49 protein-coding genes and 1 riboswitch (1 of these 50 running past the window's edge) are annotated in these 57,671 nt (G+C 38.0%); all 49 genes read right to left on the bottom strand.

The features are described from left to right. Positions 1–178: 178 nt before the first annotated feature. Entirely contained in the window at positions 179–1,234 is a 1,056-nt protein-coding gene (gene cobT / locus ACIQXJ_RS02390) for a nicotinate-nucleotide--dimethylbenzimidazole phosphoribosyltransferase (protein WP_403049173.1), read from the bottom strand. A gap of 105 nt (positions 1,235–1,339) precedes the next feature. Then, a riboswitch (cobalamin riboswitch) is annotated at positions 1,340–1,514 on the bottom strand. A gap of 145 nt (positions 1,515–1,659) precedes the next feature. Continuing rightward, positions 1,660–1,962 carry a rhodanese-like domain-containing protein gene (locus tag ACIQXJ_RS02385; protein WP_340825719.1) on the bottom strand — a complete coding sequence of 101 codons (303 nt, stop codon included), beginning with the start codon at positions 1,960–1,962 and terminating at the stop codon, positions 1,660–1,662. A 94-nt stretch (positions 1,963–2,056) separates the two neighbouring features. Then, entirely contained in the window at positions 2,057–2,287 is a 231-nt protein-coding gene (hfq, locus tag ACIQXJ_RS02380; RefSeq protein ID WP_228134406.1) for an RNA chaperone Hfq, read from the bottom strand. A 98-nt stretch (positions 2,288–2,385) separates the two neighbouring features. Beyond that, on the bottom strand, positions 2,386–3,279 hold the full coding sequence (miaA, locus tag ACIQXJ_RS02375; RefSeq protein ID WP_403049170.1) for a tRNA (adenosine(37)-N6)-dimethylallyltransferase MiaA: 894 nt from the start codon (positions 3,277–3,279) through the stop codon (positions 2,386–2,388). Beyond that, a complete protein-coding gene (locus ACIQXJ_RS02370) occupies positions 3,266–4,186 on the bottom strand; it encodes an alpha/beta fold hydrolase (RefSeq protein WP_403049167.1) in 921 nt (306 codons plus the stop codon). The genes miaA and ACIQXJ_RS02370 overlap by 14 nt, the downstream gene beginning before the upstream one ends. After that, positions 4,187–5,836 carry a glycerol-3-phosphate dehydrogenase/oxidase gene (locus ACIQXJ_RS02365; RefSeq protein WP_403049164.1) on the bottom strand — a complete coding sequence of 550 codons (1,650 nt, stop codon included), beginning with the start codon at positions 5,834–5,836 and terminating at the stop codon, positions 4,187–4,189. It lies immediately after the preceding gene. Between the two features lie 18 nt (positions 5,837–5,854). Next, the gene (glpK, locus tag ACIQXJ_RS02360) at positions 5,855–7,348 is read right to left on the bottom strand and encodes a glycerol kinase GlpK (RefSeq protein ID WP_403049161.1); all 1,494 of its coding nucleotides are present in this window, start codon (positions 7,346–7,348) and stop codon (positions 5,855–5,857) included. Positions 7,349–7,435: 87 nt separating this feature from the next. After that, on the bottom strand, positions 7,436–9,328 hold the full coding sequence (gene mutL / locus ACIQXJ_RS02355; protein WP_403049158.1) for a DNA mismatch repair endonuclease MutL: 1,893 nt from the start codon (positions 9,326–9,328) through the stop codon (positions 7,436–7,438). Positions 9,329–9,342: 14 nt separating this feature from the next. Beyond that, positions 9,343–11,910, bottom strand: coding sequence for a DNA mismatch repair protein MutS (gene mutS, locus ACIQXJ_RS02350; protein WP_403049155.1), 2,568 nt, complete (start codon positions 11,908–11,910; stop codon positions 9,343–9,345). Between the two features lie 315 nt (positions 11,911–12,225). Next, positions 12,226–12,882, bottom strand: a complete 657-nt coding sequence (cotE, locus tag ACIQXJ_RS02345; RefSeq protein ID WP_340825727.1) for an outer spore coat protein CotE — start codon at positions 12,880–12,882, stop codon at positions 12,226–12,228. Between the two features lie 147 nt (positions 12,883–13,029). Next, entirely contained in the window at positions 13,030–13,467 is a 438-nt protein-coding gene (locus tag ACIQXJ_RS02340) for a YlbF/YmcA family competence regulator (protein ID WP_340825728.1), read from the bottom strand. Then, positions 13,468–15,012 carry a tRNA (N6-isopentenyl adenosine(37)-C2)-methylthiotransferase MiaB gene (gene miaB / locus ACIQXJ_RS02335; RefSeq protein ID WP_403049152.1) on the bottom strand — a complete coding sequence of 515 codons (1,545 nt, stop codon included), beginning with the start codon at positions 15,010–15,012 and terminating at the stop codon, positions 13,468–13,470. A gap of 455 nt (positions 15,013–15,467) precedes the next feature. Continuing rightward, positions 15,468–16,481 carry a histidinol phosphate phosphatase domain-containing protein gene (locus ACIQXJ_RS02330; protein ID WP_403049149.1) on the bottom strand — a complete coding sequence of 338 codons (1,014 nt, stop codon included), beginning with the start codon at positions 16,479–16,481 and terminating at the stop codon, positions 15,468–15,470. Next, a complete protein-coding gene (locus ACIQXJ_RS02325; RefSeq protein ID WP_403049146.1) occupies positions 16,481–17,263 on the bottom strand; it encodes a DeoR/GlpR family DNA-binding transcription regulator in 783 nt (260 codons plus the stop codon). The genes ACIQXJ_RS02330 and ACIQXJ_RS02325 overlap by 1 nt, the downstream gene beginning before the upstream one ends. Beyond that, the gene (locus ACIQXJ_RS02320; RefSeq protein ID WP_403049143.1) at positions 17,260–18,261 is read right to left on the bottom strand and encodes an ABC transporter ATP-binding protein; all 1,002 of its coding nucleotides are present in this window, start codon (positions 18,259–18,261) and stop codon (positions 17,260–17,262) included. The genes ACIQXJ_RS02325 and ACIQXJ_RS02320 overlap by 4 nt, the downstream gene beginning before the upstream one ends. Next, positions 18,258–19,043 carry an ABC transporter permease gene (locus ACIQXJ_RS02315; protein ID WP_403049140.1) on the bottom strand — a complete coding sequence of 262 codons (786 nt, stop codon included), beginning with the start codon at positions 19,041–19,043 and terminating at the stop codon, positions 18,258–18,260. The genes ACIQXJ_RS02320 and ACIQXJ_RS02315 overlap by 4 nt, the downstream gene beginning before the upstream one ends. After that, complete coding sequence (locus tag ACIQXJ_RS02310) at positions 19,043–19,885, bottom strand: ABC transporter permease (protein WP_403049137.1); 843 nt, start codon at positions 19,883–19,885, stop codon at positions 19,043–19,045. Before ACIQXJ_RS02310 ends, ACIQXJ_RS02315 begins: the two co-directional genes overlap by 1 nt. 58 nt (positions 19,886–19,943) lie before the next feature. Then, entirely contained in the window at positions 19,944–20,783 is an 840-nt protein-coding gene (locus ACIQXJ_RS02305) for an alkaline phosphatase family protein (protein WP_403049134.1), read from the bottom strand. After that, complete coding sequence (locus ACIQXJ_RS02300) at positions 20,773–21,861, bottom strand: ABC transporter substrate-binding protein (protein WP_403049131.1); 1,089 nt, start codon at positions 21,859–21,861, stop codon at positions 20,773–20,775. Before ACIQXJ_RS02300 ends, ACIQXJ_RS02305 begins: the two co-directional genes overlap by 11 nt. 254 nt (positions 21,862–22,115) lie before the next feature. Then, a complete protein-coding gene (locus tag ACIQXJ_RS02295) occupies positions 22,116–22,490 on the bottom strand; it encodes a 2-oxoglutarate ferredoxin oxidoreductase subunit beta (protein ID WP_340825738.1) in 375 nt (124 codons plus the stop codon). A gap of 520 nt (positions 22,491–23,010) precedes the next feature. Further along, positions 23,011–23,877, bottom strand: a complete 867-nt coding sequence (locus ACIQXJ_RS02290; protein WP_402759461.1) for a 2-oxoacid:ferredoxin oxidoreductase subunit beta — start codon at positions 23,875–23,877, stop codon at positions 23,011–23,013. Continuing rightward, a complete protein-coding gene (locus ACIQXJ_RS02285; protein WP_403049128.1) occupies positions 23,877–25,616 on the bottom strand; it encodes a 2-oxoacid:acceptor oxidoreductase subunit alpha in 1,740 nt (579 codons plus the stop codon). Before ACIQXJ_RS02285 ends, ACIQXJ_RS02290 begins: the two co-directional genes overlap by 1 nt. An 894-nt stretch (positions 25,617–26,510) precedes the next feature. Further along, positions 26,511–26,777, bottom strand: a complete 267-nt coding sequence (locus ACIQXJ_RS02280; RefSeq protein ID WP_010858535.1) for a stage V sporulation protein S — start codon at positions 26,775–26,777, stop codon at positions 26,511–26,513. A 277-nt stretch (positions 26,778–27,054) separates the two neighbouring features. After that, entirely contained in the window at positions 27,055–27,852 is a 798-nt protein-coding gene (locus tag ACIQXJ_RS02275; protein WP_403049125.1) for a TIGR00282 family metallophosphoesterase, read from the bottom strand. Positions 27,853–28,011: 159 nt separating this feature from the next. Beyond that, a complete protein-coding gene (locus ACIQXJ_RS02270) occupies positions 28,012–29,133 on the bottom strand; it encodes an acyltransferase family protein (protein WP_403049122.1) in 1,122 nt (373 codons plus the stop codon). 89 nt (positions 29,134–29,222) lie between these two features. After that, the gene (locus ACIQXJ_RS02265; protein ID WP_403049120.1) at positions 29,223–30,731 is read right to left on the bottom strand and encodes a lipopolysaccharide biosynthesis protein; all 1,509 of its coding nucleotides are present in this window, start codon (positions 30,729–30,731) and stop codon (positions 29,223–29,225) included. After that, on the bottom strand, positions 30,731–31,765 hold the full coding sequence (locus tag ACIQXJ_RS02260) for a glycosyltransferase (RefSeq protein ID WP_403049117.1): 1,035 nt from the start codon (positions 31,763–31,765) through the stop codon (positions 30,731–30,733). The genes ACIQXJ_RS02265 and ACIQXJ_RS02260 overlap by 1 nt, the downstream gene beginning before the upstream one ends. Before the next feature lie 4 nt (positions 31,766–31,769). Further along, positions 31,770–33,116 (bottom strand): hypothetical protein, encoded by a 1,347-nt coding sequence (locus ACIQXJ_RS02255; protein WP_403049114.1) that lies wholly within the window; start codon positions 33,114–33,116, stop codon positions 31,770–31,772. After that, on the bottom strand, positions 33,113–34,294 hold the full coding sequence (locus ACIQXJ_RS02250; RefSeq protein ID WP_403049111.1) for a glycosyltransferase: 1,182 nt from the start codon (positions 34,292–34,294) through the stop codon (positions 33,113–33,115). Before ACIQXJ_RS02250 ends, ACIQXJ_RS02255 begins: the two co-directional genes overlap by 4 nt. Positions 34,295–34,355: 61 nt before the next feature. Beyond that, on the bottom strand, positions 34,356–35,474 hold the full coding sequence (locus ACIQXJ_RS02245) for a glycosyltransferase family 4 protein (protein WP_403049108.1): 1,119 nt from the start codon (positions 35,472–35,474) through the stop codon (positions 34,356–34,358). Positions 35,475–35,563: 89 nt separating this feature from the next. Further along, the gene (locus ACIQXJ_RS02240; RefSeq protein WP_403054805.1) at positions 35,564–36,319 is read right to left on the bottom strand and encodes a tyrosine-protein phosphatase; all 756 of its coding nucleotides are present in this window, start codon (positions 36,317–36,319) and stop codon (positions 35,564–35,566) included. Between the two features lie 40 nt (positions 36,320–36,359). Beyond that, entirely contained in the window at positions 36,360–37,022 is a 663-nt protein-coding gene (locus tag ACIQXJ_RS02235) for a CpsD/CapB family tyrosine-protein kinase (protein ID WP_403054803.1), read from the bottom strand. A 69-nt stretch (positions 37,023–37,091) separates the two neighbouring features. Then, positions 37,092–37,787: a YveK family protein gene (locus ACIQXJ_RS02230; RefSeq protein ID WP_403049105.1), complete on the bottom strand. Its 696-nt coding sequence runs from the start codon at positions 37,785–37,787 to the stop codon at positions 37,092–37,094. Between the two features lie 408 nt (positions 37,788–38,195). Beyond that, positions 38,196–39,755, bottom strand: a complete 1,560-nt coding sequence (gene rny, locus ACIQXJ_RS02225) for a ribonuclease Y (RefSeq protein ID WP_403049102.1) — start codon at positions 39,753–39,755, stop codon at positions 38,196–38,198. Positions 39,756–40,498: 743 nt separating this feature from the next. After that, the gene (recA, locus tag ACIQXJ_RS02220; protein ID WP_340825757.1) at positions 40,499–41,566 is read right to left on the bottom strand and encodes a recombinase RecA; all 1,068 of its coding nucleotides are present in this window, start codon (positions 41,564–41,566) and stop codon (positions 40,499–40,501) included. 251 nt (positions 41,567–41,817) lie between these two features. Beyond that, positions 41,818–43,077, bottom strand: a complete 1,260-nt coding sequence (locus ACIQXJ_RS02215) for a competence/damage-inducible protein A (RefSeq protein ID WP_403049099.1) — start codon at positions 43,075–43,077, stop codon at positions 41,818–41,820. A 17-nt stretch (positions 43,078–43,094) separates the two neighbouring features. Next, on the bottom strand, positions 43,095–43,673 hold the full coding sequence (gene pgsA / locus ACIQXJ_RS02210) for a CDP-diacylglycerol--glycerol-3-phosphate 3-phosphatidyltransferase (protein ID WP_403049096.1): 579 nt from the start codon (positions 43,671–43,673) through the stop codon (positions 43,095–43,097). Positions 43,674–43,721: 48 nt separating this feature from the next. Further along, complete coding sequence (locus ACIQXJ_RS02205) at positions 43,722–44,624, bottom strand: helix-turn-helix domain-containing protein (RefSeq protein WP_403049093.1); 903 nt, start codon at positions 44,622–44,624, stop codon at positions 43,722–43,724. A gap of 25 nt (positions 44,625–44,649) precedes the next feature. Then, on the bottom strand, positions 44,650–45,438 hold the full coding sequence (locus ACIQXJ_RS02200) for a DUF3388 domain-containing protein (RefSeq protein WP_173477694.1): 789 nt from the start codon (positions 45,436–45,438) through the stop codon (positions 44,650–44,652). 226 nt (positions 45,439–45,664) lie between these two features. Next, entirely contained in the window at positions 45,665–45,922 is a 258-nt protein-coding gene (locus ACIQXJ_RS02195) for a DUF3243 domain-containing protein (RefSeq protein WP_173477695.1), read from the bottom strand. A 45-nt stretch (positions 45,923–45,967) separates the two neighbouring features. Then, positions 45,968–46,696 carry an elongation factor P 5-aminopentanone reductase gene (gene ymfI / locus ACIQXJ_RS02190; RefSeq protein WP_403049090.1) on the bottom strand — a complete coding sequence of 243 codons (729 nt, stop codon included), beginning with the start codon at positions 46,694–46,696 and terminating at the stop codon, positions 45,968–45,970. Next, entirely contained in the window at positions 46,696–47,994 is a 1,299-nt protein-coding gene (yfmH, locus tag ACIQXJ_RS02185; RefSeq protein WP_403049087.1) for an EF-P 5-aminopentanol modification-associated protein YfmH, read from the bottom strand. The genes ymfI and yfmH overlap by 1 nt, the downstream gene beginning before the upstream one ends. Beyond that, the gene (gene yfmF, locus ACIQXJ_RS02180; RefSeq protein WP_403049084.1) at positions 47,991–49,262 is read right to left on the bottom strand and encodes an EF-P 5-aminopentanol modification-associated protein YfmF; all 1,272 of its coding nucleotides are present in this window, start codon (positions 49,260–49,262) and stop codon (positions 47,991–47,993) included. Before yfmF ends, yfmH begins: the two co-directional genes overlap by 4 nt. Positions 49,263–49,495: 233 nt before the next feature. Then, complete coding sequence (locus ACIQXJ_RS02175; protein WP_401009426.1) at positions 49,496–50,455, bottom strand: ABC transporter permease; 960 nt, start codon at positions 50,453–50,455, stop codon at positions 49,496–49,498. Position 50,456: 1 nt separating this feature from the next. Continuing rightward, on the bottom strand, positions 50,457–51,503 hold the full coding sequence (locus tag ACIQXJ_RS02170) for an ABC transporter permease (RefSeq protein WP_340825769.1): 1,047 nt from the start codon (positions 51,501–51,503) through the stop codon (positions 50,457–50,459). Continuing rightward, positions 51,503–53,050: an ABC transporter ATP-binding protein gene (locus ACIQXJ_RS02165; RefSeq protein ID WP_403049081.1), complete on the bottom strand. Its 1,548-nt coding sequence runs from the start codon at positions 53,048–53,050 to the stop codon at positions 51,503–51,505. The genes ACIQXJ_RS02170 and ACIQXJ_RS02165 overlap by 1 nt, the downstream gene beginning before the upstream one ends. Positions 53,051–53,445: 395 nt before the next feature. Beyond that, positions 53,446–54,528 carry a BMP family lipoprotein gene (locus ACIQXJ_RS02160; protein WP_403049078.1) on the bottom strand — a complete coding sequence of 361 codons (1,083 nt, stop codon included), beginning with the start codon at positions 54,526–54,528 and terminating at the stop codon, positions 53,446–53,448. A gap of 53 nt (positions 54,529–54,581) precedes the next feature. Further along, positions 54,582–55,310 carry a GntR family transcriptional regulator gene (locus ACIQXJ_RS02155; RefSeq protein WP_139860220.1) on the bottom strand — a complete coding sequence of 243 codons (729 nt, stop codon included), beginning with the start codon at positions 55,308–55,310 and terminating at the stop codon, positions 54,582–54,584. Positions 55,311–55,508: 198 nt separating this feature from the next. Next, positions 55,509–57,671: the 3' portion of an FtsK/SpoIIIE family DNA translocase gene (locus tag ACIQXJ_RS02150; protein ID WP_403049075.1), read on the bottom strand. It continues 132 nt past the right edge of the window; only the last 2,163 of its 2,295 coding nucleotides appear in the window; its start codon lies off the right edge, out of view; it ends in the stop codon at positions 55,509–55,511.

Below are 57,671 nucleotides of genomic sequence, written 5' to 3'. Positions count from 1 at the left end.
GTGGGCACGACGTAAGCCGCAACCCTCGCTAACGCGCGGTTTGTTGCGTCTTACGCTGCGTGCGTTCCCGCAGGAGTTGCCCTCCTTCGCTACCATCAACTAGAGCTCTCTGCATAACTTTTTGTTTACTATTTCATTTTCCTCGCTCTAAGTACTAACCACTCATGTCCATCAATTATTATTTATCTATTAGCGCCATAGACTCTGCTAATGTAGCCATATTCCTCATCATCGAGCAAGCTGCGTCTAGAATTGGAAACGCTAATGCTGCACCAGAGCCCTCTCCTAATCGCATATTCATATGAAGCATCGGCTCCACTCCAAGCAGTTCGGCTGCTATTTTTGCACCCGGTTCTTCAGATGCATGAGAAGGTATGATATAGTCTTGTACTTTTGGTTCAAGCTCATATGCAATTAGTGCAGCTACTGTAGAAATAAAGCCATCAATTACAACTGGTTTGCGATTTGCGGCAGCAGCAAGGATCACTCCAGCCATAGCACCAATTTCTAACCCCCCAACTTTTGCAAGTATATCGATTGCATCATGACGATTAGGTTTGTTTATTTCAATAGCCTTTTGAATAACAGCTACTTTATGTTCAATTCCTCCTGATCCTAGCCCTGCACCGAATCCCGTCACTTCATGTGGGTGACAAGCATGAAGTACTGATAATATAGCTGCACTAGGTGTTGTATTGCCAATCCCCATTTCACCAGTACCAAGAACATTTGCCCCTTTTGCTATTTCTGATGTCGCTATTTCTATGCCTACTTCAATTGATTGGACTGCTTCTTCCCTCGTCATCGCCGGTCCTTTCGCCATATTATCCGTACCGTATTTAATTTTTTTAATTAAAACACCAGCATCATGCGGAATATCCTCTTTGACACCGACGTCCACCGTTACTATTTTTGCATTTGTTATTTTTGCAATAGCGCAAACACCTGTTACCCCCTTAGGAAAATTCAATGTTTGAAAAAACGTTACGTTTTGCGGATTCGATGTTACTCCTTCGTCACAAACACCGTGATCTGCCGCACAGACGATGATTACTTTGTTATCAAGTTTCGGATATAGTTCTCCCGTAATCCCAGTTAGTTGTATAGCAAGCGACTCCAGCTTCCCTAAACTGCTCGGTGGCTTGCTAAGAGAATCTATACGTTCCTTCGCTTTTTCCATCATTTCGTTGTTAGTATGTTGAATGTGTTGAATCGTTTGTTGTAGTAATTGCATCATCATCTCTCCTTTTTTATAGCCTTTTACATAAAGAATGAAAAAAATAGAAAAGCCTGTAGTTTATTTCATAACAAATAAACTACAGACTTTTCCATCGTCCATATCATCCGAAGCAATTAGGCAGGTCTCCTGGCTCAATCTCAACATTTTATAGAACCTTCCCAGCCATCGCTAGTGGTATTCTCTATAAAACTCCATTTTACAGTGGTGGGACCGCTAAAGCATTTCACTTTATTCCCTATTCTCCCAAAATGGGCACCTAATGCTTATATGTAATTACTTTAAATTTACGACAAAGTTTTTTTAGTGTCAATATTGTAAAAATTTTTGGTAACAACACTTTTTGCATTGCCGTCATTTAATAAAATCTAAATAAAAATGAGGTATTTAACAACTGACTTGTTAAATACCTTCATCGTACATTATTTAAATTCTAATTCCCCATCATAGGCAAGCATGCCGCCTTCAAGATTTGTTACATCAAAGCCTTGTGCTTCTAAATAAGCACATGCATTTGCCGAGCGTCCGCCAGCTTTACATACAATAATATAAGGCTTAGATCGATCTATCTCATCTAAACGCTCTGGAATTGTTCCAAGCGCTATATGCTTAGCACCAGGAATGACACCTTGTGCTACCTCATCATCTTCTCGCACATCAATAATGTATAGGTCTTCGTTAGCATCTAGTTGTTCTAATAATTGCGTTGTATCCATTGATTTCATCTTTATAGTCCTCCAATATATCAATTTCCTATTACATTATAGCGTGAACGAAAAAAAACAGCTAGTGATGTAGCACTAGCTGCTAAAAATGACTCTATTCTTCTGTCTCTAAAAATTCGACTTGCTTTGCTGGAACGAAAGTAGAAATTGCGTGTTTGTAAATGAGATGCTGTTTGCTTTCAGCATCGACTAATAATACTGTAAAGTTGTCATAGGATTTCACTGTTCCTTTTAACTGGAACCCGTTTAACAGAAACACAGTTACAAAAACACTGTTTTTACGTAGATGGTTCAAAAACGTATCTTGCAAATTGATTGATTTCATAGATTGCGCCTCCCCTACTCTCTTTCTACCTCTTCATTCCTATAGTAGCATGTTATACCAATTTATCAATTAGTAATTTTTAGAAATTATTAAAGTTTTTAGTCTTTTTCAATAAAATGAATGTCCATCTTATTACGGAAATAAGTAAGTTGTCTTTTCGCGTAGCGACGAGAATTTTGTTTTAAACTCTCAATTGCTTCTTCTAATGTGCATCGACCATCTAAGTAATCATACAATTCCTTATAGCCAATCGCTTGTATTGATTGTACATCTCGAATATTTTGCTGCCATAACCCTTTTACTTCTTGTAACAGCCCTTTGTCCATCATCAAATCTACTCGACGATTAATGCGATCATAAAGCTCATCGCGTGACATATTTTCACCAAGCCCTAAAATCAAATGGCGGTAAAGTGGCATTTCTCCACGATTATGTTCCTCTGAAGCCTTTGAAACACCACTTAATTCAATCATTTCTAATGCTCGAATGACACGTCTCGTATTATTCGGATGGATTGTTTCTGCCGTTTTCGGATCCAATGCTAATAGTTTTGCATGCATGGCTTCAGGACCTAACTTTTCTAGCTCCTCATAATAAGCCTTACGTGCTACCTCATCTACCTGCTCCTCCGTAAATTGGAAATCATAAAGCACTGCTTGTACATATAACCCAGAGCCTCCAACAATAATTGGCAACTTGCCACGTTCCTGTATTTCACTAATTTTGGCACGCACTAGTTTTTGATAATCTGCTACAGAAAATGATTCTGTTGGCTCTTTGAAGCTTAATAAATGATGTGGTACACCTTGCATTTCTTCCTCGGTAATTTTCGCTGTACCAATATTTAAGTCTTTATAAATTTGCATCGAATCGCCATTAATAATTTCACCATTATACTTTTTTGCTAGCTCAATGCTCAGTGCTGTTTTACCAGAGGCCGTTGGTCCAACTATTGCTACGACCTCTGCTTGCTGTATTTTATTTTGTATCATACTTTTCTAACCACCGTAATAAAACTTGATGAACCGCCTGATGATTGTCTTCATTTAAAATTTCATGTCGCTTATCTTCAAATAAATAGACTGTAACATCCTGTATACCTGCCGCTACAAAACGCTCTGCCACAGTATACACTCCTTGACCACCGTCACCAACAGGGTCCTTGCTACCACTTATCAAAAGGATCGGTAAGTTTTTATTTATTTTTTCAATCTCTTTTTTTCGATTCAGCACCATAAGGCCAGCCGTTAAATCAACAAAAAATTGATTGGTTGGTATAAAGCCACAATATGGATCATCGATATATTTTTGCACCTCATGCTCTACCGAACATAACCAATCATACGCTGTTTTAGCATTTGGAACTTGTTTATTGAAGCTCCCAAAACTCAATTTATTTAATAAAGGGCTCTCCAACTCTTTGCCTCGTTGCATTGCCAATACTTGTGCAACATAATGCCCAATCTTGTGCAATGTCGAGACGTTTCCGGTTCCACAAAGGATAACGTTATCCACGTCATTGCTGTAAAGCTGAATATACCTTCTAGCAATAAAAGAACCCATACTATGACCGAACACAATTAAAGGCACATCTGCAAAGTCGGCATGCATAGTTATGATCACTTCATGGGCATCTTCTACAACACGGTCAAAACCATTTTTATCAGCGAAAAAGCCTAATGTGCCGTTATAAGATGCTGTTTCTCCATGTCCACGATGATCATGCATCGTAACTGCATAGCCTGCTGCACATAGTATTCGAGCAAATTTTAGATAACGGCCACTATGCTCTGCCATGCCATGTAAAATATGAAAATGACCTATGCATGGAATAGCCGGTGTCAATGTGCGCGTAAACACAAAATGTCCATCCGACATTTTCATATAACGCTCTTCCATTTACTTCACCTCCACATCCGCAAAACTTGTCGCATCGATTATGGCTTGTTCTAATTGAGCAACATAGGTATTTCTTTGGGAATCTGAGTAGTGAAAACACTGTTGCATTACTTGAATTACTTGCTCCTTATATCGTTTCACTGCATCAATATCAAAGTATAATAATCCCGTACGACGAATAAAGAAATCACAAGGTGTATAAACCATTTCTGCTTCTATACCATAAAGCAGCATCGCATGTAACACGAGAGGCATCGTACTGCCATGCTCATGCAAATACTTCACCTGATCAAATAAAGCATCAACATTTGTACCATACTTTTGCACAAGATGCTTGGCTTCATCATAATTCAAGCCATACTGAACGCCCTCTCTTGCTTTATATGCAGTATAATCAGGGAAATTAATAGCATTAATGCCCTTTGCACCAGAAAGCGACAGCTCCCGTGTCATACATGGACTTGCATGCTTAAATTTATGTGTTTTGACAATTTTATCAACGATTGTTTCAGCCATTTGGCGGTAGCCTGTTAGCTTGCCACCAGCAATTGTCATCAAACCACTGGATGCAGTCCAAATCTCATCTTTACGCGAAATTTCAGAAGGGTCTTTACCTTTTTCGAAAATAAGTGGACGTACACCTGCCCAGGAAGATTCAACTGTTTCTCTTGTAATTTCGGCTGTAGGGAAAACATTTTTAGCTGCCTCAATTAAATAATCTACATCTTGTTGTGTTGCGGTAGGGTGTATAGGATTTCCTTCATAAACTGTATCCGTTGTCCCTAAATAAGTTTTACCATCTCGTGGAATTGCAAAAGCCATTCGTCCATCTGGAATATCAAAATAGACTGCCTGTTGCAATGGGAAGTACTTTTGATCGAGGACAATATGGACACCTTTTGTTAGACGTAATTGTTTTCTGTCCGTACTTTTATCCTTTTGTCGTACTTCATCTACCCAAGGGCCAGTAGCATTGACGATTTGCGCCGCATGAACTTCTACTACTTTTCCTGTTACATGATCTTTTACTTTTGCCCCAATTAGTTTTTTCTTGTTATATAAAAATCCTGTCATTTCAGCATAGTTTACACAAAGTGCGCCATATTCAACCGCTTTTTTTAGCACTTCAATTGTTAAACGTGCATCATCGGTACGATACTCCACATAGTAGCCGCCGCCAACGAGCTCATCGCGCTTTAATAATGGCTCAAGCGCTGCTGTTTCTTGTGCACTCAGCATTGTACGACGTTCTTTCTTTTTCACACCTGCTAATCGGTCATAAACCTTCAATGCTATTGAAGTCGTAAACGGACCAAGTGTACCATGCTTATATAAAGGCAACAGCATCTTTTCAGGCGTCGTTACATGAACAGCATTATCATAAACGATTTCGCGTTCACGCCCAACTTCAGCCACTACACCCATATCAAATTGTTTTAAATATCGAAGGCCTCCGTGAATAAGCTTTGTTGAACGGCTAGATGTACCAGCCGCAAAGTCCTGCATCTCAATCAATGCGACAGATAATCCTCTTGATGCGGCATCGAGTGCAATTCCCGCACCCGTAATGCCACCTCCAATTACTAATACGTCAAAGCTATATTGCTCTAAATAATCCATAATTTTAGGACGATGCTCAAATGAAAACATACTTTCTCCCCCCATTAGCTATGATTTGAATAAACGTGTAGCCTCTACAGCTCTTTGCCAGCCCGCGTATAATATCGCGCTTTGCTCTATGGTCATTTTGGGTTGATAGGTTTGCCCATTTGCCCATAATGCAGCTAACGCCTCTTTATTTTCCCAAAATCCAGTTGCCAGACCTGCTAAATAGGCTGCCCCGAGTGCAGTCGATTCATTTAGCTTTGCTAACTCCACCTCTAACTGTAAAATATCACTTTGGAATTGCATTAAGAAGCCATTACTTACAGCTCCTCCATCTACCCGCAATACTTCAATTGGCGTACCTGCCGCTTCCTCCATTGCATCCAGTACATCTTTCGTCTGGTAAGCCAATGATTCAAGTGTTGCGCGAATAAAATGTTCTTTTGAAGTACCCCGTGTCAAGCCAAAAATAGCGCCACGGGCATCGGTATCCCAGTATGGTGTTCCTAATCCTACAAATGCAGGTACAATGTATACACCATCTGTATCAGCAACCTTTGTTGCATATTTTTCAGATTCCTTAGCAGTTCGAATCATTCGAAGACCATCACGTAACCACTGAATTGCTGAACCTGCTACAAAAACACTGCCTTCTAATGCGTATGTTACAGCGCCATCAATGCCCCAAGCAATCGTTGTAAGCAAGCCATTTTCAGAATGTATAGCCTGATCACCCGTATTTAACAACATAAAACAGCCAGTACCGTACGTATTTTTAGCCATACCCTTCGCAAAGCATGTTTGCCCAAAGAGCGCTGCTTGCTGGTCGCCAGCAATACCTGCAATTGGCGTTTCTTCCCCAAAAAATATGCTTGGTGCTGTTTTCGTATAGATTTCTGAGGAATTTCTTACTTCTGGTAACATCGTCATAGGGATATTTAGTAGTTTGCAAAGTTCTTCGTCCCATTGTAGTTCATGGATATTATAAAGTAATGTCCGCGCCGCATTGGAGTAATCCGTAATATGTGCCTTCCCTTTTGATAATCGCCAAACAATCCAAGAATCAATCGTGCCAAATAGTAAATCACCATTTTCTGCCTTGTCACGGGCACCGTCAACATTGTCTAAAATCCATTTAATTTTTGTTGCAGAAAAATAGGAATCCAGACGTAACCCTGTCTTTTGCTGAAACATTTTTTCATGGCCATGTTCCTTCAACTCTTTAACAATGTCCTGAGTTTGCCTTGATTGCCACACGATAGCATTATAGACAGGCTGACCCGTATGTTTATCCCAAACTACCGTAGTTTCCCGCTGATTTGTAATGCCAATTGCATGTACCTCACTTGCTTCATGACCACTTTCAGTTAAAACAGCTGCGATAACTGCGAGCACTGATCCCCAAATCTCATTGGCGTTATGCTCTACCCAGCCTGCCTTCGGAAAATACTGCTGAAATTCCTTTTGGGCAACATGGACAATTTCACCTTTATGATCGAATAAAATCGCTCTTGAACTTGTCGTACCTTGATCAATTGCTAATATAAATTCACCCATTCATTCTCCCCCTTAGGTTTTCACACCACGCTCGAGATCGCTGTAAGCTTTTCTTTAATTTACTGCGACCGCGATGCTCAGTTATCACTACATTACCCGTTTAAACATTTTTTCTACTTCATAGGTTGTAAAATGAATTAGCACTGGCCGACCATGTGGACAGGTAAATGGATTGTCTGCCTTACGTAAATCGTCTAGCAACGCAACCATTTGCTCTTTCGTTAAATAATGATTCGCTTTAATAGACTTTTTACAGCTCATCATAATGGCTGCTGCCTCACGCATTTTTTTAACATCTGCCTTTTTCGTCGTCAATACTTGCTCAATTAAATCCTCAATAATGTCCTGCTCCTCGCCATTTGGAAACCAGCTAGGGTGCTCACGAATAACAAATGATGACTGTCCAAAATCCTCTAAAAATACACCAACAGCCTCTAGCTGCTGTCTATTTTCACGCAGTATAAGCGCCTCATCTGCTGCGTAATGGAAGGTCAAGGGAAGTAATAATGTCTGTCGTTCGTTCGGATTTACTTGCCCAACCTTTTCACGGAAAAACTCGTATTTAATACGCTCCTGTGCCGCATGTTGGTCGATTAAATAAAAGCCATCCTCCATTTGTGCAACGATATATGTCCCGTGAATTTGCCCTACTACTTCAAGAGCAGGGAATGGCTCTTTTTTTGGCTCTTCTATTTGAGATTCTTCTATTTGAGGCTCCTCATTTAGAAATTCCATGTGCTCTATTGGTGACTCTACTTCAACCTGATTTGTTTCTAATTGTTGAATTGGTTGCCAGCTATCTTCTATAACTGTAGCTGTAGGTGCTGGTTCCTCAACTGGTAATATGCTGGACTCCTGAACAGTTTGCGCATCATAGAGCTTTTCAACGATAGCATTCATTTTTTCAACATCCAGCTTCGGTGTAGGCTTCCAAATATTCAACTGTTCTGTTGCAGGTTTCGGAATTTTTTCTTTCTTTTCCATTAGTGGTACACGCATAACTTCCCGAATTTTGCCACGAATTGTTTCTTCAATCAATTTCAGTAGCTCTAGTTCTTTACTTAAACGTATTTGATGTTTGGCTGGATGAACATTTACGTCTGTTAAATATGGATCACCTTCGATATAAAGCGCTACAATTGGAAAACGCTCAATCGGTAAATACGTATGGTATGCTTCGATAATAGCCTTTTGCACCAAATAATGTTTCACCCAACGACCATTGACAAACAGCGACATATAATTTTTAGAAGCACGTGTCACCTCTGGTAAAGAAACAAAGCCCGAAACCTTATAGTCATGAGACTCCCCTTGAAAAGACACCATTTTTTTCGCATTATGCATGCCATAAATCGCGGCAAGTACTTGTTGTACATCGCCTCGTCCATTTGTCTGTAATAACTGCTGACCGTTATGTAGCAATCGAAAGGCAATTTGTGGATTACCAAGCGCTAGACGGTTCATAAGATCAATCGTATGCCCAAGCTCGGTTTGTATCGTTTTCATATATTTTAAACGCGCAGGCGTATTGAAAAATAGCTGTGCCACTGTAATATCTGTTCCTTTACGCAATGGCCCAGGCTTTTGCATTGTCACATGGCCGCCCTCTAGTTCCACATACGTCCCTGATTCACCATTCGAAGTAATCATCGTCATTTTGGATACCGATGCGATTGATGCTAATGCTTCACCACGAAATCCTAAAGTACGAATACGAAATAAGTCATGCTCCTTATGAATCTTACTTGTTGCATGGCGGGAGAAAGAGATCAGTGCGTCTTCCTCATCCATCCCACTACCATTATCAATAACTTGAATTGAAGTGAGGCCCGCTTCTAGCAAAAAGACATCAATGGACGTACTACCAGCATCAATCGCATTTTCGACTAGTTCTTTGACTACAGACGCTGGTCGTTCTACTACTTCCCCCGCAGCAATTCTATTGGATAGCCACGCGTCCATAATTTGAATTTTCCCCATGGCGCTTCACTCCTTTATTTTTTAGCGTTAACTAATTGCTGTTGTAATTCATATAAAATATTAATGGCCTGCATTGGTGATGTACCTAGAATATTCACCTTCTCTAAGCTTTTCAAGACATCTGCTTCAGCTGAAGGCAACGCCGCTTCTTCTGTAAAGAGCGACATTTGTACAGGTTGTTCAACCACTTCTTGGGACATAGGAAGTTCTTTACCTGCCTCAAAGTTTTCAAGCAATATACGTGCTCTCTCTAAAATTTCCTCTGGTAATTGTGCTAGCTGCGCTACATGAATACCATATGATTTATCTGCCGCTCCCTTTTTCACCTTGTGTAAAAAGACAACTGTACCATTCTTTTCAGTGGCAGATACATGCACATTTTGTAAGCGAGTTAACTCTTTTTCTAAAGCTGTCAATTCATGATAATGTGTAGAGAAAAGTGTATTTGCGCCTATTTTGTCATGAATATATTCCATCATAGATTGCGCAAGACTCATACCATCATAAGTGGAAGTTCCACGACCAATTTCATCAAAGAGCATTAAGCTATTTTGAGTTGCATGCATAATCGCATGCTGTGATTCTAGCATTTCCACCATAAATGTTGATTGTCCTGCAGCTAAATCATCCGCTGCACCAATCCGTGTAAAAATTTGATCTGTAATTGGTAATCTTGCCTTTTCCGCCGGCACATAGCATCCCATTTGTGCCATCACAACAATTAGTGCAACTTGGCGCATATATGTACTTTTACCAGACATATTGGGCCCTGTAATGAGCATCATGTTGTGATTTTCTTCGAGCACACAATCATTCGGTACATACATTTGCTTATTGAGCATTTTCTCAACAACTGGGTGTCGTCCTTCAATAATTTCAAGCGCACGTCCCGCATGAAATTCTGGCTTCGTAAAACGATATTTTTCAGAAACGCTTGCAAAGCTAAGCAATACATCTAATTCACTAATGCTCGCTGCTAACGCTTGTACACGTGGAATGAATGATTTTAATTGTTCACGTATTTCAACGAATAGGTTGTACTCCAATGCCAAGCTTTCTTCCTCAGCATTCAAAATAAGCGACTCTTTTTCTTTCAGTTCCTGTGTAATATAACGTTCCGCATTTGCAAGTGTTTGCTTACGCTCATAGCGTGTTAAGTCTGCCAAATGAATATTAGATTTTGTAATTTCGATATAATAGCCAAAAATACGGTTATAGCCTATTTTCAAGTTTTTAATGCCCGTTTTCGTACGTTCTGCTTGTTCTAGCTGGGCTATCCAGTCCTTGCCATTGCGAGACGCATAGCGCAGTTCATCTAATCGTTCATTATAGCCATCTCGGATAACATCACCTTCTTTAATAGTGATTGGTGGGTTATCTGTAATAGCAAGTGCCAATAAAGCCTCAACGTCAGCACATGTATCGAGTGCTGCACCTAACTTGTGCAATGTTTCTTTATTTGCTCCAATTAGCTGTTGTTGGATAACTGGAACTTGTCGTAATGAATCGCGAAGCTGTGCTAAATCGCGCCCACCTACATTGCCAAACGCCACACGACCAGCTAAACGTTCTAAATCATATACTTGTTTTAGAGAGATTTGTAATTCCGATCTTACAAAATATTCTTCTAACAAATCACTAACCATCGCAAGTCTATCCTCAATAGCTGAGCGTGATGCTAACGGTTGATGGAGCCACTGCTTCAGCTTACGCCCACCCATCGCTGTAACCGTGTCATCTAATAGCCATAACAATGTACCCTTTTGGTCTCCGCCACGAATTGACTGAATCAGTTCTAAGTTACGCTTTGAGCTAGAATCGATACGTAAATAGTTTTTCATTTCATTAAAGGTAAACGCTTGAATATGAGAAAGTGAACGCATTTGCGTCTTATCAATATAATGAAGCAAACGAAGGCAAGCCAACTGTATAGTTGATGGTACAGCTTCTAAATAGTTCGCTGCTTTGTCCATCGCCATTTCATCTTCTTCAACCGATAGGACAATGCCAACATTCATTGCATGTTCTGCTAACAAAAGCTGTAAGCTCTCTGTTACGATTAATTCTCGAATACCATATGCCTGCATCTGCATCAGAAGTGCCTTGCCATCCCCTTCAATTGTTGACGCTATTGCTTCCCCTGTCGATAGATCCAAGTAGGCATAGCCAAATGTCGTAGCATCCAATTGTTCTGCTGCGCCAATAAAATGATTGGTTTTACCATCTAGCGCCTTACCTTCCATAATAGTACCTGGAGTAATAAGTTGGACTACTTCACGTTTGACTACACCTTTTGCTTGTTTTGGATCTTCCGTTTGCTCACAAATTGCAACCTTATAGCCTTTTTGCACAAGTGTTTCAATATAATTTTTTGCCGAGTGATGTGGTACCCCACACATTGGAATACGCTCCTTAGCACCTGCATCTCGGCTCGTTAATGTAATTTCTAAAATTTGTGATGCATTAATTGCATCTTCAAAAAACATCTCGTAAAAGTCACCTAATCTAAAAAATAAAAAGGCATCCTTATAATCTTCTTTTACTTGCAAATATTGTTGCATCATTGGTGTATAAGTTGTCATTTAAAAATTCCCTCGCTCTTGCCATTTAAATCAAATACGCATTGGCATATTTGCGTTTAGATAAATTTTGAATTGTGCTTGGGGCATGCATACTTGTAGTTACGTTAGCAATTGCTACTTAGAGCGATAAATCTAGGGCTATTGAGTGCTTTGTTTTCATTAAACAAAAAGCTCGCCTTTACTTATTTTTTGCTACACAAGTCTTCATCCCCTGATTGTTATATTTATTATAACAAAAGATACATGCGAAACGCTTATTTCACCTTTGTAAAGATGCTAGCATTTCGCATGTATCAAAAAATATTATCTTGTATATTATCTTGGGCGTTCGTCAGGAAACGATGAGGACTCTAAAACAAATCTTCCTTCACTACTTGAGCTAGAAGAACTGGAACTAGAGCTTGACGATGAAGATGATGAAGATGAACTTTCATCATTAAAATTCCATTCCTCTTCGAAATCTAGCGGATGTACACTAATACAAATTGTCATTTCACCCATTACCTCAACGACAGTCTCACGTTCTACTACAATTTCAAATTTTGTTCCACATGGAGAAATTACCGCTTCCATGCAATTTGGTTCTTGTATTACACGCACACGCACATCATCGCCAACTGTTACTTCGCCATCTCTAAAATTAAGCTTTACCTTATCTTTATAGTGAACCGTTTCTGAAAACACTGCTGTTTTCGAATGATTACTATAAGCATACCATACATTGACATCAAACTTTCCTGACACTTCTACAAATTTACCGACTTTTTTTGCTGAACAAGTATGGTTGATTACCCAGCAACCGAGAATACTCGTCGGTTTATTTGTTGGACATAACGTTACACGTTCTTCCGTTCTCTTCTTCCCTTTGGCAACTACTGCTTTCGTCACGATTTGTCGTAAACGTTTCAGCGCAATTCCTCCTTCGACTCTTTTCACTCCATCATATGCAGGTAGCGCCCATTGGGTGAACATATTTCATAGAATCAAATTGACTTACTTTATACATTTTTACATTCAACAGCTTTAGGAGGGGCTTTCATTATGTGTAAACCCCTCACTAAATTTCGCCATAAAAATAGCCCGAATGCAGTCATTCGGGCTGTTTCTTCTATTATTTATTTATGAACAGCTACCTGGTTGAGAATTTTGTACATAAGAGCCAGTTTCACCGCGTAACACATCGCCACCTGTTGAGCGCACAATTTCGTTTGTAACGTTATTGGCAATTGTGTTCGACACTAATTGTAATAAGTCATTCACATCACCTTGTGATTCTTTAAATTGCTGTACAACAGGAATCGCATTAATTTCTTCTTCGATTTTTTCAATTTTGTCTTCAATCATTTTTAATGCTTTTTCTTTACCTAAGTGTTGGAAGTTTACTGCTTGTTTTTGCAAGCTTTTTAAACTAGCAATACGTTCACGAACAAGTTGATTTTCATTAATTTGTGCTTCAGCTTTTTTAAAAAAATCAACTTCCGGTGTATTCGCAATCATATGCGCAATTTCATGGGATTTTTTAATTAAATCTTCTTTTGTATACAATACTTGTGTCATTTACGCTTCCACCTTTTCATTTTTTACTACTTCCACAAATTCTCCAGTTAATGAATAAGAAGTAGCCTCCGTTATTTTCACTTTCACTAACTGTCCAATCAACTCTGTTGGTGCTTTAAAATTCACTAGGCGATTTTTCCGCGTATAGCCGGCAAGTACGTCGTCACGACGTTTACTTGTTCCTTCCACTAACACTTCTACAATTTCGCCTTTCAAGCCTTCAAGCGCTTTTCTAGAATATTCTTGTACAACCGCATTTAAACGATGCAGGCGCTCTTTTTTCACATCTTCTGGTACATTGTCAACCATCTTCGCAGCTGGCGTACCTTCTCGAGGAGAGTAAATATACGTAAAGGCCATTTCAAAGCCTACTTCACGGTATAGTGATATAGTCTCTTCGAATTGCTCCTCTGTTTCGTTTGGATAACCGACAATAATATCAGTTGTTAACGTCACACCAGGGATTGCAGCTTTAATCTTATCTACTAGGCTAAGGAAATGCTCACGACTATATTTACGAGCCATAATTTTTAACACATCATTTGAGCCCGATTGGACTGGTAAATGAATATGTTCAACTAAGTTCCCGCCTTTTGCTAGCACTTCAATTAAATAATCATCGAAATCACGAGGGTGACTTGTTGTAAAGCGAATACGTGGAATATCAATTTTTCGCAATTCATCCATTAAATCACCTAGACGGTAATCAAGGTCCTCAAAGTCTTTCCCGTAAGCGTTGACATTTTGACCAAGGAGCATAATTTCTTTATAGCCCGCAGCTGCTAGCTCACGAACTTCAGCAATGATTTCCTCTGGACGACGACTACGTTCTTTCCCACGCGTATATGGCACGATACAATACGTACAAAACTTGTCACAGCCGTACATAATATTGACCCAGGCTTTAATGGAACCTAAACGTTTTTTCGGCAAGTTTTCAATAACGTCGCCCTCTTTAGACCAAACCTCTATAACCATTTCCTTCGACATGTATGCTTCTTTTAAAATATTTGGCAAACGGTGTATATTGTGTGTTCCAAATACCATATCGACGTGTGGATACGTTTTTAAAATTTTATTAACTACAGATTCTTCTTGCGACATACAGCCACATACACCAATTAACATTTCTGGATTTTTGCGTTTATATTTTAGCAGGAAACCAAGCTCTCCAAATACTTTGTTTTCTGCATTTTCACGGATTGCACATGTATTGAGTAGCACCACATCTGCTTCCTCGATAATCTCTGTTGAAGTATAACCAAGCTGCATAAATATCCCAGCCATCACTTCTGTATCGTGCTCATTCATTTGGCAGCCATATGTACGGATATAGAAAGTCCGTCCCTCGCCCATGCCAGCAAATTGTTCTGCTATTTGGAAGTCTTTATGGTATTTCACTTCTTCTTTACCACGTTTTTTTGCATCTTTTAATGAAGGTGCAGTAAAGACCTTCTCAAAATATTTACTATAATCCTTATCAGGCTTGTCTTCTTTTTTTGGTTGATTGACTTGTTGACTGGTTAATCGTTGTTCCTCATTCATTGCAGGTCAGGTAACTCCTTTCAAACGAAATCCGTGCATTCGAATTCCCATTTTACTATTATACTGAATGATTACTACTTCCTACAAGGTTTGTGTACTAAATGTCGTGGTTTCTACTTAAATACACTTCTTATTAAAAATATTCCGTCGTTCTTGTCTATTGCTTCATAATAAACAAGGAGGCTGGGACAAAAGAGAAAAAGTGTTAGATTGACAGTAATCAATCTAGCACTTTTTTGCAATGTCGTTGTTGTCCACTACGGCGGTGCTTTCCGCGGGCACACACGTAAGCCAGAACCCCCGCTATCGCGTGGTCTGTTGCGTCTTACGCTGCTTGCATTCCCGGAGGAGTCACCGCCTTCGCTACCAACAACAAGTATAACTGTTTAAATGCATGACACTTAGCATAGATACCTAGAAAAAATCACCGATGACATTATCAACGGTGATTGTTGTTATAACTCTATATATTTTTTTATGCGTTGATCGAACCCTACTAGGTGTTGAACGCCTAAGCTCTTTAGCAAATCAGTATTGGCAAATGTATATTTTCCTAAATCATCAGGGAAATGGGCGTCTGAAGAAACGGTAAACTCGACACCCCGTTGTACTAAAACTTGCAAAAACAATGGACCGGGGCACATTTCTTGCACGGGGTAGCGATAATATAACCCTGCATTAATTTCCGTTGCTGTTTGTGTGTTGACAAGCGCTTGCGCAATTCGTTCATACCATAAAAGATTAAACGCCTCATCCTCAACATGATAACGAAAGACTTTAAAATTATCCAAGTGAGCCACAAAATCAAACATGTTAGACTGTATCATTTGCACGACTGTTGAAAAAAAATGCGTATAGTTCATCTGCAATGTTGTTTGATCCATATTAGCAAATAAATGCTCCGTTTGTGGATTATCAAAGCCCCAGCCATCAACAAAATGAACAGAGCCAATTACATAATCCCAAGGGTGTCCGTCTAGTAGCGATGCCAATTCCTCCTCGCCACCTACAAAGTAATCCGCTTCAATGCCTAGCTTTAACTCGACACCATGCTGACGCCATCTTTTCTTTGCCTTTGCTATTGCTAATACAAAATCGTCCATATTTTCAGTCATCACACTATCTAGCCAGTATCGTTGCAGACGACCGATTTCTTGTGAATTATCTAATTGCATATATTGTTCAAAATAGGAGCGAGCCTCATGAAAGCGATACAAATGATCGACAATACCAACCTCTCGTAAACCAAGTTGTTTTGCCTGATGTAAATATAGGTCAAGCCATTCTTCACTATAGCAACCATTGTGCAATCGACTAGCCATTGCTGACACTTGCCATTCGACTAACGCTTTGGAACCTTTAGTAGTACTTCTAGGCTCATGAAAGTGCGAGATCGCTCGAGATGTTCGCTCCAGCCAACGGAAAGAATAAGGCCCCTCCTCTAAATGTACATGGTAATCAATTGTCATCAACTTTTCCCTCCACTACATATTGTCCACTGTTCTTCGTATACTTGCCAGTCTTCTGGGCAAGCAATATCACACATTATTTCCGTACATTGTGCTAAATGACAGATTTGATAAAATGAATGGCCATTAATTTTTGATGCATCTGCTAATAGTATTGTCTTTTTACTTTGCTGTAGCATCTTTTGAGAAATCAGTGATTCATCTAAATCATAGTCATACACCATACCATCCTTCATGCCACCGCAAGATAAAAATGCTTTGTCGAAATTCATATTGCCTAACCATTCTAATGTCATTGCACCAGCAACCGAAGCTTGTCTAGGGTTTGTTGTTCCTCCTAGTAAAATAACTTTCCCTGTCATCCGTCTTTCTTCAATGGCGAGATTAAATTGTGCCGCAGCGGCAATAGAGTGAGTAACAACAGTAATATCCTCAACCGCCATTAAGTAATCTGCAATGTGCACTGTCGTCGTCCCTGTATCAACTGCAATCGTATCCCCATCACATATTCGCATCGCAGCCTGCCGAGCAATGGTACACTTTGCTTCTTTTTGCATTTGCAATTTCCGCAAAAATGCAGGTTCCGTTCGAACATTTGTATACTTAATTGCTCCTCCATGCACTCTCGTCAATAGATGTTGCTGCTCTAGCTCATCCAAATCCCGACGAACAGTTTCAGGTGCTACGAATAATGCTTCTGCGATATTTGTCACAATGATTTTTCCATCAAGCTCTAATTGCTTTAATATAAATTCAAACCGTTCAATTTTAGCATACGTCATGATAGTGCAATCACATCTTCCTTCGCTACGTAACACTTATAGTTTTTACCTAGTTCAAGCGTTTGCCCACGCTGATGTAACTGCTCCATTGTAAATACACAATCGCCTTCTAAAGTTGTACGAATGATATTACCACTCATTAACGACTGTGTCGCTACACCTAAAAGACAAAAGTCTCCATCCTTCTTCTCGACATGAACAGCTTCTGGTCGAATGGCAAACTTCCCACTATCTCCAGGCAATTTCGTTCCTATCATCGTCTCAAGCACATGTCGTGGAAACACATTATAATGACCAATGAAATTCGCAACAAATTCATTTTTCGGATTCGTATAAATTTCTGTCGGTGTGCCGCTTTGCGCAATTTCCCCATTGCTCATCACAAATATTTTGTCTGATACAGCCATAGCCTCATCCTGATCATGGGTTACTAAAATCATTGTCATTCCAAGCTGCCGTTGTATTGCGCGTAAATCGCTCTGTAATTTTTTGCGTATTTGCGCATCAAGTGCACTTAGTGGCTCATCTAAAAGCAACACTTTAGGTCGTACAACGAGCGCTCGGGCAAGCGCTACTCGTTGCTGTTGACCACCAGACAATTCCTTTGGATATGCATTTGCCTTTTCTGTCAAATGCACGATGGCTAGAATTTCTTGCACACGTTGCTCCACTTCTGTATTATTTATTTTTTTCATTCGCAAGCCAAATGCAATATTTTCTTTGACGGTCATGTTCGGAAATAGTGCGTAGGATTGAAATACCATCCCGACCTGGCGATCTTTTGGCTGGATGCCACCCATATTTTTTCCTTCAATTTGTATTTTTCCTGCTGTTGCATCCGTTAGGCCCGCAACAATTCTTAAAATGGTACTTTTCCCACAGCCACTTGGCCCTAGAAGTGTAATAAATTGACCTTTTTCAATTGTCATTTCGATATTTGATAAGACAGTTGTTTGTTCATATTTTTTATGAAGTCCTTCAATTACAATATAGCTCATACATTTGTCGCACCTTTCGAACGATTCGTTAATATCGCAATAGCGAACGTTAATAACCCCATAAGAACGATATAAATAAAGACGACCGCACTGGCAATATGGCCACTCGTACTTAGCTTTTTCATTAAATAAATTTGTACAGTTTCAAAGCGCGAGCCGACTACTAAATTAATTAGTACAAATTCTCCAAAAAGGACTGAAAACGATAATAATGCGCCAGCAAACAAGCCCGGATAAACAGTAGGCAACAGTATTTTCGTAAATGCTTGCGTTTTAGTTGCACCTAATAATTGTGCTGCGTCCAACAGTTGCCTTGCATCTACATTACGCAAGCTATTGCGCGTCCCTTGATATATATATGGCAAAATACCAATCACGTAGGCGCCCAATACGACCAAAATCATCGGTACACCTACTGTTGAATACACGCGGATTAATCCAACAGCTAAAATAATACCCGGAAAAGAATACACCATAACGACCGCCACTTGAATCCATTTCTCATACTTAGGAAAATATAAAACAATGACAAATATCGCAGGGACGATAACTAATAATCCAATGGCGACTGCACCTCCAGAAAGGAAGACAGAACGTCCAAATGCCTGCATAAATGCTGCATCTTGAAACAGTGTAGCAAGCCACTTGAATGTCAGTCCCTCTGGAAAAATCGTTTTATGCCACTTTGATGAAAATGCATAAAGCATGGTCGCTACTATCGGCAATAGCAAATACAACATTAAAAGGAGGAAAACGATATTAGCAAAATTTCTTTTTTTCATTACAATTTCCCCCTTGTTTTCTTTATGCTCCATTCACTTATTAGCATTGCGGTCACCATCGTTACCGCCAGCAATACTGCAATAGCACTTGCCAACTCGGGTTGAGCAAATATATCTCCCTTAATCAGTGCTCCAATTCGTATAGCAACTAAATTATAATTACTACTAGTTAAGGCGTATGCAGATGCATAGGCACCCATTGCATTGGCAAATAACACACTAAAAGTTCCAACAATACCTGGTAACATAACAGGAATACCAATTTTTATCCAAAACTGAAAAGACGATGCACCTAAAAGCGCAGCCGCTTCCTTCCATTGCTGCTGTATGCCATCATAAATCGGATACAGCAGCATTAACGCTAACGGCAGTTGAAAATAAATATAAATGAGCAATAACCCACTCCAGCTATATAGGGAAAAGGACGATAAAGCACCTATTTCCCATTTTTCAAATAGCAACGTAAATAATCCACTATTACCTAGCAAGACAATAAACGCAAAAGCTAAAGGAATACCTGAAAAATTTGAAGTTAAATTTGTTACTATTAAAATTTTCTCCCTTATTGGCTGTGAAAAGTGCATAATCGCATAAACTGCAAACAACGTAACCATTAGCGCAACTACTGCCGAAATGACAGATAACGTCACACTATTTTTAAATCCTTGTAAAATATAATTATTCGTTAATACGGATTTATATTGCGCTAACGTAAATCCTTCGCTATTACTAAAGCTCGTTACAAGCATGTACAGTAATGGCACTAGGAAAAATAACAATACAAGTAACAGGAAAGGTGTAAGCCAGGCAAAAGATTGCCTCTTAGATATCAAAACTACCACTTCTTTCTAACTTAAAAATGTATAAACGTTAAATCTGTTATTCACAAATGTTTATTTTTTAATTAGTTTGTTGTAATGTTTGTACACCCTCTAATAATAGTGGAACCATCTCCTCAGAAGGCTCTATATTCATTAAATGACAACAGAGAGGTGCTACTTGTAGCTGAGACACCACGCCATCTTTTATACCAGCTGTAACAGCTTGGGAAATTACAAACATAGGTACATGCCGATCCTCAGTTGTTGACCCGCCATGATTGCCATCACTCGTCATCCCATGATCTGCCGTCACAATCACTTCGTATCCTTGTGCCATACATTTTGGAATAAACAGCGACAATAGTGCATCCACAGCCAACACGCGATTACGATATTGCGCTGAGTTTGCTGTAAACTTATGCCCATCATCATCTACATTCATCGGGTGAATATATAAGAAATCAGGCTGCTTTTGATCCATTAACCACGCTGCATCTGCAAATAAATGACTGTCAGGGTAATGATCTTCAAAATAGAACAAGCCATTTTCAATCGGATGCTTTGTATTGAATTGTAAACGGTCCTCCATATGCTGAAATGGTGCTCGATTGTAAAGCTCACTTACCCAATAATAAGCTGCTGCTGCTGTAGAAAGACCATTGGACTTCGCTAAATGAAATAAACTACATTGTGTCGATAAGCGCACCGCCATATTACTTGTTACACCATGAACGATTGGTGGTGTTCCCGTTAAAATAGTTTCATATAAGGGTCTCGATAAAGACGGTACTTCAGAACGCACCTCGAAACGTGAAGCTATTTTACGTTCTACTAAATGTTGCATAAATCCCATGTGTGTACATGCCGTATCAAAACGAAGTGCATCGATGACAATAAGAGCGACTTTTTTATTTGGCATGAATTAGTACCTGCTCTTGATACATTTGTGGAATTTGCTTTGTCGTTTCTTCCCACTGTTTTTGATCATTAACTGGTTGTGCGTTTTTATACATTTCTGCTGGTAGTAATAGATCCTTTACTTCCTGAGATAACTTCACATTTTCACGAATTGGTCGTGCGTAACCTTTTGCTAAGTTTTCTTGTCCTGCATCCGATAAAATATATTCTCGAGTTAACATGGCAGCATAAGGGTTTTTCGCATACTTATTTATTACCGTTGCATAGCCTGATGTTACAGAGCCTTCTGATGGAATTACTACATCAAAGCGCTGTTCATCAATTTGATGACGATAGCCTAATGCATTAAAGTCCCATAAGATTGCTACATCAATTTCCCCTTTTTCTAAATTAGCGACGGATGGATCACCTTGTAAACGCCCTTGTTGCGCTAATTCCGCAAAGAAATCAATACCTGGTTGAATATTCGATTCATCGCCTCCGAAAGCCATTGCGGCAGCTAATATCGCAAATTGTGCTTGGTTTGCTGTTAAAGCATCACCTATGCTGACATGATAATCTCCATTTTTAAGATCTTCCCAAGAGGTTGGTGCATTTTTCACATTGTTTGTATCTGTTAAAAATGAAATGGTGCCTGTATAGCCAACAATCCAATGACCTTCATCATCCTTGGCCCAGTCCGGAATATCATCCCAATACGAGGTTTTGTATGGTAATGTTAGGCCTTTATCCTTGGCAATTGGTCCAAAGGCAATCCCTACATCCCCAATATCAGCTGTAGCATCATCTTTTTCTGCTTCAAATTTTGCTAGTTCCTCTGCACTCGACATATCTGTATCCTGATGCTTGATGGCATATTCAGTATCAAGCTCTTGCCAAGTCTCCACCCAGTTTGCCCATGTATCTGGCATACCGACTGAATTAACCGTTCCTTCTTGTTTCGCTTTCTCAGTAATTTCATCAAGTGATGCATCACTATTGACCCCATTTGAATTAGAAGAACTGTCCGAGCAAGCTGCCAACATTGAAATTGCTAATGCACCGATTAAGCCTTTCTTCCATAACTTTTGAATTGCCATGAGTTGGACCCTCCATTTGTTTATGTTTATTTTTATTTGCTTACAACAGTAATCTTATAAAACAAACATTAAGCAAGTATGGATGGCTTAAAAATATTTCGTAAACATTATTGAGAGTTTATAAATATATGTGAAGTTTTTTAAGTATTAGAGGAATTGTAAAGATGGTTGTATTCTTTGAGGTAAAAAGAGGAATCCAGTTGAGTATGCACACGTTTGTTTAGTTTATCAGACGTGCACATACCCCAGATAAATCAAGTTAGTCCTAGAAAATCTGCATATGTATGCGGTTCATTTTCCTTTAAAATCGTTAAAAATGTAAAAGCAAGCTGAACAACCGACCACCATTTCATGTTATAGGCTATTTCAAAACGGCTTGGCTCTAATGAAAAAACGTCCTGAAAGATGTGAAGTGGCTCAATTTGTTCATCTTTTAAAATTGATAAAAAACCTAAAAAAAGTGTATGATCTTTCACTTCAATCACTTTACCATCAACAAGAGCATCTATGTTTTCTGGCTGATGGAATTTACATTGAGTCGCAACATACCGTTCTAAATCTAGAGCACGTTGCCGTTCTTCACGTTCCTTTTTTTTCGCAATAAAATCAATGATATTATTCACGAACATCGCCTCTTTTTTTCTTTTATTGTATCATTCTTTCATATAATTTTACCCGCGCACGCCCCCTATTAATCATTTGATGGATTTTCATTATTAAAAATGTAAGTTTGTTTCCGCTGTGTGTGACGCTTCTTGCTCTAATCAACTAGAAGTATTGTTTGTGTGCCTGGCACTTAGCGTAGATACCTAGCATAATAATGGTTTCCTCAATCGTAAAAATCCACTCCGCTTTCCTTGGGCACGACATAAGCTGTAACCGTCGCTGTCGCGCGGTCTGTCTGCGTGGATTTTTACTTAGTTAACATTAGTGGTAGTACCATGAAAATTCAAAATTGTTTGGGTGCATGGCACTCCGCTTTCGTTGCGTGCGTTCCAACAGGAGTCTGCGTGGATTTTGACTTAGTTAGTATTAGAATGCAACTAGAAATTGTTTGGGTGCCTGGCACAACAGAAAAACTCTTCTTGATTCCTTTTATTTACATACTAAAAGCCACAATATAATAATTGTGGCTTTTAGCAATCTTATTTACATAAATTCTTGCACAAGTGCATTGAATTGATTTTCGCTCATTTGAATATCGATATCTGTTAAAGGTAGCTCAGCGTAACCAGGAACTTTTTCTTGATAAGAAGTAGTTTCTTTATCCTGATAAATAATCCCTGTAACTAAGCCTTCATTCTCCATTACAGTGCGCATTGCCATACCACGGTCAGCATTATCATAACCTTCAATATCAGCAAGCTTTGTTAAGTTTTCTTTAAACCAATCGTACGTATTTACTTTGTTGTACGTAACACATGGTGAAAATACATTGATAAATGAGAAGCCTTTATGGTTAATGCCTGCTTCAATTAAAGCTGTTAATTCTTTAATATCAGTTGAGAAGCCTTGTGCCACAAATGTAGCACCGCTTGTTAATGCTACTTCCAATGGTTTTAACGATGGCTCAATAGCGCCACCTGGCGTAGATTTTGTAATAAATCCAGCAGCCGAACGTGGAGAGGTTTGGCCTTTTGTTAAACCGTAAATTTGGTTATCCATTACAACATATGTGATGTCGATGTTACGACGGATGGCATGAATCGTATGCCCCATACCAATCGCAAAACCATCTCCGTCACCACCAGAAGCGATGACATTTAAATCACGGTTAGCCATTTTTAATCCTTGTGCAATCGGTAATGCACGACCATGAATGCCATGGAAACCGTATGAATTAATATAACCTGAAATACGACCCGAACAGCCGATCCCAGAAATAACTGCTAGTTCATTTGGCTCGATGCCTACGTTTGCTGCTGCACGTTGAATCGCAGCCTGTACAGAGAAGTCGCCACAACCTGGGCACCAGTTTGGTTTCACTGTATTACGAAAATCCTTAAATGTTGCCATTAGTGAGTCAACTCCTTCACTCTATTTTCTAATTCACCTGGCAAGAACGGAGTACCGTTATATTTTGTAATCATCTCAATCTTACCGTGACCACCAATATTCATTTTCATGATGTTCGCTAACTGACCAGTGTAGTTGTTTTCTACAACGATTACTTTTTTCGCTTTCTCCACAAGAGGTGCCATATCAGCCGATGGGAATGGGTGAATTAAGCGAATATGCGCATGGTTCACCTTCATGCCTTGAGCATTTAATCGCTCTTGTACTTCTTCAATCGCTCCACGTGTTGAGTTAAAGCCTACTAATAACACATCCGCTTCTTCATGTGGTGCATTTTTATAAACAGGTGTATCAAAATTCAATGCTTCTAGCTTACGGAAGCGTTTATCCATTTGTGTACGACGGTTGCCAGTTGCTTCAGATGGCTTCCCTGTTTCATCATGCTCAACACCTGTTACATGGTGGATACCGTTTAAATGACCTGGTAGCACACGCGGCGAAATACCGTCTTCTGTATCTTCATAACGCTTGAAGTAAGCTTTATCTGCTGAAGCTTCAAGATCGTCTGTAACAATTTTCCCACGACGAATTTCAATTTTTTTATAATCGAATGGTTCAACAGTTTGTTTACCAAGCGATAACTGTAAGTCCGTCATTAAAATAACAGGTAACTGTAATTCCTCTGCAATATTAAACGCTTGGATTGTGTCAAAGAACGCTTCTTCCATAGTTGAAGGCGCGATGACCACTTTTGGAATTTCACCATGTGTACCATAAAGCATTGCCATTAAATCTGATTGTTCTTGCTTCGTTGGTAAACCCGTAGATGGACCGCCACGTTGTGTGTCTACAACAACTAGTGGTTGCTCTGTCATACCTGAAAGCCCGATTGCTTCCATCATTAGAGAAAGACCAGGACCTGCTGACGCTGTAAATGAACGTACACCACCGAAGTTTGCACCAATCGCCATCGTTGCCGCCGCGATTTCATCTTCCGTTTGAATAACTGCCCCACCAAACTTAGGTAATTTCTTAATAAGATATTCCATAATTTCTGATGCAGGTGTAATCGGGTATGCCGCCATAAAGCGTGTCCCAGCAGCTAGTGCACCAAGTGCTACTGCATCATTCCCAATCATGAACATCCGGCGTTTACCATCAGCTGGAGCTAATGCCCACTCACCAATACGATCTCCTAATAATTCATTCATCATTTCATGACCGCGCGCGATTGCTTCCATGTTTTTCTGAACAACTTCTTCACCTTTTTTGCCGAAGATGTCATCAACAACATTTTGGAACACAGCATCTTCTAAGTTTAGAAGAGAGGCAGTCGCTCCGATTGCTACCATGTTTTTCATTAACGTTGTACCAAGCTCTGCCGCCACCTCTGTAAAAGGTACAGCAAATAATGGTGCTTTTGAATCCTCTGGTTTTACAGGATCAAATTTTGCATCGGCTAATATAATGCCTTTTTCTGTTAGTTCTTTATAATTGACGTCGATTGTTTCTTGATCGAACGCCACTAAAATATCTAAATCATCCGCAATGGAACGTACTTCTGTTGGACGAACTGTAATTTTATTATTAGTGTGGCCACCTTTTATACGAGAAGAGAAGTGACGATAACCGTAAAGGAAATAACCTAAACGATTCATTGCCATCGAGAAAATCTCACCTGTACTCTCAATCCCTTCACCTTGCTGCCCACCGACTTTCCACGAAAGCTGATGTAACATCTCAACAACTCCTTAAATCCAATGTATACTATTATTTTTTTCCTTCATAAGTTTAACACGAAGAAACGGTCTGCACTATTGTTATTCAATGAATTGGGCTAAATTCAGACCTTTGACTGAAAATGTTGTTCAAAAAGTTGTAATTTTCAAATCAATTAAGTATAAAAAATTAACTTGCTGATTTCAAGTGCATGATTGGACATTTATTTTGGATTTTAGGCAATGCTAATTGCATGATAACGGCTTCTTATAACGTAAAAACCCACTTCGCTTTCCGCGGGCACGACGTCAGCCGCAACCGTCGCTGTCGCGCCGCCTGTTGCGTCTTACGTTGCGTGCGTTCCCGCAGGAGTCTGCGTGGATTTTTACTTAGTTACCCCTACTGGCAGAGTCATGAAAATTCAAAATTGTTTCGGTGCCTGACACTCCGCTTAAACATCTAGCACCATAACGTCTTCTAAATCGTAAAAATCCACTTCGCTTTCCGCGGGCATGACGTCAGCCGCAACCGTCGCTTTCGCGTCGCCTGTTGCGTCTTACGTTGCGTGCGTTCCCGCAGGAATCTGCGTGGATTTTTACTTAGTTACCCCTACTGGCATTGCCATGAAAATTCAAAATTGTTTCGGTGCCTGGCACTCATCTGAAAAATTCAGAATTGTGTGGGTGCCTGGCACAAAAATAGACACAAATAAGCCCTATCACATTGACTTTTAGAGGAAAGAGCACTAGATATGAATGGCTAATTCCGTTCACATCTGTTAGACGCTCGTCCAAAAAAGAAGTTTAGTGATAGGGCTTGTACATTTTATAATTCTTTATAGTGGAATGAACATCTCCACCGTTTTACTAATAATCGGCGGGGTCACCCCCCCACCGATTAAAGTTCTACTTTAATTATCGAACACGTTTTTCTACTAGCAGCTTTAATGCTGTACGTTCTTCACCAGCAATTAAAATATCGGCAAACGCCGGTGCGCAAATTAAATCTGTGCCACTTGGCGCTACAAATCCGCGTGCGATGGCCACTGCTTTCACGGCTTGGTTAAGTGCACCTGCCCCAACTGCCTGCATTTCTGCTTGCCCTTTTTCTCTGATTACCGCGACTAATGCACCTGCAACTGAATTTGGATTAGAGCGTGATGATACTTTTAATGAATCCACAATTATTCCTCCCCGTTTCGCGAATAGTGTTTACGCTCAATAACTCATGTCCCCCTTTTTGGACTTCAAGTTATTGTCCGTAGGTCATTTTATGCTCAGTAAAATGAAAATAGACTATTTTCATTTCTGATATATTGTAAACTGTTTAATTCCATGATGTTTTTATTGCTATATATTCATTTTTAATACTAATAAACCTTCTATTTAGAACGGTTTATCCACCAAAGCTGCAGGTGAAAAAAAACTACTGTGCATGAAGTATGCACAGTAGTTTTCATTAAGCTTGAAACGGATAGTCCTCATTAATATATATTCTTTCACAATTAACAGCTTTCCCTGTCTTGTCATCAATATCAACATAAAAGCCACTTAATACATCGCGACCCTTTTTTGGTACTTCAAAACGTGACGGCATATTAGTTTGAAATTTGTAAATAACACTTTCCTTTGTCATCCCTAAAATTTCATCATACGGTCCTGTCATGCCGACGTCCGTAATATAAGCAGTACCTTTAGGATAAATACGCGCATCTGCTGTTTGTACATGCGTATGTGTTCCAACAACTGCCGATGCCTTGCCATCCAAGTGCCAACCAAGCGCTATTTTTTCACTTGTCGCTTCTGCGTGGAAATCCACAAACACTAGTGGCGACGTTTTGCGCGCTTCTTCGATTAATTTCTCTGCCATTGCGAACGGATCTTCATGCGGTGGCAAAAATACACGACCGTGTAAATTGATAACAGATAACGTAACACCATTTTTCGAAATTTGCACCATACCCTTACCTGGTGCATCAGTCGAAAAGTTTGCTGGTCGAATTAAATAATCAGCATCATCAATAAAATCAAAAATATCTTTATTATCCCAAGTGTGGTTACCCATTGTAATAACATCTACACCCATTTGTAATAAATCATTATAAATATTACGTGTAATCCCACGTCCCGCTGCAGCATTTTCACCATTTGCAATAACTACATCTGGACTATATTTCTTTTTTAATCGTGGTAAATATTTTTCAACCGCATCTCGTCCAATTGAACCGACGATATCTCCAATAAATAGTACTTTCATTTTACAAAACCACTCTTTCTATCAATAACACTCATTAGAGTTTACCATTTTTTCTTCGTCAATCGCAAAAATAAAAGGAAAAATTCGCGTCAGGTTATGTTGCTTGCTTGCATATAAATTTTATATTTATTCGTTTTCACTAAAAGAGCAATCACATCATTAGCGATGATTGACTAATTGCTTTGTTTTGCTCGCTCTAATTTTGTTACTAGTTGCTTTTTCTTTGGCATGCACTTGGCCTACTAAATAAGGTCCGAGCTTCCATTTGTTCAGTAAATATGTAACGCAAATGGAGCATACCGTGCTGATTAAAAACGTGCTGACGATAACAGTAGAAGCACTTAATACATCTATATATTTCGTAAAAAAACTTTTTAGCATGATATTAAAAAGTGGGTGTAGCAAATAAATGCCAAAAGAGTAACGACTTATGAAAATAATTAATTGAGGCATGTTTCTTATTTTACTGGCGATCCAAAACAATAGAAAAGCTACACTTAATGTGTAAAATATAACATCAATTCTCTTTGAGTGAACTTCAGTAATCAATCCAGACCATTGACTAGCGAGTAAAATACCTAGCATGAGTAAACAAATACTTGGTAATACATAACGAAAGCGATGGAGCAACGAAATAAACTGTTCATAATTTTTACCACAATAATAGGCCACTACGAAATAGGCAATCCATGCAGGAAATGGCATCTTATTTAATACAGTCCATTCCACTTCTAAATAAGGAAGAAAATATAAATACTTAAATGGGTCGAAAAAATTGAAAAAGGCTAGATAAGCAAAATTAATAAGACATGCTGCAAGGATGACTTGATAGGCTGGATATTTTGAAACAATATATTTTACAAATAACGGATGCAACAAGTAAAACTGAAAAATGATGATAATGAAATAACCGTGAAAATCACCTTCAAAAAAATTTAATAAAACCTTTTTTTCAAAATCAACACTATTTATGTTAATAGAATGAAGGGCTGCATCTACAATCCCTATAAAAATAAAAGGTAAAAAAATATAAGAAAAACGTTTTTTATAAAATCTTTTTGGCAATTCATCTGAATAGGAGTAGGCAATCACAAATTCTGAAATAAAAATAAAAACAGGTGTCCCAAACATTAATGCTAATTGAAGAGATGTCAGTACAAAAAACACAGTATTTTCTTCTATATCGTATATGTCCAACACTAAAGTGACACTATGCATTAAAACAATTCCCAAACAGGCTACAAACCTTAGTAAAAATATTTCCTTAACAACTGGCTTCATTTTCCCACCTGCCATTTCTAAGCAATTAAACTTATTTTTAATGAGTGATCTAGCATATCTAACTTACTTAAAAACGTAGGGAAAGCTTTTTAGTCGTTGGAAATGACACGCTTTAAGTGCCGCAAAATGTCTCGCATCGTAGTAGGTTGGAAAATAAAATTCCCAACAAAAACAACAGTCATTGTCCATACAGAAATGCATACAGCTGCAACAAACCAAGTAATGACACTTGCAATATGTAATTCGATAAAAAATAGAAATGGTGATGCTGCGATGAATGCCAAAATACTATTTAGTAAAATTTTTTTAACGGTAACGTAAACTGAAGTTTTTAGTATCTCTTTAGACGTATAAAGTATTAAATCACATGTACGATATGCATAAGAACAAAGTGCTCCAATCAAAATGCCTTCAACACCTAGAAATTGTACTAAAACAAAGGAGAAACTAAAGTTTATGACCGCTTCAATAATCGCACGAATTTTTGTCTCTTTAAAATGTCCAGCTGAATTGACTAATGTATTTGCAGGAATTCGAATAGCATTGGCAATGCCTACAACTACAAAGAGTGCCCCTAACCACGGTCTTATATAGTTTGCATCCTCAATACCCGCTGTATAAATAGTTATAAAAGGCAAAATTAAAATGGCTGTACATGTATAACCGAAAGCAACGACTGCGAAAAAAACATATTCGAAATGATGAAAATGTTTTTGAAGTGTATCGCGATCTTCTTTTACAAGTATGTCTCCAAAGGCTGCTAACATCGCACCAGAAAAAGCTGAAATAAACAATGTAACAGCATTAAATACCATATTGTACACTGTAAATACACTAACTTCTGCAAGACCAAGAAAAATAGTAATTAAAATAAACGGCGTATTAAATACAACTAATGAGGCAATTTGATGAATTAAAGCATCCCACTTTTTTTTAATTGCTGGTGTATTTGGCTTTACGTTACTATTGAAATACGGATATTTTTTTTGGACATATACTTTTAAAAAAAGAATATCTAGTAATAACAGCATGCTTGAACTACCAACAACAACAACGATTGAAAAACCATAAGTTAATAAAACGAAGGATAAAATAGTACTAGCGATCAATAAACATGTTTGTATACGGTAAATAATGTAGCTTTTTTGATCTGCTGTTAGTAGCACTAAATATTTTCCGATTAAAAAATACTCCGATACGCCACTAACTCCTAAAATAAGCACCATATAAAAAGCTATAAGTGGACTCACTTCTTTACCTACTATTAGCGGATAGAAGATCGCTAATAGGGCTACTAATACAACAAATATAGTACCTGAACGTCTGTAAAAAAAATGTGTTGCTGAAAGAATACCATTTATCTGTTCTTTATCATTCACGGCCAACGGTTTATACAGCGCTGCTATGGAAGCACTGCCAACTCCCGCTTCTACAATTTTTAAATAACTTAAAAATTGTTTAATTGACGTAACTAGACCATTCGTAGCGGAGCCATAAGTCGTCATAAATAACCGAGGCAAAATAAAATTAATGACCGCCGAAACAATTTGCAACATAACATTGGAAAATAAATTTAATATGATCTTCTTTGTTCTCATTAGTCACTTCTACTTCGTTTCATCTCAATCAATGCATATAGTAGTAGAATGTACTGTTTCTTCAATAACCAAATGTAAATTTTCGTTTTATACGGTAAATCATTTGTACAAATTGCTTGTAACACCTCGTTGATATCTTTCTGTTTCATCATTTTTTTGATAAAGGCCCTTTTCTCACGCAGGCTCTTATCATTTTGTCGATTAAATTCATTATTAACCCCTGCAATAATTAAATAGATAAAATAATACTGTAGTTGATTTGTAAAATTAGGTGCTGTTTTTTCATTACTACGTGTAAAATATTTCAAATGCCCATATAAAATGAGGATTTTCTCAAAAAATGTTTGATCATAACTAGCTGTCATAGAAGAGGGACTTTGGCGATAATGATATAAATATTGTTTGTCTAATATATAAATACTGTCCGCATCAAGTAAGCTAGGATATGTACAGGCTACATCTTCCCCCATGCGGATTGTATCATCAACATTCAATTGAAATTTTTTGATAAGCGTATTTTTGAAGATTTTATTGGAGACAGAAGGAAATAATCCGAACTTATAATATTCACCTGCATACAGCATAATTGGATAAACTTCTTTTTCCATCCTTTCTTTCTTGTACAATCCAGGTGCAACCATTTGTGTTCGTCTTACTTCTTGATTTGGATAATTTTCTACGATATCGCAAATGACGATGTCTACATCGTATACATTTGCTGCAACACATAAAGATTGGTACATGTCTGCTTCAATCCAATCATCACTATCTACATAGCCAATATATTTGCCTTGAGCGGCAAGTAGACCCGCTTTTCGTGCACTGACAAGCCCACCGTTTTCTTTGTGAATAACAACAATTCTTGCATCGTGCTCGGCATAGTGATCACATATTTCGGAACTATTATCCGTTGATCCATCATCCACCAATATTAGCTCAAAATCCTCAAATTTTTGATTCAATATGCTATCTATACATTCTTTTAAATAGTGCCCAACATTATAGATTGGAACAATAATACTTAAAAATGGCATTACCTCACCTCCCTGTCATACTTATCTCCTGATTTTTCTGAAGCGTTAACGCAAACATGATTAACATAATATGAAAAGGGAAATAATCCATTACGAATGAATCAAGTACCGCATTGGCGATTAACATAATATAGAGAGGTATAGCGTTGACCGCTAATAGTTGAAAGTTTGTTTTTCCGCTGTTACCAATGTTTTGACGGAGAACTTTATTTAAGCTCACAATATATAGTAGTGCAAGAACGATTCCTACTAACCCAAGATAATAAGGAGTTGATAAGTACATCGTATGAGCCATTTTTGCATTGGAGAAACTCGTGCCAAAACCAGCCCCTATAACGAATATTTTCGTACTTTGTAAAATTTCTTCCGCAAACATATTCCAACTACTTAATCGCCCAGTCGTAATAGCATCTGTTGATGTTCCTGCTCCAAAAAATCGAATCCAATAAATCTCGAATAACTTCTCGTAAAAAAAAAATAGTAGAACACCACAAATTGCTAGCATAAACGAAGCGAACTTGAATGCTGTTTTTACATTGTTTTTAACGAACATAATGAACGTCAATAAAATGAATGCTATAAAAGTGATGATAAACATTTTAGAATAAGTAAATACCCCGAATATCGCTAATACAATGATGAACATAATCGGCTTAATTTCCATTTGTCTATCGTAATAAAAAAGAACTAATAAACAAGCAATCGCTATAAGAATTTGCAAACTGAAATAATTCGGATCTAAATCTAAACCCGTAAACCTTGTATTAATAGCACTTGTCGTCTTAACTGTATTGACAATTGTCATTGACTCAATAAAGCTGTCAATCGCTTGAACGGAAAAACTTATCCAGCGAACGATTGCGGCAGTTAGTAAGCCTATTGCATACACATACGTATATCTTCTAAAATAAGCATTCGAATCGATGAAGAGAACAGCAAAAAAGATCACACTATAATTTAATACAAAGCCCAACACTTCGATAAGATTACCGCTATTAAACAGCGTTGCGGTGACAGCAAAACATACAAAAAGAACATAGGTGATGACAAGCTGTGTTGAAATCCCTTTGTTTTGCATAAACAGCGTCATGACACTTAAAACAATATAAACAAAACTAAGTACAACAAATAGTGAATAGCTCGTCAAATCGAACTTAATAACATACACCCATGAAATAAAAAACAGTAAATAATCAATTCTATGTTGTTGTTTATCCAACAACATCGCCGTAATTACTAAACAAATAAAGATAAATAGAAAAAGATTACTACCTGTAAACATTTTTAACACGACAAATATACTGGATATAATACAGATCCAAATGCTGAAATTTTTATTTTTTAATTTCATTTTCGATCAAACTCCAATACTAATTGCTCTTGTGCTTTTCGATTTGTATAGCGATTTTCTTCAATATATTTTTTCATGTTCTGGAGACAATCGCCATTGTTGATTACATTGACAATGACTGCATACATATCTTCTACATGTCCATTTACTATCAAACCGTTGCATCCATCGTGGATTTGTTCACACGCTGCCGCAAAATTTGTGGTAATAACCGGCGTTTCTAATATTAATGCCTCCCCTACTACCATCGGATATCCTTCATACGCTGAAGTTAAAATTAAAACATCGCTCTGTTTAATAAACGGATACGGATTATTACATTCACCGACAAATTCAACTACATCTTCTACACCTAATTCAAGCGCTAATCGTTTATTAAAAAGTAAATCAGGCCCATCGCCTATAATTCGCCAATGAAAAGGATTGTTAGAAGATTCCTTTAAAAGCTTACATATGTGTGGAATGAGATCGAACCTTTTAGTAGCATTATCCATTCGCCCAACAGATATTAAATCCAATGTTCCTTTTTCAAATGGTGGATATTGCGTTGCTAGTTCTTTAATTTCTGCTATTGGGAAAAAATTATAGACTACTTGTATTTTATGTCGATATTGGGGGAGAAAATTAAGCAAATTTTGCTTACATGCTTCAGATACACATATTAATCTATCGAAATTCTGATAGGTTTTAACACATACTTCGTAATTAAAGCTCGCCCTTAATGGATCTGTATGTATCCACGCAAACTTTTTATCCGCTCTTACAAATTTATCTACAAACAAATTTGTGCCTTGGTTAAAGTAACTGTTTGGTGCATCATTAAAATAAGAAATGGCAATATGATATTGTTTTTGTGGTCGATGCATTTTAAAAAGTAATGTATAAAAATTGTTTGAACCAATTACTCGTACGATCAACATACATAGTATTCGTAAGATGATATGCCACAAGTTTTTACTCTGTTTCACTACATAAAACGGGGTAGCAATTAGCTGTAATAGTAAACCTCCAATATTGACATGCACATTAGAGGGAATGTCCTTTATGAGTTCGCCTTTACCGAATGTAAACACATCTATTTCATATTGCTGATCGACACAAACTTCTTTCAATGTATTAATTAAAGCTTTTTGAATACCGCCCATCTGAAAATTTTGCGCAACAAATAATATCTTCATCTCGTCCCAAGACCCCCTAGAAACCCAATATTATTGTAAAATTTTCAAATAGCTTCTTCTGCTATAAATTGCTGTATAATGTAATAATGCGTTTCTCCATCTCACTCCAGCTATAATGTTCCTCATATAACAACTTCATTTTCCGTGAAATTTCTGGCCATTCTTTTTTACGCTCAATTAGCTTTTCAATACCTTTTTGTAGACTTTCCTGATTAAAATCAATAAGCTCACCTAAGTCATTATCTGCCACTACTTCAGACATGCCTGTGTTTTTCACCATAATTAAAGGCTTGCCAAGCATCAGTGCCTCATAAAATTTATTTGGGGCAGCGTAATAATGGTTGGATACTGCAGGATCATAAATGGCGGTCATAATATCACAACTTTTTTCTAATGCTAATGTTTTTTCATATGGGATTTTTCCGTAAAAAAGTATGTTGTCATATTGCAGTGCCATGTCTGCTAATTCGTCTGCATACTCGCCAAATCCACCAATATGTAATTCGTAGCGCGGATTATTTTTTACGATATCAACTAGTTCCTTAATGAGCCTTTCATTTGCCAGTATGCCGACATAGACGATTTTTACTTTATCTTGATTCAAATTTAAATCATCTTTTAAATCCACATGCAGTGGAGTATTATAAATAACTTCAATTTTTTTCGGTGATGCTTTAGCTATTTGCCCTCTTCGCTTTTCTGTACAAATAATGACAGCATCCACACTATTTAATAGTGCTACATCTACTTTTTCAACTATTTTCCCAATCATTGCAGGTCCATTGAAGGGGGCAGTAACGGAATCAAACATATCATAAATGACTTTTTTACGGAGTATTTTCGCACATACTGTACCTACAAATGCTGTATCAAAATCACAAGCATGAATAATATCATACGTATTTTTATTTTGAAGTAGCCATTGGAATAGTTTTAGCTGAAAGCGCAATAGTGGAAAGAAGTTTTTTTTAAATCCTCCACCAAATATAGCAGGGATGCCAAACCTTGTAATTTTAATTGTGTGAGCTCGCTTTAAAAATTCCACTTTTGCGTTATATTTACTATCTCTATCCCATGCTAAAATTTGAACATGCCAGTCATTTTTTCTAAGGCTGTCCACTTCTTTTTCAACTCTCGGATCTGGAGAAATTGGATTACTTCTCATAAAAACGACTCTCATCCCAAACTGTCCCCTTATATGTTTAATACCTACTATCGTGCTAGCATCTTTACCTACAACTTGCTCTTTTCAGCTTTATGTAGCTCCATTCAAAATAACTTCCAACGTCTTTTTGTGAAGTTATTTTCGGGCTCGTATACGATAAAAGGCTGATTATTGATGATTCGCGTATTATTTTCTAAAAAGTCATCCACCGCATTCAATTCTTTTTGCTTTTCCAAAAATCTAAGACCTTTTTCAAATAAGAATGGGCGTGTTTTTAAATTATGCACATCCGAACCATATGTATGGACAAGGTTCGATCGAACTAATTTCAAGGAAAGCTGTTGAATAGTCTTGCCAAACAAACCAGCTAAACTTCCTGCAGTTATTTGTGCAAGTGCACCCTCCCGTATGAGGTTCTCTAAGCGACTTGGATTTTCTGCTATCGCTTTATTTCGTTCCGGATGAGCAATGATTGGCGTTATACCCGCTGTCAACAAGTTGTAAATGATTGTTCGTGTATATGTGGGAATGAAACCCGATGGAAGCTCAAGTAACAAGTAATTTGAATGTGCTAATGTGAGAAGCTGATCTTTCTTATACAGCTCCAAAATATTCCCTGCCAATCTCACCTCATGCCCTGGATAAAGTGTTAGTGGCATGTTACGTCTGTCAATTTCCTGTTGTAATTGTGCAATTTGTTCATGTACTGCATGAACATGAACATTATGTTTAGGGTGTAGCGCATGTGAAGTAGCAATAATTGCTGTAATACCTTCCATAATAGCCTGTTCAAATAATCTGAATGTCTCTTCTATTGTTTCGGGACCGTCATCGACATTCACTAAAATATGACTGTGCATATCTATCACTACGTTTCACTTCCCTATCTGCGCCTAATCACTATCGGTAATATTGATCATAATATTCGCCAAGAGGTAATTTGTAATTGTTTAAAACTACACCTAAAATATTCGCCTTTGATGCTTCAAGACTTAATTTGGCTTTAAGTACACTGGTATTTTCCACTACACCACTATTCACAATTAGTAATGTTCCTTGGCATTTATTAGATAATACTTGTGCATCGGTTACAGATAACAGTGGTGGTGCATCAAAAATAATGATATCAAATTCTCCCATTAGTTGCGTCATGACACTATCCATTGTTTTAGAAGAAAGTAACTCAGCCGGGTTAGGTGGAATTGGTCCACTCGTCATTACAAAAAGATTAGGAATATCTGTACTATTTAAAACTTCTGACATTTCATATTGTCTTGTCAGTAAATTTGACAGCCCCCTTATATTTTGTAATCGAAACGTGTAATGCATTGTAGGCTTACGTAAATCAGCATCTACAATTAATATTTTTTTCCCTTCTTGTGCAAATACAACGCCTAAATTGGCCACATTTGTTGATTTCCCTTCACCTGGCGTCGCTGAAGTTACTAAAATTGTTTTTATTTCTTGATCCGGCATTGCGAAGGTAATGTTTGTTCGGATTGTACGAAATTGCTCAGAAACGATGGAATTACTATTGCCGACGGTCACAAGCTTCTTGCCCATTTTTACTAGTTTTTTTTTATTGGCTCTTTTTTGAAGAAACACTATTCCTTCCTCCTTAACGGGATTCAATCATATGTTTTTATAGCTCGCACTAGTTATTTTACTTATTATGCCGATAATTGGTAAACCGATTGTTTCTTCAATATCTTGCTCTGTCTTAACTGTTGTATCCAAGCACTCTATCAATAACGCAATGCCAGCGCTTATTATGAATCCAATCATGGCAGCCGCCACAATATATAAATTTTTGTTTGGTGCTACAGGCTCAGGCTTGTCATCTAATTTTGCTACTGACAAAATATTAATATTGTCGATTGTCATTAACACTTGAATTTCCTCTTGAAATATGCCTGCTACAGTATTGGCAATATCGACTGCCATTTCTGGCTTTTTATCGCGGACAGCTATATTGACAACTTGCGAATTACTCGCGTTGGATACAGTAATCTGTTCCTTTAATTTTTCAGGTGTACTATTTAAATTAAGTTGACTAATTACTTTAGATAAAATAGCAGGGCTTTGAATAATAACATTATACGTATTAATTAAGCGTAGATTTGTTTCTACTTGCTGTACCCCTAACAGAGCTTGATCGGTATTTTTTTGATTTACTAAAAGCTGGGTCTGCGCCTCATAGGTTGGCTTTATTATAAAGTAACTAAGAAACGCAGTGACTAATGCTAAGAACAGCGCAAAACTGATAATATAGAGCAATTGCTTTCGCACTATTTTCAATACATCTTGTAATGTGATAGTTTCTTGCAACGACCTTCACCCCTTGACCTAACATATGCTAGCTAATCTATATCCACTAGTTATAATAAAAAGTTTTATTCAAAAAGTTTTATGGCCTATTATATTATCGGTATCTCCCTTTTATTCATGGTCGATAAAGAGACATAGATGTTACATAAGCTTATATCTTCTATTATTATTATGGGCTTTCTCTAACTTGTTAGAGGCTTTGCAAAAACAAAAAGCGAATCCATTTTTCAGGAAACGCTTCTTAATAGAACTGATATATTCATTTCACAGCATGACGATTTGCATAAGGCCACAATCATCTAATCTAAGTGTTTTTCATTCAAATACATGCTAAGTGCAATCTTGTAATTACTAACCAAATAAAAAGAGACTCCCCTTGATTAATATCAAGAGGAGCCTCTTATTTTATTATTTTGCATACTCCACTGCACGAGTTTCGCGGATAACAGTTACTTTAATATGACCTGGATAATCTAGTTCTTCTTCAATACGCTTACGAATATCACGTGCAAGACGATGAGATGCTAAATCGTCAATTTTTTCTGGTTGAACAATAATTCGGATTTCACGACCTGCTTGGATAGCAAATGATTTTTCAACACCATCATAGCTTTCAGAAATCTCTTCTAATTTTTCTAGTCTGCGAATATAGTTTTCCAGTGTCTCACTACGAGCACCTGGACGGGCTGCTGATAATGCGTCTGCTGCAGCTACTAATACTGCAATAACAGATGTCGCTTCTGTATCACCATGGTGTGAAGCAATACTATTAATAACAACAGGATGTTCTTTATATTTCGTAGCTAATTCCACGCCGATTTCAACATGGCTTCCTTCAACTTCATGGTCGATTGCTTTACCTATATCATGCAATAGGCCTGCACGACGAGCTAACGCTACATCTTCACCAAGCTCAGCAGCTAGTAAGCCTGCCAAATGTGCAACCTCCACTGAATGTTTTAGGACGTTTTGCCCGTAACTTGTACGGTATTTCATGCGGCCCAAAATCTTCATTAAGTCTGGATGTAGATTGTGAATACCGATTTCAAATGTCGTTTGTTCCCCTGTTTCACGAATTTGTTCATCCACCTCTCGACGAGATTTCTCAACCATTTCTTCGATGCGGGCAGGGTGAATACGACCATCCTGTACCAGTTTTTCAAGTGCAAGTCGAGCCGTTTCACGACGAATTGGATCAAAACCAGATAAAATTACTGCTTCTGGTGTATCATCAATAATTAAATCAATTCCTGTTAATGTTTCGAGTGTACGGATATTACGACCCTCTCTACCAATAATACGACCTTTCATTTCATCATTTGGCAAGTTCACAACAGAGACTGTTGTTTCTGCAACGTGGTCTGCAGCAAAGCGTTGCAGTGCCAATGATAAAATTTCACGTGCCTTTTTATCAGATTCCTCTTTCACACGCATTTCAGATTCTTTCGTCATTACAGCAATATCAGTCGCTAGCTCTTTCTCTACTTCACTTAAGATAATAGTCTTAGCTTCATCTCTTGTTAATGCAGAAATACGCTCTAGTTCTGTTTTTTGCGCTGCAACAAGCTCGTCCACTTTGCTTTCCATCTGTTCAATATGCTGTTGTCTTTCAGCTAGAGCTTGTTCCTTACGCTCTAAGCCGGCTTCTCTCTTATTCAGAGCATCATCCTTGCGATCAAGATTCTCTTCTCTTTGCAATAAACGGTTCTCTTGTTTTTGAAGTTCTAAACGACGATCACGAATGTCATTTTCTGCTTCAGTGCGAAATTTGTGAGTTTCATCTTTGGCTTCAAGTAGTGCTTCTTTCTTTAATGCCTCCGCCTCTCGTTTTCCTTCTTCAACGATTGTTTCAGCGACATGTTTAGCACCAGTGATTTTTGAGTCATTCACTTTTTTCATGTAGATATAGCTAACAGCGGCACCAACGATGAGTCCAAGCAAAGCGGAGATGATAGTAATTCCATCCATATGAACACCTCCTCTTGCTATTTGGGTAATACAGTTTCAGTCGGCGCATACAAAAATTGTACTGCCTATTTTAAAGTCATAATTCAGAAATTATACATATTTAATTGTATAGCTAGGCTCAGGCTCTGTCAAGGATAGACGGGCATCTGTTCGCCTATCCGTAGCAAAAAAAGTAAGTCATATCCATTAGATGGATATATTAACTATTACTTTTGAGCTAGATAAAATGCCTTCTTCGATGAATATTCTTTTTATCAGGACGAAGGTTACAATACAATTATTACCACAATTACCGTCATCTTAATACAATTATTTTAACTTTCTTTGACAAATGAACATATCGTCTATTTGTCAGCTGGCCAATCAAAAATTTTACACCCTATTTCACGCATAAGTATCTCTCTAATTTACGTTAGCTATCTATCCATTCCAGTACCACTTCATTCTATTAAACTAACAATAAAAACAAAAAATCGTTCTTACTTCTTATGAGTAAGAACGATTTAGATTGAAGCGAATTGCTATGTTGATTGATTTCCTCTGTAAGCGCACGCTTTCTGCACAGCATTTCTGTAAGCCCCAACCCTCGCTAGCGTGGATTGTTCGTCTTACGTACTATGCGTTACAGCAAAAGTCACCGACATGTGCTCTAACCAACTTATTAAAATGCAAATAGAGTGAACTTCTTGATGCATTTTGTCGCATCCTAAGCATTCTCATTCCTTTAGAAGTGAGAACGATATTTATTTTTTTTCATCTTCAAGAAGAAGCATTAGCTCTTCATCCATTTCCTCGTCATCATGTGCAGCAATTGTATACTGTGTTGCGGCAATTCCGTAAGAAGAACGAATTTTATTTGCAATTTCTTCTAAAACAGCAGGATTTTCTTTTAAATATTGTTTTGCGTTTTCACGTCCTTGGCCTAGACGCTCATCGCCATAAGCGTACCAAGATCCACTTTTTTGAACGATGTCTAATTCTACACCTAAATCGACTGTTTCGCCCTCTTTTGAGATCCCTTCACCGTACATAATATCAACCTCAGCTGTACGGAATGGTGGTGCCACTTTGTTTTTTACAATTTTAATTTTCGTACGGTTACCCATAATATCATTACCTTGTTTGATTGCTTCTGCACGACGTACTTCTAAACGTACTGAGCTGTAAAATTTAAGCGCACGACCACCAGGTGTCGTTTCTGGATTACCGAACATAACACCAATTTTTTCACGAATTTGGTTAATGAAAATAGCGATAGTTTTTGATTTATTGATAGCGCCTGAAAGCTTACGTAATGCTTGAGACATTAAACGAGCTTGTAAACCAACGTGAGAGTCACCCATATCGCCTTCAATTTCAGCCTTCGGTACTAGCGCTGCAACAGAGTCAATAACGATAATATCAATAGCACCACTACGCACTAACGCTTCTGCAATTTCAAGCGCTTGCTCACCAGTATCTGGTTGTGATAATAAAAGTTCATCGATATTTACGCCTAATTTTTGAGCATAAATCGGATCTAACGCATGCTCAGCGTCAATAAATGCTGCTTGTCCACCCTTTGCTTGTACTTCCGCAATGGCATGTAGTGCAACTGTTGTTTTACCTGATGATTCTGGACCATATACTTCAATAATACGTCCACGTGGGTATCCACCTATGCCTAATGCTGCATCAAGTGCTAATGAACCACTAGAAGATGTAGCAATTTCTAAATCTGTTTTTTCGCCTAGCTTCATAATAGAGCCTTTACCGAAATTCTTCTCAATTTGTTTTAACGCCTGTTCTAAGGCTGCTTTACGATCACTCATTATTTTTCCTCCTTCAAAACTGTTCACTGTTATTGTCTATCTCTACTATACTTGTTTTTTTGAGAACACGCAAGAAAAAAGCGAACATTTATTCGATTTTAATCCAAAATAAAAATTTGGATAAGTTTTTCCTACCCAAATTCCCATTTTCAACTATAAGCAATTACGCTCCAGTCGTAATTGCACCCTAATTTTTTCGAGCCTATGCATTGCTTCAGCTAGGGCTAAACCCTACTGAACCTACTAGCAAATTAAAATCGTTTCATATATCCTCGTTCTTCTAATTGTTGCATTAAATAATGAAATGTAAATTTAACCGCACGTAAACGATTTGTATTGCGCATACCTGATAAATGCAGTAAATATGTTATTGGCTCTTCGTCACCTATAGCAATCCCAATCCATACCGTTCCAACTGGCTGATGGTCATGTGCAGTAGGGCCAGCTGCTCCTGTTAATCCAATACCAATATCCGTGCCAAATTTATCACGCACTGCGCTAGCCATTGCTGCAGCACATTCACTGCTCACAATACCATAAGTATCTAGTAATTGTTGATCGATACCTAGCTGCTTTACCTTGGCATCTTCTGTATAGGTCACTACGCCTCCTATAAGAACATTGCCTACGCCTGGAATCTCAGCTAGCTCTGATTGAAATAAACCTGCTGTTAAGCTTTCTGCAGCAGAAATCGTTAATTTATTATCTTGCAACATCTCTACCGTTTTCGAGGCAAGTGAATCATCATTTATACCATATTGGAAGTCTCCAACAATAGCGCGAATCTCCGCTACTTTATCAGCAATAAGCTGTTGGGCTTCTTGCTCTGAGTGCGCCTTTGCTGTTACACGTAAAGTTACTTCTCCATCAGAAGCTAGTGGGGCAACTGTCGGATTTGTTTGTGTATCTAAAATATCTTGTACACGCACTTCTAACTCAGCTTCTCCAATGCCATAAAAGCGCATTACATGAGACACGATGACTCCGCCGTCATTTAGCATTGTACCAAGCTTTGGCTTCGCTTCAAATTGGAACATCGGCTCCAGTTCCTTTGGAGGTCCAGGAAGTAAAATGTAGGTACGCTTATCCTTTGTCAAAATCATCCCTGGTGCCATACCATGATGATTAGCTAGCACCTCACTACCTGCTAATACAAGCGCCTGCTTGCGATTATTTTCCGTCATAGCAATGCCTCGTTTAGCAAAAAATTGCTCAATGTATGACAATGCAACTTGATCGATTACAAGATCTAGACCAAGATGACGAGCAATTGTCTCCTTCGTCAAATCATCCTTTGTAGGGCCTAAACCACCTGAAAAAATGATAAGATCAGCGCGCGATTCTGCTATGCTTATTGCTTCCTCTAACCGTTTTGAATTATCGCCAACAACGGTATGATAAAACACATTAATTCCTAACTCAGAAAGCTGATTAGAAATAAACTTTGCATTTGTGTTTGAAATCTGTCCAAGTAATAACTCTGAGCCAACTGCAAGGATTTCAGCATTCATGATTCACAAGACCTTTCTTATTTAGACTCAAGTAATACACGTCGATTTAGATAGAAATAATCCCATCCAGACCAAAGTGTAAAGAACAATGCAATATATAGCATTATTGTATCAAATGGGATACCGAAAATCACAAAAATTGTATTGTGTAAAAGAGCAGCTGCAATAGCTACAATTTGTGCCCATGTTTTAATCTTACCAAGCTGATTCGCCGCTACGACTTCTCCACCACCTGCAAGAATTAAACGTAAACCTGTTACCGCAAATTCACGGCTAATAATAACAATAATCACCCAAGCCGGTGCCATACCAAGCTCTACCATTAAAATAAATGCTGCAGAGACAAGTAATTTATCCGCTAAAGGATCTAAAAATTTACCAAACGTCGTTACAAGATTATACTTTCTCGCATAGTAACCATCTACCCAATCCGTCGTCGATGCAATGATAAAAATAATAGCTCCTACAAAATGATGGACTGGCATTTCTGCACTAAATAAGTTCATTGTTCCCCAGCCGAAATCAAACATCATAACAATTACAAAGAACGGAATAAGCAAGATACGTGAAATGGTAATTTTATTTGGAATGTTCATTTTTCTAACACCTTTCATGATGAAAGAAAGTAGTCATCATTAGGATGACTACTGTTCTTTATTGAAATTGACGACAATATTTTGCGTTACGATTTGCTGAGCGTACGTTATAAGTTCGTCATTAATATAAACCTTAGCTTGAGTTGAATTGCCTAAACGAATACGAGCATAGTTTTGCGCTGTTGCATCAAACTCAACAACTTCACCTGCGTTATAAACACGCGTATCTGCTAGTAATTCTTGTTGCTGTTGGTCGCGAATACCAATAAATGTAGGACCCGATACTTCAATACGTATTTTAAATGTATCAGCACCTGTTAACGTGTAAGATGTTGTAGCGCCATCTGCTTCGATTGTGCCTGCTGAAATCGTTTGCTTAACATCTTCTTCAGTTTTACTTTCATCTGGTGTTTCATCTGTCTGCTCTTTAGTCGCATCAGCTTGTGCCTTTTTATCTTCTTCCGCTTTTTCTTTTTCACTATCAATTGGTTTTGGTTTTTTATCGTACTCCACCACTGGTGTCGAATCATCATATTCATTTGTTCCAGTTTTGCTTTTTGATTGTAAAAGGACCCAAATTGCAACAATAATAACGATAATAAATAAAGCGACAATGACTTTTGGCATAGCCTCCATCATTTTATTTGAAGGGCTTTTTGAAACTTTTCTCCTAGTTGAAGTTTGAGTCATCGATTGGCTAACTTGGTCGTTCTTTGTGCCTGGCAATTCGCCTTTATACGTCTCTAAAATATCCTCTGGATTTAACCCTACAGCCTCAGCATATTGTTTAATAAACGCTCGTACATAAAACGAACCTGGCATAATTGAATAATTGCCTTCTTCAATTCCTACTAAATAACGTTTTTGAATTTTCGTTATTTCTTGTAAATCGTCTAAGCTGTAGCCTTTAGACAGTCTCGCCTCTTTCAGTCGAGTACCTAATTCTGCCACTCATAACACCTACTTTAATATCAAATTAAAAATTAAATCCTCCAAATGAATCGGATTCGGACATCATATGATTTTTTTCCATTATTTCATAAGTAATTTCTTCATCAGGGTGATGACGTAGTTCAATGATATAATCAAAATCCTCAATCTTATATTCAGAATGCTGAACAAACATATCAGGATGCTCTACTACTTTAATAGAAGGCATATTCATCATTTCACGTACTAGTTGCAAATGTCGCTCGTCCTCAGAACGCCTTGTAACAATACCGTCCAATATAAAAATATTATTGTCACTGAATTCATCGCCGGCGAGCTTATTACGAATAGTTTGCTTAATCATTGTAGACGATAAGAAAATCCATTTTTTATTGGCACAAACGCTTGCCGCAACAATAGATTCTGTTTTACCAACCCGAGGCATCCCGCGTATTCCAATGAGCTTATGACCTTCTTTTTTAAAGAGTTCTGCCATAAAATCCACTAAAATACCTAGTTCATCTCGTACAAAGCGGAAGGTATTTTTTTCGTCTGCATCTCGTGGAATATAATGACCATGCCTGATAGCTAAACGATCACGGAGTTTAGGTTGTCGAAATTTAGTAACGTGGATATGTTCCATTGTCGAAACAATTGTACGAAAACGCTCAATTGCTTCATCATTGTCTGTATGCACTAACATACCACGTCGATCTTCATCGACACCATTAATTGATATAATATTGACACGAAGCATCCCTAAAAGTGAAGCAATATCTCCTAATAATCCAGGGCGATTCACCTGAATTTCATATTCAAAGTACCAATCGCTCAAACACACTCGTTCCCTTCCTATTAGTTAACGTAAAAAATCTTTTATAAGTTCCATCATAGCTGATTTTTTATGTAATGGAAAGTTAGAATACATGGAATTATAGCGTTATTTTTAATTTCTTACTAATTTTTTTTGGTAGTATTGGAAATAGACTTACATACGTTCCCTTTTCCGCACTATTATCGATTTTTAATAGAAAAAAGAGGAGATTAGCTCTCCTCTTTTTTTATTGCACATGTTTATTTTGCACAAGTTTTACGACACAATTCGCCAATGCATGTTTTTCATCATCAGAGGCAACGCCCCATAAATCCGACAGCACTCGCTCTTGTTCATTTTTAGGATCGACATTAGTCGCTAAATACTCACCAATTTGGACAGCAGCCTGTTGAATCATTTTCTTTGGCATACCGCTAGATTCAGCTTGCATTACGTTTTGTCCTAAAAAAGATGTCCATTTTTGCCAGTTTTCTAAAATGGTCATATGTTTCCTCCTCCTTTACACATGTAGTATGTGCAAAAAGAATTATTATATGTACCAACCACCATTTAATCGAATTATTTGTCCTGTCACATAGTCTGCTTTGCCGGATAGGTAGAAACGAACCATTTCAGCTACATCCGATGTTTGACCGACCGCTCCTAAAGGAATATCGTCTAAAATATATTGCAATTCCTCTTCACTTAAATGGCTATTCATCGAAGTATTAATAAAGCCTGGCGCAATAGCATTCACACGAATACGAGACAATGCAGCCTCTTTGGCGTAGGACTTCACAAAAGCATGCTGTGCGCCTTTCACCGTTGCATAAAGTGCTTCACCTGCAGAACCTGCCTCACCCCAAATAGAGCCGATAAAAAGCACATAGCTCACATTATGGGTACGGAGTTTTGAGGATAATAAAGCCGTTAAATGCATTGGATTTTGCACATGAACACGCCATAATGCATCCATATCTTCTACCGTAGTGTCTTCCAGCAAGGAATAATGCGCCTGACCATTAGCAAAAACAATTGCCTGTACACTAAATATTTGAGAAGCTAACGCTTGCGCCGCTGTTATTTTTGTAAAATCACCTTGTACAAGCATAAATTCCTGAGCAGGAAAACGACTAACAAGCGTTTCACATAATGTTTGAGCCATTTGCTCATTGTTTGAATAATGCACATAGAGAGACCAGCCGTCCTCTGCCAAACTGTGGCAAATAGCACGACCGATCTCACCTGATGCACCTAATATAAGGGCAAACTTTTTCACTAGGCGCCCTTCTCTGTTGGTAAAACTTTAAACACAGTTTGTTGAGACTCACCTTGAATAGAAGCAAATGCTTTCGTTAAATCTTCAATTGTTAATTCTTCTAAGACAGGTACTACATCAAACAAATTCATATCATTAAACGAATATCGCGTAAATTGGTTTGCGATAAATTCAATTGAATTTAATGCACGTAAGAAAAAGCCTATTTTCTTACGCTTAATGCGGTCTAAATCTTCACTTACAAATTGCGCGCTTTTTTCGTATTTTTCCAATTCAGCTTTAATAGCTTTTTCCAATGCATCTGGTTCTGTTGAATCAGAACCAATTAACGCAAAGCCGAAACCATTTTCTAAAGTAAAGTCAAATGCGTACGATTCATCAATCAAACCTTCCTCATACACACGTTCATAAAAATTAGAAGTTCGACCAAAAATAAGTTCTAAAGCAATTTGTACCGATAGCTCATGTTTTAACATTTCACGACCAGACAAATTCGTTTCTCTCGCTTTTAAACCCATATAGACCTTAGGCTTTTGAACATCCATGTGTAATGTACGATCTTTAATGGCAACATCTGTTGGCTCTTCATCAAAGAAGCGTTGTATTGGTGTTGGCTCTGGAAACTCTTTTTTACCTTGGTTTTCGCGAATGAACGCCATCATTTCTTCTGGCTCGACAGCACCTATAGCAAATAACAACATATTAGAAGGATGATAAAACGTATTGTAGCACGTGTATAAATGGTCAGCCGTAATGCCGTCAATTGATTCGATTGTTCCCGCAATATCAATTTTCACAGGGTGATTATGATACATATTTTCAATCGTACCAAAGTATAGACGCCAATCTGGTTGGTCATCATACATTGTAATTTCTTGGCCAATAATGCCCTTTTCCTTGTTAACAGTAGCTTCTGTAAAGTAAGGTTCTTGGACGAAATTTAATAATGTTTCTGTGCTTTTATAAATATTATCTGTCGAAGAAAATAAATAGGCAGTGCGAGTGAAGGAAGTAAATGCATTAGCTGAAGCACCATATTCGCTAAACTTTTGGAACACATCGCCGTCTTCTTTTTCAAACATTTTATGCTCTAAAAAGTGAGCGATTCCATCTGGCACTGTAATACTTTCCGATTCACCAAGTGGTACAAATGTACGGTCTACTGAGCCGTACTTCGTTGTGAACGTGACAAAAGTTTTTGAAAAGCCTTTTTTCGGCAAGATATATACATCTAAGCCGTTTTCTAATTTTTCATAGTAAAGTGTTTCATCTAATTGTTTGAATTCAATTGTTTTCATTGTGCAGCTTGCTCCTTTCCTGATAAGAAATAGACCGCTTCTAACTGCACTTGCTTCGCCATTTCGATTACATCTTCTTTCGTTACTGCTCGCCATTTATTTGCCCATGCTTCAACAGAGAACTCCTCAGGCAAATCTTTATATTGGTCAAAAATTTCGATTTGACCACGCGCTGAATCAAGGGATTCTTTTAACTGATTTGTTAACATCGCCTTTGTTTGTTCTAATTCTAAATCAGTGATTTCCCCTGCTTGCATAACAGCAAGTTGCTCTTTAATGAGATTGAGTGCCTTTTCTTCATTTTTCGCCTCAATACCTGACACAACGAATAATAAGCCATAGTGTGATGCATATGAGCTAGAAGCATAGTAAGCCAGGCTTTCTTTTTCTCGAACATTCATAAATAACTTGGCATGCGGATAACCACCGAAAATACCGTTAAAAATCTGCATTTTTGCAAAATCTGCATCACCAAATCGAACAGGAGTACTAAAACCTATATGCAGCTTGCCTTGCTTCATTTCTTGCTGTTCACGGACATAATCATTTTGTGGGTGTTTTTGTGGCAATACAGTTGGAATTTCCTCAGGAATACGGTCCTTAAATGGTAGAGCCTCTTTTAATTTTGCGACAAGCTCTTCTTCATTGATATCTCCTGCAACATAAATATCAATTTTGTCAGTCGTTAGCATTGATTCGTACGCTGCCAACAGAGATGACGGTGTGATATTTTTAATGTCTTCTACTGTACCATTCGCCGAAATAGAGGCAGGCTCATTTGGGCGTAATATTTCTTGCAGACGCATTTGTGCAAAACGAGATTTGTCGTCAAAAATGGATTCGATACGTTGGATTACCATTTTCTTTTCACGTTCTACAATTGATTCTTTAAATACACCATTTTCTAAATTCGGCTCAAAAATTGCGGCATGCATTACACCTAGCACGTCATTTAAGACACTTGTATTAGCCAAATATTGATCGTTTACGGTTTCCATATTCATCAATACCGTATGTTCGTTACCACGCTTCGATGTATCAAAATACAATACTGTCCCGTATAGGTCATCTAAAAAACTACGAAATGCGGCAGTTGTTGTATATTTTGCATTGCTGTGTTGCAATACATTTGTTAACACCGTACGTTCAGACGCACATTTGGCTGTTAATGCTCTTCTCCATTTAATCGAGAAATTTACTGTTTTAAATTGGGTCGTTTGTCGGATATGCAAATTGACACCTTTTGCAAAAGGTATTGTTTTAAACATATGAAACCCTCCTATCTTTCTTAATATAACAATGTACTACAAATACTATACATGTCTATTGTCTATAATTGCAAAAAGAAACCAAAGTATGTATACGGAAAGTGAAAATCAGCTTGTCAATTGTTATCTGTATAAGGCAAAAGACTGGGCTTGATTGCCCAGTCTTTTGTTTACTCGCTTCATTTCTTTCGACTCTGTCTAGTAATTCAACGAATAAACATGCTGTCTTAGACTTATCGTTTGCCTTTAATATATGGTTGACCACTAGCTTTTGGTGCATTTGCTTTACCAATAAATCCTGCTAACGCAAAAATCGTTAACACGTAAGGTAATATTTGTAAATATACTGCCGGAATTTCTTGCACATATGGAATTTGGTTCCCTGCAATACTTAATGTTTGCGCTAAACCAAAGAACAATGCTGCTCCAAGTGCACCGATTGGATGCCATTTCCCAAAGATCATCGCTGCAAGTGACATGAAACCTTGACCAGCAATCGTTGCGTGTGAAAAGTCATGTGTAATTGTTTGCGCATAAACCGCACCACCAAGACCACCAAGTGCTCCTGAAATAACAACGGCAATATAACGCATTTTATTAACTTTCACACCCATTGTATCTGCAGCCATTGGATGTTCCCCTACTGCACGTAAGCGTAATCCAAATGGTGTTTTATAAATAATAAACCAAGCACCAATTGCTACAGCAAAGGCTAAAATCGATGTGCTATATACGTCATGGAATAATAAACGTCCAAAGAACGGAATATCCTGTAAGTATGGAATAGCAAAACGACGAATTGGTTGGTCAATCATATCTGTTTGACCTTTATCATAAATCAATTTCACTAAGAATACAGTGACCGCTAAACCAAGTAAGTTAATAGCTACCCCTGATACCGTTTGATCGGCACGGAATGTGATAGATGCTACCGCGTGTAGTAAGGCGAAAATCCCCCCTACAATAACCGCTGCAAGCATTGCTACCCAGACTGTTGCAGAACCCAACTGTGTTGCAAACTCTAAATTGACAAAAATACCAACAAATGCGCCGACAATCATTAAACCTTCTAGCCCGATGTTAACAACACCTGAACGCTCAGAGAATACACCACCGATTGCAGTGAAAATTAATGGTGTCGCATATAGGATTGCAGAAGGGATGATGAAATATAACATTTCTAAAAAGGTCATGTTATTGTCCCTCCTTTTTCTTACTTAACTTTTGTAAACCTACTCGAATAACGTAACCTGATGCTACAAAGAAGATAATTAAGGCAATAATGATAGACACGATTTCCTCAGGAATCCCTGCAGCATTTGGCATGTTAAGAGCACCGTATTTTAACGAACCAAATAATGAAGCCCCAAATACTACGCCTAGTGGTGTATTAGCACCAAGTAAGGCAACAGCGATACCATCAAAACCAATACCTGTGAAGCCAGCTTTAATCGATGCGTTTTGGAATGTACCAAGCGCCTCCATCGCACCACCAAGACCTGCAAACATACCTGAAATCGTCATAGCTAAAATGACATTTTTATTGACACTCATACCAGCATATTCTGCTGCATTATGGTTAAAGCCAACTGCTTTTAGCTCATAACCACGTGTTGTTTTTTCTAAAATGAACCACATTACAACTACCATAAGAAGTGCAATTAGGATCCCATAGTGAAGACTTGAATTGTCTGTAAGCTCTCTTAAAAACGGAGAACGTAATGAAGCTGATTCAAGAACACGTTCTGTTTTAAAGCTACCATCTGACAATTTTTTAATAACAGCGTTCGCAATATAAAGTGCTGTATAGTTTAACATAATTGTCGCAATTACTTCATGGACTTTAAATTTCGCTTTTAAGAAACCTGCAATAAAGGCCCAAAATGCACCAGCCACTGCTGCTGCTAGCAATGCTAATGGTAAATGAATGATTTTTGGTAGTTCAAAAGCATAACCTACCCATGCTGCTGCAAGCCAACCTAAAATTAACTGACCTTCAACACCAATGTTGAATAAACCTGTACGGAAGGCAAAAGCTACCGCTAGACCCGCCAAAATATATGGTGTGATTTGACGAATTGTGTTCCCTATTGAATATGAATCTCCAAAAATACCTGTCCAAAGAGCACTATAACCTTGTATAGGATCATAGCCACTGACTACCATTACGATAGCACCTACAATTAAACCGATAATAATCGAGATGATAGGAACGAGTATATTAATGACACGATTTGACATTAGTCGTTCCCCTCCTTCGCTATATTTGTGCTATTTTTTTTACTTTGTCCCGCCATTAATAGACCAAGCTCTTGCTCTGTTGTTTCTTTTGGATTTAACTCATCCACTATCTGACCATCATAAATAACGGCGATACGGTCTGACACATTCATTACTTCATCTAATTCAAAAGAAATTAATAATACGGCTTTTCCTTTATCACGTTGCTCGATAAGTCGAGAGTGAATAAATTCAATTGCCCCTACGTCAAGTCCACGTGTCGGTAGTGCCGCAATTAATAAGTCTGGATCTCGGTCAATTTCACGACCAATAATCGCTTTTTGCTGGTTACCACCTGATAAAGCTCGTGCAGGCGTCATTTCGCCATTACCTGTACGTACATCGTATTCTTTAATAATTTGCTTCGCTTTTTCTGATACTTTTTTATAGTCCATTACAATGCCTTTTGCAATTGGCGATTGGTAATATGTTTGGAGTGCAATATTATGACCGATTGGGAAGTCGAGTACTAAACCATGCTTATGACGATCTTGCGGAATATGTCCAACACCTTGTTCAGTAATTTTACGCGGTTTCATGTTCGTAACATCTTTGCCGTTAAACTTCACTGTTCCGCCTTTTGCTTTACGCAAGCCTGTAATTGCTTCGATTAACTCAGATTGTCCATTGCCATCGATACCAGCGATACCAACAATTTCACCCTTACGTACATTAAGGTTAAGACCTTTTACTTTATCGATATTTCGATAGTCAGTTACGACTAAATTCTCAATTGAAAGTACTTCATCAGTTGGATTTGCATCAATTTTTTCTGTTTTAAACTCTACTTGACGACCAACCATTAATTCAGCTAAATGGTTAGGGTTTGTCTCAGTCGTAACAACCGTCCCAATTCCTTCACCTTTACGAATAATTGTTACTCGGTCTGAAACATCCATAATCTCTTTAAGCTTATGCGTAATTAATATAATCGATTTACCTTCAGCGATTAATCGACGCATAATTTGAATCAGTTCAGTGATTTCTTGGGGCGTTAAAGAAGCAGTCGGTTCATCGAAAATTAGTATTTCAGCACCGCGATAAAGCGTTTTTAAAATTTCGACACGTTGCTGCATTCCAACTGTGATGTCTTCGATTTTTGCATTCGGATCTACATCTAGACCATATTTCTCAGAAAGCGCTTGCACCTTTTTCGCTGCGTCTTTAATATTGACTACGCCCATCTTTGTAGGTTCAGAACCTAAAATAATGTTTTCTGTCACTGTAAAGTTTTCCACCAACATAAAGTGTTGATGCACCATGCCAATCCCCAAATCATTGGCAACGTTAGGGTTTGTAATTTTAACAGCTTTCCCACGAACACGAATTTCTCCACCCTCTGGCTGATACAGACCAAAAAGTACGTTCATTAAAGTCGATTTACCAGCACCATTTTCTCCTAGTAGTGCATGGATTTCGCCTTTTTTTAGTTGGAGGGTGATGTTATTATTTGCTACGAAATCACCAAATTCTTTGCGGATTCCAAGCATTTCAATCACGTATTCCAATATTGTCACTCCCTTATTAGGCAATTTTCTCTAAAACAATTGTACTCTAGTGTATTTCTACCTGCCTCTATTGCAATTCAGCCTAAGGTTTAACTTTATTCTAAAGCGTTGCAATTTCTTTAAATAAAAAAACACCTGTATTGACCCTCACCTAAAGGTAAGGCATTTTCTAACAGAAAAATAAATTAATACAGGAAAGGTCATCGTTAGAAACCTTTCTTCTATTAACTTGGTACCATCATTATCTTAAGCTTATGATAATATAATAATCTTATTTTAATATGGAAGAATAAAATATATCCAAACAGAGTATTACGAATAGTCGAAATATAACGATAGATTGAAAAATCATCATAAGGGCAATTGTAAAGCCCTTATGATGATTAAGAGATGAATTATTTTTCCACTTTTTCTGGAACTACGATTTCACCGCTAGAAATTTTTTCTTTATATTCGTCAATAACAGCTTGTACGTCTGCTGGAATTGCACCACGAGAGTCAGCAAGTTTAACGCCGTCTTCAGCTAGACCGTAGACAACTGTTGTACCACCTGGGAAATCACCATTTTTCGCTTTGTTTGAAAGGTCTACTACTGCTGAGTTAACACCTTTTAACATAGAAGTTAAAGTAATGTTTGTTTTATCATCAACTTTACCTTCATCGTATTGGTCAGCATCTACACCGATTACCCAAACGTTTGCATCAGGATCTTTTGCTTTACGTTCTTTAGCTTCAGAGAATACACCGTTACCAGTTGCACCAGCAGCGTGGAAGATAATATCTACACCTGAAGAGTACATGCTGTTTGCAGCGATTTTACCAAGATCCGCTTTGTCAAATGCACCAGTATAGTTGCGTTGAATTTCGATATCAGGGTTAACAGCTTTAGCGCCTTCAACGAAACCAGCTTCAAAACGATTGATAACTGGAATATCTACGCCACCTACAAATCCGATTTTACCTGATTTAGACATTTTAGCAGCAGCTACACCCGCTAAGAATGCGCCTTCTTGCTCTTTGAAAAGAACATTTACAACGTTATCAGCTTTTACTTCAGCATCGATTAATGCAAAGTGGTTATCTGGATTGTCAGCTGCAATCGCTTCAACAGCATCAGCCATCATGAAACCAATACCGAATACTAAGTTAAAGTCACGACGGATTAAGCTGTTTAAGTTTGTTTCATAGTCAGCATCAGATGCTGATTGTAAATAGTCGAAACCACCAGTACCTTTTGATAGGTTGTGTTCTTTACCATAAGCTTGAACACCTTCCCATGCAGATTGGTTAAATGATTTGTCGTCAACGCCACCTACGTCAGTAACCATCGCTACTGAGAAAGTTTCCTCAGTGTTTTTGTCTCCTGATGCAGCATTGTCTTTTGCAGGTTTTTCTTCGTCCTTCGCACCACATGCACCTAGAATTGCACTTGCAGCTAAAACTGAAGATAATACTAAACCAAATTTACGTTTTTTCATTTTGTTAACCCCCCGAGGTATTGTAATTAGCAGGAAAATAATTTAGAAATGTTCTACACCCGTTTACGTACTACATGGAAGCTGAATTTATCAGCTCGGAAATAATTTTTTGAATACAGCACTACTTGATCATTATCATCATAATGGAGCTGTTTCAATACTAAAAGAGCAGTTTCACGACCACAATTTAGTATCGGTGATGCTTGTTCATGATACCCTACTGGATCAATATAAGTTACAGCATAGGCAACATGAATTTTACCCGATTGTTCAAGTGCAGAGAAAAGTGAAACTTCTTTTTTGTCAACAAAGTCAGTAGGCAGGAAGCTTGCTGGTAATTTGTCTATACAATAAACTACTGGCTCACCATCTGCTGTTCTGACGCGTTCAATCGTGAGTATTTTATCTTCGCCATCACATTGGAAGCGTTTTAAATCTTCATCAGAAGGGATATTCTCCGTTGCCTTTAAAAAACGAGACCCTGGTTCCATACCTGCTGTTTCGATCATAGAAGAAATACTAGATAAATGCTCGATGCCTGAAGTAAACAACGGTTTAGGATTTACAAACGTGCCAACCCCATGTCGACGCACAATCACATTTTCCTCTTCCAACAGTCGAAGCGCTTCCCTAAGTGTTGCTCGACTTACCCCTAGTGATTTCGATAATTCAAACTCTGAAGGAAGTTTTTCATTTTCTTTAAAAACGCCCGTCTCAATGTCAGACTTTAAACGATCAATTACTTGAAGATAGAGATGACGATGATCTGCTTTTATAGTCACATAAATCACCACCAAAATCAGAGATCAGACATCTGATGTACAACATTCCTACTAATCGTTCATAAATATAACATTTTTGCAGAATGAAATAAACTATTTTAAGCAAAATCAATTATAGAAATCATTTTTTCCTCCTTTTAGTCGCAAACATTTGGACATAAATTCTGAAAAAAATGATTGTTTTTCCTTTTTAAGGAATCAATTATCATACTGATGAATAAGCACTTGTCGAGGCTTACTGCCCTCTGGAGGCCCGACAATACCGCGTTGTTCCATCTGATCTACTATGCGAGCAGCACGAGAATAGCCGATACGGAAACGACGTTGTAACATGGACACCGAAGCTGTCTGCATATTGACAACTAATTGGACTGCCTCGTCAAATAATTCATCCGTTTCTTCTAAAACTGTCTCTTCTTCACTCGGAATCATCTCTTCTTGGTACTGTGCTTTTTGTTGTTCTATAACAAAATTTACAACCGCTTCAACTTCCTGATCAGATAAAAAAGCACCTTGCACTCGTTTAGGTTTAGAAGCACCAGCAGGTAAAAATAACATATCGCCACGGCCAAGCAAACGCTCTGCCCCGCCCATATCTAAAATCGTTCTCGAATCAATAGCTGATGACACTGCAAATGCTATTCGTGAAGGGATATTCGCCTTAATAACACCCGTTAAAACGTCTACACTTGGTCTTTGAGTTGCTAAAATTAAATGAATACCGGCCGCACGAGCCATCTGCGCCAAACGCGTAATGGAATCTTCAACGTCATTTGAGGCTACCATCATTAAATCTGCTAACTCATCAACAATCACTACAATATACGGCAACTTCGGATGCTTTTCCTCTGTTTGTTCATTTACTTTTTGTACATGACCATTATAGCCTTCGATATTTCGAGTGCCCGTATGTGAAAATAAATCATAGCGTCGTTCCATTTCTGATACTACCTTTTTAAGTGCTTGTGACGCCTTTCGAGCATCGGTTACAACAGGTGCTAACAAATGAGGAATTCCATTATAGACATTCAATTCCACCATTTTCGGGTCAATCATCATAAGCTTGACTTCATGTGGCTTTGTTCGCATTAGTATGGATACGACAATGCCGTTTATACACACACTTTTCCCGCTGCCCGTTGAACCCGCTACAAGTAAGTGCGGCATTTTATTTAGCTCTGCTAACACGGCTTGTCCAGTAATATCACGACCTAACGCTACTTGTAACAACGAATCTGGCTTCGCTCCATCTTTTGATTCCAGCACTTCTCGCAATGTCACGATTGCTACCTCACTATTAGGAACTTCAATACCAATTGCCGATTTACCAGGAATCGGTGCCTCCATACGAATATCCTTCGCTGCAAGTGCTAAAGCGAGGTCATCTTGAAGGTTAACAATTTTACTTACTTTCACGCCAATATCTGGCAATATTTCATATTTCGTAACAGCAGGTCCTAAATGGACTTGCGTCACTTTAGCCTTTACCCCGAAACTTTGCAAAGTTTGCTCTAACTTTTTCGCATTTGCCTGAATTACGGAATATTCACCGCTTTGGTCATGCTGTGGAGGCATTTGCAAAAGATTGAATGAGGGAAGCTGATAATCAGCATTTTCTACAGCATCTGCACTTCCAATGTGGACGTCATCAATAAGCTCTCCTTCTTCAATTTCTACGTGCTCAGCAATTGGCGATATCTGTTCTCGTTCATGTGATACATTTTGTGTAAAGGCTGAGATAATTGGTTCATGAGAAACTTCCTCTTCCTCATGTACTTCATGAGCATGATCAACCGCTGCAACTTCGTCTGCCGTACTTTCTGCTCTTGAACGACGACTTTTTGCTTTCTTTGGTGCATTTTTTTTCTTTTCTCGCTGTTTTTTTTGCCATTTCCCAAAAAGTACAGGCATTTTTTCAGCTAAATACGGAACGAGTGCCTTACCTGTCACTAAAATTAAACCGATAAAGAAAATAACCCAAGCAACCACTTTCGCACCTGTCGCTTCAAATAATACATGAAGACCACTAAATAATAATGCACCTACCATTCCGCCGCCAAGTGCATCACTGCGATGAACCACACCCTCTGAATTAATTAATATTCGCCACGACTCTCTCAGAACCGACTCAGATAATAATCCACCTGATTTTGATAATTGCTCAAATAAAATTCCATGACTAAAAATAGTCAAGCTCATCACAATTAAAAGCATCCCTAAAATAAGTCTGTCTTTCATACTTACTTTTTTCTGCCCAATCATTAATAGCAATGCCACAAATATCAGCATAAATGGCACTGCAAAATGTAAATTCCCTAAAAGAAACATGGCAATTGTTTGTAAAATACGTCCAATCATGCC

Source organism: Lysinibacillus sp. NPDC097868 (genome assembly GCF_044761135.1).
Lineage (GTDB): Bacteria > Bacillota > Bacilli > Bacillales_A > Planococcaceae > Lysinibacillus.
The sequence above is the reverse complement of the archived record's forward strand: the minus strand, read 5'-3'. Positions and strand labels throughout refer to the sequence as shown.

Bases quoted from the DNA above. Each gene is read 5' to 3' on its own strand.
- ACIQXJ_RS02285 (WP_403049128.1), bottom strand. From the start codon at position 25,616: ATGTTACATCAGCTTTCGTGGAAAGTCGGTGGGCAGCAAGGTGAAGGG.
- ACIQXJ_RS02305 (WP_403049134.1), bottom strand. From the start codon at position 20,783: ATGCCAAATAAAAAAGTCGCTCTTATTGTCATCGATGCACTTCGTTTT.
- ACIQXJ_RS02240 (WP_403054805.1), bottom strand. From the start codon at position 36,319: ATGCACAGTCATATTTTAGTGAATGTCGATGACGGTCCCGAAACAATA.
- ACIQXJ_RS02370 (WP_403049167.1), bottom strand. From the start codon at position 4,186: ATGGAAGAGCGTTATATGAAAATGTCGGATGGACATTTTGTGTTTACG.
- ACIQXJ_RS02275 (WP_403049125.1), bottom strand. From the start codon at position 27,852: ATGAAAGTACTATTTATTGGAGATATCGTCGGTTCAATTGGACGAGAT.
- ACIQXJ_RS02320 (WP_403049143.1), bottom strand. From the start codon at position 18,261: ATGAGCTATATTGTAATTGAAGGACTTCATAAAAAATATGAACAAACA.
- cotE (WP_340825727.1), bottom strand. From the start codon at position 12,882: ATGTTCACCCAATGGGCGCTACCTGCATATGATGGAGTGAAAAGAGTC.
- ACIQXJ_RS02160 (WP_403049078.1), bottom strand. From the start codon at position 54,528: ATGAAAAAACGTAAATTTGGTTTAGTATTATCTTCAGTTTTAGCTGCA.
- ACIQXJ_RS02385 (WP_340825719.1), bottom strand. From the start codon at position 1,962: ATGAAATCAATGGATACAACGCAATTATTAGAACAACTAGATGCTAAC.
- recA (WP_340825757.1), bottom strand. From the start codon at position 41,566: ATGAGTGATCGTAAAGCAGCCTTAGAACAGGCGTTAAAACAAATTGAG.
- pgsA (WP_403049096.1), bottom strand. From the start codon at position 43,673: ATGAACATTCCAAATAAAATTACCATTTCACGTATCTTGCTTATTCCG.
- ACIQXJ_RS02170 (WP_340825769.1), bottom strand. From the start codon at position 51,503: ATGTCAAATCGTGTCATTAATATACTCGTTCCTATCATCTCGATTATT.
- ACIQXJ_RS02195 (WP_173477695.1), bottom strand. From the start codon at position 45,922: ATGACCATTTTAGAAAACTGGCAAAAATGGACATCTTTTTTAGGACAA.
- ACIQXJ_RS02295 (WP_340825738.1), bottom strand. From the start codon at position 22,490: ATGTTCGTGAATAATATCATTGATTTTATTGCGAAAAAAAAGGAACGT.
- ACIQXJ_RS02315 (WP_403049140.1), bottom strand. From the start codon at position 19,043: ATGAAAAAAAGAAATTTTGCTAATATCGTTTTCCTCCTTTTAATGTTG.
- ACIQXJ_RS02235 (WP_403054803.1), bottom strand. From the start codon at position 37,022: ATGGGCAAGAAGCTTGTGACCGTCGGCAATAGTAATTCCATCGTTTCT.
- ACIQXJ_RS02330 (WP_403049149.1), bottom strand. From the start codon at position 16,481: ATGACAATTGATTACCATGTACATTTAGAGGAGGGGCCTTATTCTTTC.
- miaB (WP_403049152.1), bottom strand. From the start codon at position 15,012: ATGAATGAGGAACAACGATTAACCAGTCAACAAGTCAATCAACCAAAA.
- ACIQXJ_RS02365 (WP_403049164.1), bottom strand. From the start codon at position 5,836: ATGTTTTCATTTGAGCATCGTCCTAAAATTATGGATTATTTAGAGCAA.
- glpK (WP_403049161.1), bottom strand. From the start codon at position 7,348: ATGGGTGAATTTATATTAGCAATTGATCAAGGTACGACAAGTTCAAGA.
- ACIQXJ_RS02250 (WP_403049111.1), bottom strand. From the start codon at position 34,294: ATGAAGATATTATTTGTTGCGCAAAATTTTCAGATGGGCGGTATTCAA.
- mutS (WP_403049155.1), bottom strand. From the start codon at position 11,910: ATGACAACTTATACACCAATGATGCAACAATATTTGCAAGTAAAAGAA.
- cobT (WP_403049173.1), bottom strand. From the start codon at position 1,234: ATGCAATTACTACAACAAACGATTCAACACATTCAACATACTAACAAC.
- ACIQXJ_RS02340 (WP_340825728.1), bottom strand. From the start codon at position 13,467: ATGACACAAGTATTGTATACAAAAGAAGATTTAATTAAAAAATCCCAT.
- ACIQXJ_RS02300 (WP_403049131.1), bottom strand. From the start codon at position 21,861: ATGGCAATTCAAAAGTTATGGAAGAAAGGCTTAATCGGTGCATTAGCA.
- ACIQXJ_RS02260 (WP_403049117.1), bottom strand. From the start codon at position 31,765: ATGCCATTTTTAAGTATTATTGTTCCAATCTATAATGTTGGGCACTAT.
- rny (WP_403049102.1), bottom strand. From the start codon at position 39,755: ATGGATGGAATTACTATCATCTCCGCTTTGCTTGGACTCATCGTTGGT.
- yfmH (WP_403049087.1), bottom strand. From the start codon at position 47,994: ATGAAAACAATTGAATTCAAACAATTAGATGAAACACTTTACTATGAA.
- ACIQXJ_RS02265 (WP_403049120.1), bottom strand. From the start codon at position 30,731: ATGAGAACAAAGAAGATCATATTAAATTTATTTTCCAATGTTATGTTG.
- ACIQXJ_RS02175 (WP_401009426.1), bottom strand. From the start codon at position 50,455: ATGACCTTTTTAGAAATGTTATATTTCATCATCCCTTCTGCAATCCTA.
- mutL (WP_403049158.1), bottom strand. From the start codon at position 9,328: ATGGGGAAAATTCAAATTATGGACGCGTGGCTATCCAATAGAATTGCT.
- hfq (WP_228134406.1), bottom strand. From the start codon at position 2,287: ATGAAATCAATCAATTTGCAAGATACGTTTTTGAACCATCTACGTAAA.
- ACIQXJ_RS02215 (WP_403049099.1), bottom strand. From the start codon at position 43,077: ATGAATGCTGAAATCCTTGCAGTTGGCTCAGAGTTATTACTTGGACAG.
- miaA (WP_403049170.1), bottom strand. From the start codon at position 3,279: ATGATACAAAATAAAATACAGCAAGCAGAGGTCGTAGCAATAGTTGGA.
- ACIQXJ_RS02290 (WP_402759461.1), bottom strand. From the start codon at position 23,877: ATGGCAACATTTAAGGATTTTCGTAATACAGTGAAACCAAACTGGTGC.
- yfmF (WP_403049084.1), bottom strand. From the start codon at position 49,262: ATGTTTAAAACAATACCTTTTGCAAAAGGTGTCAATTTGCATATCCGA.
- ACIQXJ_RS02255 (WP_403049114.1), bottom strand. From the start codon at position 33,116: ATGAAATTAAAAAATAAAAATTTCAGCATTTGGATCTGTATTATATCC.
- ACIQXJ_RS02270 (WP_403049122.1), bottom strand. From the start codon at position 29,133: ATGAAGCCAGTTGTTAAGGAAATATTTTTACTAAGGTTTGTAGCCTGT.
- ACIQXJ_RS02245 (WP_403049108.1), bottom strand. From the start codon at position 35,474: ATGAGAGTCGTTTTTATGAGAAGTAATCCAATTTCTCCAGATCCGAGA.
- ACIQXJ_RS02325 (WP_403049146.1), bottom strand. From the start codon at position 17,263: ATGACGTATGCTAAAATTGAACGGTTTGAATTTATATTAAAGCAATTA.